Below are 57042 nucleotides of genomic sequence, written 5' to 3'. Positions count from 1 at the left end.
GGCGGCGGGGCGGGCTCGGCGGCGGTCACAACCCCGCGGCGGCCTGCAGGTCTGCGACGCGGTCGAGGCGCTCCCAGGTGAAGTCGGGCAGCTCGCGGCCGAAGTGGCCGTAGGCCGCGGTCTGGGCGTAGATCGGGCGGAGCAGGTCGAGGTCGCGGATGATCGCGGCCGGCCGCAGGTCGAACACCTGGCGGATGGCCTCGATGATGCGCTGCTCGGGCACATGGTTCGTGCCGAACGTCTCAACGTAGAGACCGACGGGGGCGGCCTTGCCGATCGCGTAGGCGATCTGCACCTCGAGCTTGTCTGCGAAGCCGGCGGCGACCGCGTTCTTCGCCACCCAGCGCATCGCGTAGGCGGCCGAACGGTCGACCTTCGACGGGTCTTTGCCGCTGAAGGCGCCGCCGCCGTGCCTGCTCGCGCCACCGTACGTGTCGACGATGATCTTGCGCCCGGTGACGCCGGCGTCGCCCTGCGGCCCGCCGATCTCGAACCGGCCGGTGGGGTTGATCAGCAACTGCGCCGCCGCCGAGTCGAGCGGGGCGTCGTCGAGCACCGGACGGATGACCAGCTCGGCCACGTCGCGCTCGAGCTGCTCGCTCGACACGCTCGGGGTGTGCTGCGTCGAGAGCACCACCGTCTCGACCGTGCGCGGGACCAGCCCGTCGTAGCCGATGGTGACCTGCGTCTTGCCGTCGGGTCGCAGGTAGTCGAGCTGCCCGGTCCTGCGCACCTCGGCGAGGCGCTCGGAGAGCCGGTGCGCCAGCCAGATCGGCAGCGGCATCAGCTGGGGGGTCTCGGTGGTCGCGAAGCCGAACATGATGCCCTGGTCGCCGGCGCCCTGGCGGTCGAGCGGGTCGGAGTCGGCGACGCCCTGCCGCGTCTCCCACGCGTTGTTGACGCCCTGCGCGATGTCGGGCGATTGCGCCCCGATGGACACCGAGACGCCGCAGCTGTTGCCGTCGAAACCGATGTCTGACGAGGTGTAGCCGATCGCGTTCACCCGCTCGCGGATGATCGTGGGAATGTCGACGTACCCCTCGGTCGTCACTTCGCCCGCGACGTGCACGAGGCCTGTGGTCACCAGCGTCTCGACGGCCACCCGGCTCGTCGGATCGACGGTCAGCAGGGCATCGAGGATGCTGTCGGAGATCTGGTCGCAGATCTTGTCGGGGTGGCCTTCGGTGACGGACTCGGACGTGAACAGGCGAAGGGTGGTCATAGTGCTCCTGGGGGAATCGAACTGCCGGTGTCTGCCAGCACATTCAGAATGCTGTTTGCCACTGACAGCTTCGAGCCGGTGGCCTCGATCACTATATGCCCGGCCGCATCGAGCACCACGACCGTGTTGCCGTCTGTGGCAAAACCCTCCGACCAACCCACCCTGTTGAGGACAAGATAGTCCGCACGTTTGCGGGCGGCCTTCGTGCGACCGAGCTCGAGAAGCTCCTCGCGGGTGGCGGCGGTCTCGGCGGCGAACCCGACGACCGTCTGGTCCGGGGCACGATCGGCCGCGAGCTCGGCCAGGATGTCGGGGTTCTTCACCAGCTCGAGGGTCAGCACGTCGCCGGTGACGTCTTTCTTGATCTTGCCCTCTGCGACCTCCCGCGGCCGGTAGTCGGCGACGGCGGCCGCCATGATGACGATGTCGTTCTCGGGCAGCAGCGCGACCATCTCGGTACGCAGCTGTTCGGCGGTCTCGACCGCGTGCACCTCGGCGCCCCGGGGCGCGGGCACCTCGAGGTGCGCGGCCACGAGGGTCACGCGCGCGCCCCGGCTGAGGGCGGCCTCGGCGAAGGCGACGCCCTGCTTGCCGCTGGAGCGGTTGCCGAGAAAGCGCACCGGGTCGAGCGGCTCGCGGGTTCCCCCGGCGGAGATCAGGATGCGGAGCCCCTTCAGGTCTCCGTCGGCGGCCGGCAGCGCATCGGCGGCACCACCGACGAGGGCGTCGCCGAGTCCATCAACGGCCGGCAGTGCATCGGCAGCACCACCGACGACGGCGTCGCCGGCCGCCGACCCGCCGGGCAGCAGCGCAAGGCCGGCGGCGACGATCTCGTCGGGCTCCGACATCCGCCCCGGCCCGGAGTCCGAACCGGTGAGCTGCCCCACCGCCGGGCCGATGAGGTGGAACCCCCGCGACCGCAGGGTGGCCACATTCGCCACCGTGGCGGCGTTCTGCCACATCTCGGTGTGCATCGCGGGAGCGAGGAGAACGGGCGCGCGGCTGGCGAGCACCGTGTTGCCCAGCAGATCATCCGCGAGCCCGCCCGCGAGCTTGGCGAGGGTGTTCGCGGTCGTCGGGGCGATCACGATGAGGTCGGCAGCCTGGCCGAGAGCGACGTGCCGCACCTCGGCGACCCCCTCGTAGAGGTCGGTGTGCACCGTGTTGCGGGAGATCGCTTCGAGGGTCGGCTTGCCGACGAAGCGCAGGGCGTGCTCGGTGGCGATGACCTGCACGGTGTGGCCGGCCAGCACGAAGCCGCGAACGACGCCGACGGCTTTGTATGCGGCGATTCCCCCGGTGATTCCGACGACGATGTTCATGGTCCTACTCTGGCAGGTCGGTGGCGGGCACGAAAACGAAGAGCCCGCCGTCGGGATGCGACGGCGAGCTCTTCGAACAGGAGGGTTGACTACTCGGGGATGGGCGCGTTCGCCTTCACCGTGAGCTTGTCTTCGTTGATCTCGTGCAGCGCGATCGACAGGGGCTTGTCGTCGATGCCGGAGTCGACGAGCGGCCCGACGTTGTCGAACAGGCTGCCTTCGTGCAGGTCGGCGTAGTAGTCGTTGATCTGGCGGGCGCGCTTCGACGCGAAGATGACGAGGGCGTACTTGGAGTCGACCTTCGAGAGCAGTTCGTCGATGGGCGGGTCGATGATGCCGAGGGGTTTGGCTGGCATGGGGTTACTCCTTGAATCGGGGATGGCGTCTGAAAGCGGAACAGACCGTCGCTCATGCCGGGGCGGGCAGAGCGGAAATATTCATCAAGTCTACGACCTCCTGCGCCGCATCTTCGACCTTGTTGTTCACGACACGGTGGTCGAACTCGTTCTGGGCCTTCAGTTCGACCTTCGCCGTCGTGAGCCGGCGCGCCTGCTCCTCGCCCGATTCCGTGCCGCGGCCGATCAGACGGCGCACCAGCTCTTCCCAGGTGGGCGGCAGCAGAAAGACGAGAACAGCTTCCGGCATGGATGCCCGCACCTGCCTCGCCCCCTGGATGTCGATCTCCAGCAGAACACTGCGCCCGGAGTCGAGCGCGGCCTGCACCGGCCCGCGCGGCGTTCCGTAGCGGGACTGGTTGTGCACGACAGCCCACTCGAGGAACTCGCCCTCCGCGACCATGCGGTCGAACTCGTCATCGGTCACGAAGTAGTAGCTGACGCCGTCGATCTCGCCGGGGCGCGGGTTGCGGGTCGTGGCGGAGACCGAGAGTTTCACCTCGGGATAGTTCTCGCGGATGTAGGTCGACACCGTGCCCTTACCGACAGCCGTCGGCCCCGCGAGCACGACGAGCTTCGTGTCGACGGTGGCCGCCGACCCGCCACCCGCGCCCACGCCGCCCGCCGCACCGTTCGCCGCCGTTCCGGCCTGGGCCGAGGCGCCGTCGGATGCCTCACCGGCTCGACCAGCGCGCTCCCCCAGGAACTGCAGCAGCCGCCCCTGCTGGTGCCGGCCGAGACCGCCCACCCGTTTCGACGGCGAGATGCCGAGCCGGTCGAGCACCCGCTCGGCGCGCACCGGGCCGAGACCCGGGATACACAGCAGCAGTTCGCGCACACGGAGGCTGCCCTCCGCGCCGGCCGGGTCGGCCAGGCCTGCCGCGACGACGTCGGAGGCGTCACGCGTTCCGGCGACGACGGCGTTCTTCACCTCGGCCCGGGCACGACGGGCTGCAACGGCTGCCCGTGAGGCGGCGATCCTGTCGACCTCCGGCGGCTTCACTGGGATGCCCCGATCGCGGCGGCGAGTTCGTCGACCTGGTTCTGGATGCTCTGCTCGAGCCTTCGCGGACCGGCCTGCAGCACAGACCTCGACACGGCGACCACCGTCGACCCCGCCAGCGGCCCGAACACCCGCCGCACATCGGCGAACGTCGCGCCCTGGAACCCGAAGCCGGGCGCCAGCACCGGAACGGCCGGGCCGGCCGACAGGCCGCCGCGGTCGATCCCGTAGTCGGTGAGGTTCTTCGTAGCTCCAAGCACGAGTCCGATGTTACCGATGCGGCCCGTGCCGCCGTGGCCGGATCCCGCCTGGGCCCGGTTGTGTGTGAGAACTTCTTCGGCGACGAGCCCTGAGGAGGAGTAGTGCTCTCCCTGCCAGCTCGCGCGCGCCGTCTGCAGGGCGAACGACTCGGGGTTCGACGTGGCGCTCAGCACGAACGCTCCCTTGCCGTGCTGCTCGGCGAGCTCGAACACCGGCACCAGCGAGCCGACACCGGCGTAGGCCGCGAGCGTCACCGCATCGGCCTCCAGCGGCGAACCCGGCTCGAGCCAGGCCCGCCCGTAAGCTTCCGCACTCGTTCCGATGTCGCCCCGCTTCGCGTCGGCGATCACCAGCAGGCCGGCGGCCCTAGCCGCCTCGAGCACCTGCTCCAGGGCCGCGAAACCGGCCGACCCGTGCAGTTCGAAGAACGCCACCTGCGGCTTCAGGATGCCCACCCGGCCGGCCGCGGCATCCACCACCCGCAGACCGAACTCGCGCACCCCGGCGGCCGATCGCGGCAGGTCCCAGGCGTCGAGCAGGTAGTCGTGCGGATCGATGCCGACACAGAGCTGCCCGCGGGTGGCGAACACCTCCGCGAGCCGCGCACCGAAGCCCGCACCCGAGCCCGCATCCGATCCCGCAGCCGAATCCGCACCCGAGCCCGCACCGACGCCCGCACCCGAGCCGACCGTCACAGTGCGGCCCGCTCCAGCGCCTCCGAGCGCTCCCACGCGTACTCCTGCAGGCTCGTCACCGTGAAGCCCGCCTTCCGCCCGTCGAACGACGCAACCGCGGCGCCGAGCTGGGCGATGGTGGTGAAGAGCGGCTTGTCGGCCGCCACCGCCGCCGCGCGGATCTCGTACCCGTCGGCCCTGGCCGACCGCCCCGAGGGGGTGTTGATCACGATGTCGACCTCGTTGCGGTTGATCAGATCGACGATCGTCGGTTCGTCCGTCGACGCATCCACGCCCTGCGAGTACTTGCGAACGATGCGCGCCCTGATGCCGTTGCGGTTCAGCACCTCGGCCGTGCCGGCCGTCGCCAGAATCTCGAAACCGAGCTGCTGCAGGCGCAGCACCGGCAGCACGATCGCGCGCTTGTCGCGGTCGGAGACCGAGACGAAGACCGAACCCGACAGCGGCAGCCCGCCGTACGCGGCCTCCTGGCTCTTCGCGAACGCCCGGGGGAAGTCGCGGTCGATGCCCATCACCTCACCCGTCGAGCGCATCTCCGGCCCGAGCACCGAGTCGACGACGAGGCCCTCCTTGGTGCGGAACCGCTTGAACGGCAGCACGGCCTCCTTCACCGACACCGGCGCGTCGAACGGCACGATCGACCCGTCGATCACCGGCAGCAGACCCTCCTGCTTCAGCAGGGCGATGGAGTCGCCGACCATGATGCGCGATGCCGCCTTGGCGAGCGGGATGCCGAGCGCCTTCGACACGAACGGTACGGTTCTGGATGCCCGGGGGTTCGCCTCGAGCACGTAGAGGATGCCCGCACCGATCGCGAACTGCACGTTCAGAAGCCCGCGCACACCGATACCCGCGGCGATGCCGAGCGTCGCCGTCTTGACGCGCGAGATGACATCCTGGCCGAGCGTCACGGGCGGCAGCGTGCACGATGAGTCGCCGGAGTGGATGCCCGCCTCTTCGATGTGCTCCATGATGCCGCCGATGTAGAGCTCGTCGCCGTCGTAGAGCGCGTCGACGTCGATCTCGATCGCGTCGTCGAGAAAACGGTCGACCAGCAGCGGATGCGACGGCCCCACGATGCCCTGGCCCGCCACGCGCACGAAGTAGTCCTCGAGCGACGGGCTGTCGTAGACGATCTCCATACCGCGGCCACCGAGCACGTACGACGGGCGCACGAGCACCGGGTAGCCGATCTCCTCGGCCACGGTCACCGCCGACGCGTAGTCGAATGCCGTGCCGTTCTTCGGGGCGAGGAGGCCCGCGGCATCCAGAATCCCCGCGAACAGCCCGCGTTCCTCGGCCAGGTCGATCGCCTCGGGGGTCGTGCCCAGGATCGGCACGCCAGCGGCCTTCAGCCCCTTGGCGAGGCCGAGGGCGGTCTGGCCGCCGAGCTGCACGACGACGCCGACGAGTTCACCGCTCGCCGACTCGGCGTGGATGACCTCCAGCACGTCTTCGAGCGTCAACGGCTCGAAGTACAGGCGGTCGCTGGTGTCGTAGTCGGTCGAGACCGTCTCGGGGTTGCAGTTGATCATGATCGTCTCGTACCCGGCGTCGGAGAGGGCGAACGACGCGTGCACGCAGGAGTAGTCGAACTCCACGCCCTGGCCGATGCGGTTCGGACCGGAGCCCAGAATGACGACCTTGCGGCGATCGGATGCCGAGACCTCGGTCTCGGAGTCGTACGACGAGTAGTGGTAGGGCGTCAGCGCCGGGAACTCCCCCGCGCAGGTGTCGACGGTCTTGAACACCGGGCGAACGCCCAGGCCGTACCGGATCGCCCGGATCTCGTCTTCGGTCGTGGCCCGCAGAGCGGCGATCTGCACGTCGGAGAAACCATGGTCTTTGGCGAGCCGGAGCGTGTCTTCATCGGTCAGCGGAGCGGAGGCGACGGTGTCGGCCACTTCGTTGATCAGCACGATCTGGTCGATGAACCACGGGTCGATCTTGGTGGCCTCGAAGACCTCCTCGATCGAGGCGCCGGCGCGGAGGGCCTGCTGCACCGTGACGATCCGCCCGTCGGTCGGAACCGCGGCGACCGCCAGCAGCGCCTCTTTCGACAGTGCGGCGGCGTCACCGTCCCAGTGGAACGACGAGCCGCGCTTCTCCAGCGAGCGGAGTGCCTTCTGCAGGGCGGTGGAGTAGTTTCGGCCGATGGCCATCGCCTCGCCGACCGACTTCATGGTGGTGGTGAGGGTCGCGTCGGCGGCCGGGAACTTCTCGAACGCGAAGCGCGGCACCTTCACGACCACGTAGTCGAGCGTCGGCTCGAACGAGGCGGGCGTCACCTTGGTGATGTCGTTCGGAATCTCGTCGAGCCGGTAACCGATCGCCAACTTCGCCGCAATCTTCGCGATGGGGAAGCCGGTCGCCTTGGAAGCCAGCGCCGACGACCGCGACACCCGCGGGTTCATCTCGATGACGATCACCCGGCCGTTCGCCGGGTCGATCGCGAACTGGATGTTGCAGCCACCGGTGTCGACGCCGACCGCGCGGATGATGTCGATTCCGATGTTGCGGAGGTTCTGGTACTCGCGGTCGGTCAGCGTGAGCGCCGGTGCGACCGTGATCGAGTCGCCGGTGTGCACGCCCACGGGGTCGACATTCTCGATCGAGCAGACGACGACCGTGTTGTCGGCTGTGTCGCGCATGAGCTCGAGCTCGTACTCCTTCCAGCCGAGGATCGACTCTTCGAGCAGCACCTCGGTGGTCGGGCTCTGGTGCAGCCCGTCGCCGACGATGCGCCTGAGCTCTGCTTCGGTGTAGGCGAAACCCGATCCGAGGCCCCCCATCGTGAACGACGGGCGCACGACCAGCGGGTACCCGAGGTCTTCGGCGTACTCCACCGCCTCGTCGACGGTGTGCGCGATGTACGACCGGGCCACATCGGCGCCGCACTGCAGCACCAGCTCCTTGAAGATCTGCCGGTCTTCGCCCTTGTTGATCGCCTCGAAGTTCGCACCGATCAGCTCGACGTCGTACTTCTCCAGGATGCCGTGGGTGTGCAGGTCGATCGCCGCGTTCAGGGCGGTCTGGCCGCCGAGGGTCGGCAGGATCGCGTCGGGCTTCTCCTTGGCGATGATGCTCTCGATGACCTGCCACGTGATCGGCTCGACGTAGGTTGCATCGGCGAAGTCGGGGTCGGTCATGATCGTGGCGGGGTTCGAGTTCACCAGGATGACGCGCACGCCCTCCTCGCGCAGCACCCGGCAGGCCTGCGTGCCCGAGTAGTCGAACTCGCACGCCTGGCCGATGACGATGGGGCCCGATCCGATGACCAGAACGCTCGTGATGTCGTCTCTCTTGGGCATTACTTGATCTCATCCTTCTGCAGAGCGAGAACCATGTCTCTGAAACGGTCGAAGAGGTACATGGAGTCGTGGGGGCCCGCGGCCGCCTCCGGGTGGTACTGCACGCTGAACGCGTCGATGTCGAGGCAGCGGATGCCCTCCACCACGTCGTCGTTGAGGCTGATGTGGCTCACCTCGACCCGGCCGAAGCCGGCGGGGCTGTCGACGACGCCGGTGAGCGGCGCGTCGACTGCGAAGCCGTGGTTCTGGCTCGTGATCTCGACCCGACCGGTCGTGCGGTCGAGCACCGGCTGGTTGATGCCGCGGTGACCGAAGGGCAGCTTGTAGGTTCCGAAGCCCAGCGCGCGGCCGAGCAGCTGGTTGCCGAAGCAGATGCCGAAGTACGGCACCCCGGCCCGCAGAACGTCGCGCAGCACCTGCACATGGCCTTCGGATGCCTCGGGGTCGCCGGGCCCGTTCGAGTAGAAGAGCGCACTGGGCTCGAGCGCGAGCACCTCGGCCGAGCTGGTCGACTCGGGCAGCACCTCGACGTCGAAGCCGCGCGCAGCGAGGTAGTTCAGTGTCGAGGTCTTCACCCCGAGGTCGAGCACCGCGACCGATCCGACCCTGTCGCCGACGGCCGTGACCGTGTAGCGCTCGGGCGTCGAGACCCGATTGGAGAGGTTCTGCCCCGCCATCTCTGCGCTCTCCCGCACCAGGCGCAGTTGGGCATCCGGAGCCAGCTCGAAATCAGGCCCCGAGAACACGCCCGCTCGCATGGCACCGGATGACCGGAGGTGCCGGGTGACCGCGCGGGTGTCGATGCCGCTGATGCCGACCACGCCGTCACGCACGAGATCGTCGTTGAGCGACCGGGTCGCACGGTGGTTGGAGACGATGCGCGAGGGATCGCGCACGACGTAGCCCGAGACCCAGATGCGGGCCGATTCGAGGTCTTCGTCGTTGGTGCCGGTGTTGCCGATGTGCGGGGCCGTCATCATGACGATCTGGCCGGCGTACGACGGGTCGGTGAGGGTTTCCTGGTAGCCGGTCATGCCGGTGGCGAAGACGGCCTCGCCGAAGGTGCGCCCGCGGGCGCCGTAGGCCCGTCCGACGTAGCGATTGCCGTCTTCGAGAACGAATACTGCCGGTTCGGTGGCGATCACGCGACCTGGCCTTCCTGTTTCGGGGTGTCTGAGTCGGGGGTGTCTGTTGCGGGGAGGTGCGCCTGCACGGTGCTCAGCACGCGGGCGCTGTCGGCGGTGTCGAGGATGCGTACGTACGATTCGATGTTCGCGGTCGAGGGTCGGTCGCCCGCGGCTGCGGCAGCCAGGATGGCCCGCTTCTCAGTGCGGGTGGCACCCGCTGTCGCGGCGACCGTGCGGGCCCTCTCGTCGCCGACCAGGGGCGTGGTCCAGTCGAGGCGTACGAGCCCGCCCGACTCGACGACGCGGTCGATGGTGTAGGTGGAGGTTCCGATCGAGCGGATGTTGCCGAACGGAACGTAGACGTCGGGCTCACCGTTGATCGAGAGCGTCACGCCCTTCTCCCAGACGATGAAGGTTCCCCTGCCGCGGAACGCGAGCCCGGGGAGGGTGAGGCGTTCGAGCGGCTTGTTCGCGGGAGTGGTCGCCACGTAGAGCATGGGGGCTTCCAGGAGCAGAGCACCGGCATCCTGCGGAGTCACAGCGGCGGCGGCGAAGCCGGCCTGGCGTCGCTTTCGCGCGCGCCAGCCGAGCAGCATGCCGAGGTAGAGAACGACCAGAACCGCGAACACGATGAGGGCGGGGCCGAGATTGTTCACGAGGTGATACCTGCTTTCCAGCGCGCGGCCGAGGCCGCGACGGTGTCGCTCGCGAGCACCCGGCCGGCGGAGACGGTCGGGTACCCGTGATGGAAGGTGTGCTCCACGCGACCCGAGAGGGTGCGGCCGAGGAACGGCGAGTTGTCACTCTTGCCGGCCAGGCGGTCGAGCTCGAACGTCGTCGACGTGCTCGGGTCGTGCAGGGCGAAGTTCGCCGGCGACCCGGGTTCGAAGGAGTGGCTGTGGTCGGCGAGCCGGCCGATCTCGGCGGGGGTGCGGGAGAGCACCCGGGCGATGTCGTTCCAGGTGAGCAGGCCGGTGTCGACCAGGGCCGTCTGGGCCACGCTCAGCGCCGACTCGAGGCCGACCATGCCGAAGCTCGCCGCATCCCACTCCGATTCCTTCGACTCCCTCGGGTGCGGGGCGTGGTCGGTCGCGATGATGTCGATCGTGCCGTCGGCGAGGCCCTCCCGCAGTGCGCGCACGTCTTCGTCGCGGCGAAGGGGCGGGTTCACCTTGTACCGGGCGTCGTAGCTGCGCGCCAGGTCTTCGGTCAGCAGCAGGTGGTGCGGGGTGGCTTCGGCGGTGACGACGATGCCGCGGGACTTCGCCCAGCGGATGACCTCGACCGACCCGGCGGTGGAGACGTGGCAGACATGCAGCCGTGCTCCCACGTGCTCGGCGAGCAGCACGTCGCGGGCGATGACCGACTCCTCGGCGACGGCCGGCCAGCCCTTCAGCCCGAGTTCGCTCGAGAGGGCGCCCTCGTTCATCTGCGCGTTCTCGGTGAGCCGCGGGTCCTGGGCGTGCTGCGCCACGACGCCATCGAACGTCTTCACGTATTCGAGGGCGCGGCGCATCAGCAGCGAATCGTGCACGCACTTGCCGTCGTCGGAGAACACCCGCACGCGGGCCTTCGAGTGCGCCATTGCGCCGATCTCGCTGAGGCGCTCCCCGGCGAGGCCCACCGTCACGGCGCCGATGGGGCGCACGGTCGCGTAGCCCGCGTCGTCGCCGAGCGTCATGACCTGCTCGACCACTCCGGCGGTGTCGGAGACGGGAAGCGTGTTCGCCATCGGGAAGACGCTCGTGAAACCGCCCGCCGCGGCGGCTCGGGTGCCGCTCAGCACGGTCTCGCTCTGCTCGAAGCCGGGCTCCCGGAGGTGGGTGTGCAGGTCGACGAGCCCGGGCAGCGCGACGAGGCCGTCGGCGTCGATGCGGATGGCGTCGCTGCTGCTCTCGCCGGAGGCGTCACGCCCGACATGGGTGAGCCGGGCATCCTGAACCAGCAGGTCGGCTCGCTCGCCGGTCGGGAGGGTCGCCCCGACGATCAGGTAGGTGGGGTTGCTCACGCGTTCGCCTTTCCTTCGCCGGCCTGGCCCGACACGAGCAGGTAGAGAACCGCCATGCGCACGGAGACTCCGTTCGCGACCTGCTCGAGCACGGTCGACCGGGGCGAGTCTGCTGCCGCAGCGGAGATCTCCAGGCCGCGGTTCATGGGGCCGGGGTGCATCACCATCGTATCGGGGCCGAGCGCGGCGAGCCGCGCGTCGTCGAGACCCCACTCTCGCGCGTACTCGCGGGCATTGGGAAAGAAGGCGGCGTTCATCCGTTCGCTCTGGATGCGCAGCATCATGACGACGTCGGGCCGCGTCTCGCGGAGCGTTCCGTCGAGGTCGTAGCTGATTGCCGCCGGCCAGTTCGCCGCCTCGGCGCCGAACGGAATGAGTGTGGCCGGCGCGACGAAGGTCACCGCGGCACCGAGCGTCTCGAGCAGCCACAGGTTCGAACGCGCGACGCGGGAGTGCAGGATGTCGCCGACGATCACCACGCTCACACCGGCGAGGTCGCGGCCGCGGCTCGTGCTGCCGAACAACCGACGCCGGATCGTGAAGGCGTCGAGCAGCGCCTGGGTGGGATGCTCGTGCGTGCCGTCGCCCGCGTTCACGATGGGGGCGTCGATCCAGTCGCTCTCGGCGAGCACCTGCGGCGCACCGCTGGCGTGGTGCCGGATGACGACGCCGTCGGCACCCATCGCCGCCAGAGTCTGCGCCGTGTCCTTGAGGCTCTCGCCCTTCGAGACGCTCGACCCCTTGGCGCTGAAGTTGATGACGTCGGCGCTCAGGCGTTTGGCGGCAGCCTCGAACGAGATGCGCGTGCGGGTGGAATCCTCGAAGAAGAGGTTCACGATCGTCTTGCCGCGGAGGGCGGGCAGCTTCCTGACCTCACGCTCGTTGACCGCGGCCATGTCTTCGGCGACGTCGAGGATCTGCAGGGCCTCGTCGCGGCTCAGGTTCTTCGTCGACAGGAGGTGCCTCAACGGGTGCCTCCGTCGGGTTCGTCGCTGCCTTCGTCGTAGCCGTCGTGGAAGACCCTCGGGCCTTCGATGCTCACCTCTTCGACCTCGTCGACCTCGCCGAGCCGCACGTTGATGCGCTCGTCGGTCGAGGTCGGCAGGTTCTTGCCCACGAAGTCGGCGCGGATCGGCAGCTCGCGGTGCCCGCGGTCGACCAGCACGGCGAGCCTCACCACGCGCGGGCGGCCGATGTCGCTGAGTGCGTCGAGCGCCGCGCGGATGGTGCGGCCGGAGTAGAGCACGTCGTCGACGAGCACCACGGTTTTGCCGTCGACTCCCCCGGCCGGAATGTCGGTCGGCTGCGGGGTGCGGGTCACGTTCCGGGCGAGGTCGTCGCGGTACATCGTCGCGTCGAGCGCCCCCACCAGCGAGGCCGGTGCACCCGGTTCGATACGCTGGATGATCTCTGCGATGCGCCGGGCTAGGAACACGCCGCGCGTCGGAACGCCGAGGATGACGAGCCCCGCGGCTCCGCGGTTGGACTCGAGGATCTCGTGCGAGATGCGGGTCAGCGCCCGCGAAATGTCAGCCTGAGACAGCACAGTGCGCGCCATTCCCTGACTCCCTTCTCCGTCTCACAGTACGGCTCTTAAAGGTTGTCGTGATGACGCCAGCCTACCAGCTAGTGGGCGACGCCCTTCGTCTGGGCGATCTTGGCCAGGATGCCGTTGAGGAAGCCGGCCGAGTCGTCGGTCGACATCGACTGCGCGGCTTCGACAGCCTCGGCGATGGCCACGGCATCCGGAACCGCGTCGTTGTAGAGGATCTCCCAGATGCCGATGCGCAGCAGTGCCCTGTCGACGTGCGGCATGCGGCCGAGGGTCCACCCGACGGCGTAGGTCTCGATCAGTTCGTCGATCTCGTAGCCGTGGGCGACGACGCCGTCGACGATCTCGCGGGCGTACTCCCACGACGCCTCGCGGGAGGGCTCGGTCAGCGCCCGGGCCGCCTCGGCCGCGAGCGACTCGTTGATCGAGATCTGGCGAACGTCTGCCGCGTACAGAACGTCGAGCGCCCGCTTACGGGCCTTGGTGCGTGCACTCATCGAGAAGGGGCGCCCTAGTCGCTGACGCGGCCGAGGTAGTCGCCGGTGCGGGTGTCGACCTTGACCTTGGTGCCCTGCTCGAGGAAGAGCGGCACCTGGATCTCGGCGCCGGTCTCGACCGTGGCGGGCTTGGTGCCACCGGTCGACCGGTCGCCCTGCAGGCCCGGCTCGGTGTAGGTGATCTCGAGCGTCACAGACGCCGGCAGCTCCACATAGAGGGGTGCGTCTTCGTGCAGGGCGATCGTGACGGGCTGGTTCTCGAGCATGTAGTTCTTCGCGTCGCCGACGACCTTGTCGCTCACGCTCAGCTGCTCGTAGGTGTCATTGTCCATGAACACGAAGTCCTGGCCGTCGTTGTACGAGTAGGTGTAGTCGCGACGGTCGACGTTGGCCGTCTCGATCTTCGCGCCGGCGTTGAAGGTACGGTCGACGACCTTGCCCGAGAGCACGTTCTTGATCTTGGTGCGCACGAAGGCGCCACCCTTGCCGGGCTTGACGTGCTGGAATTCGATGACAGCCCAGAGCTGGCCGTCGATCTTCATCACTACGCCGTTACGGATGTCGCTTGTCGAGGCCATGAGAGAGGTGGATCCATTCGGTTGGGAAGTGGGAGGGGGCCGTTCCGACCCGACATCACAGTGTAGTCGAGATGCGCGCGAGGTGTTCGAGGGCCATGCGGTAGCCGTCGAATCCGAATCCCGCGATCACCCCGGTGGCGATGCCCGAGATCACGCTGGTGTGCCGGAACGTCTCGCGCGCGTGCGGGTTCGAGATGTGCACCTCGATCAGCGGCACTCCGGCCTTCGTGACGAGAGCGGCGGCATCCCGCAGCCCGTACGAGTAGTGCGTGAAGGCGGCGGGGTTCAGGATGACCGGGGTTCGGGCATCCACGGCCCCGTGCAGCCAGGCGATCAGCTCCGACTCGCTGTCGGTCTGCCGAACCTCGACGGTGAACCCCGCCGGCGCGCTGTCGTCGAGCAGCAGCTGGAGCGCAGCCAGATCCTGGTGCCCATAGACATCGGGCTCACGGCTGCCGAGCCGCCCGAGGTTCGGGCCGTTCAGCACGAGAACGTGGGTCGTCACGAGCCGATCTCCTGATACGCCGCGAACAGCAGGGCCGTCTCCGGCCCCTGCAGCACGGTCGGCTTCGCGATGTCGTCGAGCACGATGAAGCGCAGCATGCTGCCCCGCGCCTTCTTGTCGCGTTGCATCGCCGCGAGCAGCGTGTTCCAGCGGCCGACGGGGTAGCTGGTCGGCAGTGTGAGCGATTCGAGAACCCGGCGGTGGCGCTCGACGGCCTCGTCGGAGAGCGAGCCGGTGAGGCGCCCGAGTTCGGCGGCGAACACCATTCCGACGGAGACGGCCGCACCGTGCCGCCACTGGTAGCGCTCGGTGTGCTCGATCGCGTGACCGAGGGTGTGCCCGTAGTTCAGGATCTCGCGGAGGCCCGACTCCCTGAAGTCTTCGCCGACGACCCGCGCCTTCAGCGCGATCGACAGTTCGACGAGCCGACGGAACTCGGGGCTCAGCGGGTCGGTCGCGACATCCACATCAGCCTCGATGATGTCGAGGATCTCGGGCTCGGCGATGAAGCCGGCCTTGACGACCTCGGCGAAGCCCGCCAGCAGGTCGTTGCGCGGCAGGCTGACGAGGGTGTCGAGGTCGGCGAGCACAGCGCGGGGGGCGTAGAAGGCTCCCACCAGGTTCTTGCCCTCGGCGGTGTTGATGCCGGTCTTGCCGCCGACGGCCGCATCCACCATGCCGAGCAGCGTGGTCGGGGCCTGGATGAGCTGCACTCCGCGCAACCAGGTCGCGGCGACGAAGCCGGCGAGGTCGGTGGTCGCGCCGCCGCCGAAGCCGACGATCGCGTCGGAACGCGTGAAGTCGGCCTGGCCGAGGATCTGCCAGAGGAACGAGGCGACCTCGATGCGCTTGGCACCCTCTCCGTCGGGGATCTCGGCGAGCAGCACCTCGAAGTCGCCCTTCAACCCGTCGCGGAGCGACGACGCCCAGTCGGAGAGCTGCGGGGCGTGCACGATCAGCACCTTGCGAACCCCCGGAGCGAACGCCTGGCCGAGGTTCGCGAGCACCCCGCGCCCGACGATCACGTCGTAGGGCGCTGTGCCCGGCACGGTGATCACTGTGGGGGTGTCCGCAGGCAGGTCGATCGGCATATCGGTGGTCATGAGGCTCTTCCCAGTCGGGTTCTGACCCACGCGGCGACCTCGTCGGCGATGTCGTCTGCGCGGTGGTGCGAGGTGTCGACGGTGTAGTCGGCGAGGTCTTCGTAGAGTTCGCGCCGTGCATCCACGACCCGCTGCCAGGCCTCGATGTCGGGCACCAGCGGGCGTTTCGCGTTGCCGAGACGGGCAGCGACGGCCTCTGCGGTGGCCGTGAACAGCACCACGAGGCACCCGTCGAGGTCGCGCTGGGTCGCCGTGTTGAGCACGGCTCCCCCACCGAACGAGACGACGCCGCCGCCGCGGAGCGCCTCGACGACCTCGGCCCGTTCGAGCTCACGGAACCGCGGCTCGCCCTCGCTCTCGAAGATGGCGGGGATCGGGCCGTGCAGGGCCTGGATCTGCTTGTCGGTGTCGGTGAACGGCAGGCCGAGCAGCTTCGCGACCCGGCGGCCGATGCGCGTCTTGCCGGCCGCGGGCGGGCCGATGATGACGACGGTCATCGGATGCCCGTGGGGTCACCGGGCGCGTGGCCGTCGTTCTGGGCGCCGCCGTTCTGGGTGCCGGTGTTCGGAGCGCCGGGGTCGAAGCCCTCGCGCACGGGCGCCGCGCTCGTGGTGTCGCTGCGGGGGCCGGACGCTGCGGTGTCGCGGGGCGGTGCCTCGACGGTCTCGGCGCTGCTCCGGAGGGTCTCCGGGATGGCGGCCAGGTACCCGTCGAGGTTGCGCTTCGTCTCCCGCACCGAGTCGCCGCCGAACTTCTCCTGCACAGCGTTGGCGAGCACGAGGGCCACCATCGCCTCGGCGACGACGCCCGCAGCCGGAACCGCGCAGACGTCGGAGCGCTGGTGGTTGGCGGCCGCCGCGCCGCCGGTCGCGACATCCACTGTGCGAAGGGAATGCGGAACCGTCGCGATCGGCTTCATGCCGGCGCGCACCCGCAGCACGGTGCCGGTGCTCATGCCGCCCTCTGTGCCGCCGGCCCTGTCGCTCGACCGGCCGATGCGGCCGCCGACCTCGAACAGCTCGTCGTGCGCCTCAGACCCGCGGCGGGTGGTGGTGACGAAGCCGTCGCCCACCTCGACGCCCTTGATGGCCTGGATGCCCATGAGGGCGGCGGCGAGCTGCGAGTCGAGGCGGCGGTCCCAGTGCACGTGCGAGCCGAGCCCCGGCGGCAGGCCGTAGGCGAGTACCTCGACCACGCCACCGAGCGTGTCGCCCTCTTTGTGCGCGTCGTCGACCTCGGCGACCATGCGTTCGGAGGTGGCCGGGTCGAAGCAGCGCAGTGGATCGGCGTCGAGCGTTGCGACATCGCCGGGCGTCGGCAGCCGCGAGCCCTCCGGCACACGAACCGGCCCGATCGACAGAGTGTGGCTGACCAGCGTGATGCCGAGTTCGGCCAGAAAGTTGCGGGCCACCGCGCCGAGGGCGACGCGGGCTGCCGTCTCACGGGCGCTGGCGCGTTCGAGAATCGGGCGGGCCTCGTCGAAGCCGTACTTCTGCATGCCGACGAGGTCGGCGTGGCCGGGCCGGGGCCGGGTGAGCGGCGCCCCGCGGCCGGTCGACTTCAGGTCGCCCTCGAGTGGCGCTGCACCCATCACCTCGGTCCACTTCGGCCACTCGGTGTTGCCGATGCGGATGGCGACGGGGCTGCCGAGCGTGAAACCGTGAACGATGCCGCCCGAGAGCGACACCTCGTCCTGCTCGAACTTCATGCGCGCGCCCCGGCCGTAGCCGAGCTTTCGGCGCGCGAGATCGGCACGGACATCTTCAACGGAGACCGGGATTCCCGACGGCAGGCCCTCAAGGATGGCAATGAGTTCGGGGCCGTGGGATTCTCCGGCTGTGAGCCAACGGAGCATGCTGAAATCCTCCCACAGTCTCGGGGCCGGCCGAGCCGAGCCGGGGCGGAGCAGAGTGTTGGGGCCGAGCCGAGCAGGGGCGGAGCAGAGGGCCGGGGCCTCGCAGGCAGGCGGCGGCAGCAGCGGGGCTCAGCCCGGCAGCCCCACCGCACCCAGCATCGCCGCGAGTACCTCGGCCTCGTCGGGCAGCGCGAGCTCCGGGTCGCCCTGCACGAAGATGCGCACCTGCACCAGCGCCTGGTGCACCAGCATCAGCAGGCCAGAGACCACGACCGCGCCGTTCGCCTGCCAGGTCGCCCCGAGCGGGCTCGGCCACGGGGCGTAGGCCACGTCGAGCAGCACCGACCCCTCGCCGGGTCGCACGTGTGTCACATCGCTCTCCTCCAACGCGCCGCCCGGCAGCGTGCTGATGGTGACCGGTGCGTCGACGATTCCGCCGAGCGCGTCGGCGAGCGGGATGCTGCGTGCCCGAAGCCCTGCGGCATGAGCCACCTCGACCGACGCCGTGGCCCGCGCTTCGGAGCGTGCGGCGATGACGACACTCTCGGCACCGAGGTTCGCTGCGGCGACGACGACGGATCGCGCGGTCGCCCCGGCCCCGAGCACCAGAACGGAGCGTGCCGACTGAACCCCGGCATCGCCGAGCGCATGGACGATCCCGGCCACGTCGGTGTTGAAGCCCTCCCGCTGGCCGCGCCCGCGGAACAGCACGGTGTTGACCGCTCCGGTGAGGGTCGCATTGCGGTCGACCGCGTCGAGCAGCGGCGCGGCCTCCTCCTTGAGGGGCATCGTCAGCGACAGCCCGCGCCACGTTCCGTCGAGTCGGTCGACGAAGGCTCCGAGCATCCCGCGACCCACCTCGGCAGAGCCGTAGTCTGCCTCGAAACCGAGAACGCGATAGGCGGCGGCGTGCAGCGCCGGCGACTTCGAGTGTTCGATCGGCGAACCGAGAACCGCGAGCCTCAGGCGGGCCCGCGCCTCCCGCTCGGTCATCCCCCGGCGCCCGGGTTCGCCGCCGACCACGCCTGGTACTGCTCGACCGCTCTGTTGTGCTCGTCGAGGGTCGTCGAGAACACCGTCTCACCCGTGTCGAGGTTGACGGTCACGAAGTAGACCCACGGACCGTCGGCCGGGTGCACGGCCGCATCGATCGCGGTGTCGCCGGGGTTCGAGATCGGGCCGACCGGCAGGCCGGTGTACACGTAGGTGTTGTACTTGTTCGACTCGTCGTTCCGTTCGGCATCGGTCGTGTCGACCCGCTTCTCCCCCGTGCCGTACGCCACGGTGGCATCGGACTGCAGCGGCATGTCGTCGGCGATGCGGTTCGTGAAGACCCGGGCCACCTTGTAGAAGTCGGGCTCGAGCCGGGCCTCCTTCTGCACGACCGAGGCCAGCGTCAGCACCTTCTCGCGGTCGGCCACCGCGACACCGGCCGCATCGAGCGACTGGTACGTGCGGTTGACCATCGTCTGCAGGAGGTCTTTGGCGCTGGTGTTCGGCTCGAACGAGTAGGTCGCCGGGAACAGGTAGCCCTCGATGTTCGGAGCAGAGGCATCGATGCCGAACTGGGTGTAGTTGGCGGCCTCGGCCTGCAGATCGGCGAGGGGAACGCCGGTGTCGGTCGAGAGGGTCGTGAGCACGTCGGCAGCCACGGTTCCCTCGGGAATCACGACATTCGCCGTGACGTGGTTCGCCGGGTCTTCGAGGGCGGTGAGCGCAGCCTGGGCACTCATCTCCTTCGAGAGCGTGTAGGTGCCGGGCTGGAAGACGATGTCGGGCTGCGAGAGCAGCAGGTTGTAGAAGGCAGCAGAGGTCTTGACCACACCCTCCTTCTCGAGGTTGTCACCGATCATCTCGCCCACGTCACCGTCGTTGATGACGAACGAGACCTTCTCGTCGGTGCCGGTGCCGGTGTAGTCCTCGGCGTTGTCCGAGCCGGCGACGAACTTCTCGATCTGCGGCTGGTAGGAGAGGAACACCGCGCTGCCGGCCGCGACGAGGCCGCCGACCAGCACCAGCGCCACCACGATCGTGATGATGGTGCGAACGGACCTGCGGCGCTTCGGCCGCCGGTCTCGTCGTGGCCGGCGCGGTTCCTCGACCCGGCCCGCGTCTCTGCGGCTGGTGTTCGAGGGTGTCTCGCGAAAGAATTCGGCGAAAGGGTGGTTCTCGGGTGGCTGGGGGTCAGTCACGTGTAAGTCCTTGGTTCGGGTCGACAAGCAGTCCGGGCGGGTTACCGGAGGAGCGCTCGACGTCGAGGGCATGTTGCAGAAGTATAACGGCGGCTACTTGATCAATGACTGAGCGTGAGTTCTTGGTGTTCTTCCCGGTGCGGTGCAGGGCCGCCTGCGCCGAGACCGTGGTCAGTCGCTCGTCGATCATGCGGACGGGATGATCGACGGCAGCCGCGAGCTGCAGAGCGAAGGCGTTCGCGTCGTCGGTCGACGGGGTGCTGCCGCCCGACATCGAGAGCGGGAGGCCGACGACGAACTCGATCGCGTCGGTCTCGGCGGCGATGGCCAGGATGCGCTGGATGTCGGCAGAACCGGTCGTCGAACGCGGCACTGTCTCCACCGGGGTCGCCAGGATGCCGTGGAAGTCGGTGCGGGCGACGCCCACTCTTGCCTTCCCGACGTCGATGCCGAGGCGCACGCCCGATCTCACGAGCGGCGCCCCGGCGTCTCTGTGCGGATCACTGCCGCCCGTCACCGACCGCGGAGCGGATGGCCGTGAGCGCATCGTCGATCGCCATGACGTCGGTGCCACCACCCTGGGCGAGGTCGTCTTTACCGCCTCCGCCACCGCCGAGAACCGAAGCGGCGAGTTTCGCCAGTGCACCGGCCTTCACCGAGAGCGAACGCGCGGCCTCGTTCGTCGCCGCGATGACGACGGGCTTCGCCCCCACGCTGGCGGCCAGCGCCACGACGGCCGGCTCGGACCCGAGACGTTCCCGCACCCCGTTGACCAGGCTGCGGAGGTCGTCGCTCGAGCGCAGTTCGCCGAGGTTCGCGGTGACCAGCGAGAGCTCGCCGACCCGCACCCGGGTGTCGACGAGCGAGGGGATGCGCGACGACAGAGCGCTCGCCTCGTAGGCCGCGATCTTCTTCTCCGCGGTCTTGAGGTTGGCGACGAGGTCGGCGATGCGGTTCGTGATCTCGTCACGCGGAGCCTTCAGCGATGAGGTGAGCTGTGAGACGATCGCTCGCTCGGTGGCGAACTCACGGAAGGCGTCGGCGCCGACGAGGGACTCGACGCGGCGGTTCGTCGAACCGATCGACGATTCGCCGAGCAGGTTGATCAGGCCGATCTCCGAGGTGTGCACGACGTGCGTTCCCCCGCAGAGTTCGCGCGACCAGGGGCCGCCGATCTCGACCATGCGCACCACGTCGCCGTACTTCTCACCGAACAGGGCCATTGCGCCCAGTTCTTTGGCCTCGTCGACGGCCATCTCGCGGGTGATGACGTCGAAGTCGGCTCGAACCGCCGTGTTGGAGATCTCCTCGATCTCCGACCGCGTCTCGGCCGAGAGCGGTTGGCTCCACGTGAAGTCGAGCCGCAGGTAGCCCGCCTTGTTGTACGAGCCGGACTGGTGAGCGGTGGAGCCGAGGATCTCGCGGAGGGCCGCGTGCACGATGTGCGTCGCGGAGTGCGCCTGCGTTGCGCCCTTTCGCCAGTCACGGTCGACGACGCTGCGAGCCCGGTCGCCGACGGCCACCTGGCCGCTGGTCACCCGGGCACGGTGGCTGATGAGCCCCTTGACGGGTTTCTGTACGTCGAGCACCTCGAGCTCGAAGCCGTCGCCGACGATCACACCGGCGTCGGCCTCCTGCCCGCCGGACTCGGCGTAGAGGCTCGTCTCCGCGAGGATGACCTCGACCAGCTCACCCGCCACAGCACTGTTCACCGACTGCGCGTCGATGATGAGGCCGAGCACCGTCGACTCGGTCTCGAGTTCGGTGTAGCCGGTGAACACGGTCTCGCCAGCCGCCCGGAACTCGGCGAACGCGCTGAGATCGGCGGTGCCCAGCTTCTTCGACTTCGCGTCAGCCTTCGCCCGCTGCTTCTGCTCGGTCATGAGGCGCTCGAAGGCGCCGCGGTCGACGGCCAGACCTGCCTCTTCAGCGATCTCGACGGTCAGGTCGATGGGAAAGCCGAACGTGTCGTGCAGCTGGAACGCGGTGTCGCCCGCCAGGGCAGTGCTGCCCTGCTCCTTCGTCTTGAGCACGGCGAGGTCGAGGATGGTCGTGCCACCGGTCAGGGTGCGGAGGAACGCCTCCTCCTCGGCGTAGGCCGTGCGCGAGATGCGCTCGTAGTCGGCAGCAACCTCGGGGTACGCCGCCGACATCGCGTCGCGCGAGGCAGAAAACAGCTCCGGGAACGTCGAACGGTCGACGCCGAGCAGCCGCATGCTGCGGACGGTGCGCCGCAGCAGCCGCCGCAGCACGTAGCCGCGGCCCTCGTTCGACGGAGTGACCCCGTCGGACATCAGCATGAGGGCCGAGCGCACGTGGTCGGCGACCACGCGCATCCGCACGTCGTCTTCGTGAACAGCCCCGTAGCGGCGACCGGAGAGGTCGGCGGCGAGGTCGAGCACCGGGCGCACCTGGTCGATCTCGTACAGGTTCTCGACGTTCTGCTTGATGAAGGCGACGCGTTCGAGGCCCATGCCGGTGTCGATGTTCTTGCGGGGCAGCTCGCCGAGGATGTCGAAGTCGACCTTCGACTTCACATTGCCGATGAGGTACTGCATGAACACGAGGTTCCAGATCTCGATGTACCGGTTCTCGTCGGCGATCGGGCCGCCCTCGGCGCCGTAGGCCGGGCCGCGGTCGAAGTAGATCTCCGAGCAGGGGCCCGCGGGGCCGGGCTGGCCGGTCGACCAGTAGTTGTCTTCTTTGCCGAGGCGCTGGATGCGGTGGTCGGGAAGGCCGGCCGTCTTCTTCCACATGCCGATGGCCTCGTCGTCGTCTTCGTAGACGGTGACCCAGAGGTCTCTCTCGTCGAAGCCCAGCCCGCCGTCGGCCTCGCTCGAGGTGAGCAGCTCCCAGGCGTACTCGATGGCGGTCTGCTTGAAGTAGTCGCCGAACGAGAAGTTGCCGTTCATCTGGAAGAACGTGCCGTGCCGGGTGGTCTTGCCGACCTCCTCGATGTCGAGGGTGCGGATGCACTTCTGCACGCTCGTGGCGCGCGGGAAGGGCGCGGGCACCAGCCCCGACATGTAGGGGATGAAGGGAACCATGCCGGCGACCGTGAAGAGGAGCGTCGGGTCGTCACTCACCAGGGAGGCCGACGGTACGACCGTGTGGCCGCGGTCGCCGAAGAATTCGAGCCAGCGACGGCGGATGTCTGCGGTCTGCACTACTTCTTGGCAGCCTTCTTCACGGCGTCACCGGCGTCGCCGATGGCCGAGCGCAGCTCGTTCTCGCGCTCGTGGTAGCCGTCGGAGAGCGCGTCGGAGAAGTCTTTGATCTTCGAGTCGAGTTCGGCGAAGAACTTCTTGCCCTGCGACGTCTGGTTGATCTGGTGGGCTGCCACCACTCCGACCGCGATTCCGGCGGCGAACCAGAGAACTTTCTTCACAACGGGCTCCTTCATACAGGGGGTCATACAGGGGTGGATGTCAGGCTGTCGCCCAGTTTAGTGGCTGTCAGTAGTCGCTTCTGCGGGAGCGTTTCTTCGTGGACTTCTTCGCAGAACCGGTGCTTGTGGAGGAGGAGTCGGCCAGGTCGCGCCCCCCGCGGATGGCAGCGCGCACGGCGGCGCTGAAGCCGGCCACGCGAATCAGGGGCCCGCCGACCGAAGCGGCGAACAGCGCGACCAGCGAGTTCACGTTGCCGGTCACCTCCGCAACGTTCGAGGTGATGGCGTCGACGCGGGCGAGCTGCTTGTTCGCCTCCTGCACCGTGACGGTGGTCTCTTCGAGAATGGGCGTCACCCCTTTGCTCACGTCGCGGATGGCCAGCGTGGTCTCGTCGAACACCCTGCCGAGCTTGATCAGCGGGAGTGCCAGAAAGACGACCAGCACAGCGAACACTCCGGCGGCGATGAGCCCGGCAATATCTCCACCCGTCATCGGGTACTCCTTCACGTCGAGAACGACCTCAGGGGAACACTGCTCGCAGGGGAACAGGGTTCTCGTGGTAACACAGAGGGCGGCCCACCCGGAAGTGGACCGCCCTCAGCGTATCTGTAACAGTGTGGTGCTTAGCGAGCCGCGTAGTACTCGACGACCAGCTGCACTTCGCAGGTCACGGGGATCTCTGCACGGCGCGGGCGACGCTCGAGACGGGCCTGCAGCTTGTCGATCTCGACCGACAGGTAGCCCGGAACCTTGGGCAGAACGTCGACGTGGCCACCGGCGGCGGCGACCTGGAACGGTGGCAGAACCTCCGAGCGGGCGTGCACGTGGATCATCTGGCCGGGCTTGACGCGGAACGACGGGCGGTCGACACGGGCGCCGTCGACGAGGATGTGACGGTGCACGATCAGCTGGCGGGCCTGGGCGGTGGTGCGGGCGAAACCGGCACGCAGAACCAGCGCGTCGAGACGCATCTCGAGCAGCTCGACCAGGTTCTCACCGGTCAGGCCGCTGCCGCGACGGGCCTCCTGGAAGGCGATCTTCAGCTGGGCCTCGCGGATGCCGTACTGGGCGCGCAGGCGCTGCTTCTCGCGCAGACGAACCGCGTAGTCGGAGTCGGTCTTGCGCTTGGTGCGGCCGTGCTCGCCCGGAGCGTAGGGACGCTTCTCGAGGTACTTGGCCGCCTTGGGCGTGAGCGGAATGCCGAGGGCCCGCGAGAGGCGGGTCTGGCTGCGGGTACGTGACTTGGTAGACACAAACATCCTTCAAATAAAGTGGTGAAAGGTGAACCCGTGAATACATGGATATTCACGGAAATCGAGGGATGGACCAGATGATTCGGCTACAGAAGTCATCGTTCCCTGTCGGGGTCTCTCGCAGCCGCGCTAAAGACACCCATAAGTAGGCCGCAAGAAGATTACCACAGCCGGGGCTACCCCCTCGTGATCCTGCGGATCTTCTCCAGGCGCGCCGCGACATCCCGCTCGTTGCCGTGGTCGGTGGGCCGGTAGTACTCGGTGCCCGTCAGTTCGTCGGGCAGGTACTGCTGCGCCACGACCCCGAGGTCGCTGTCGTGCGGGTACGTGTAGCCCTTGCCGTGGCCCAGGCGTTTCGCACCGGGGTAGTGGGCGTCGCGCAGTGGTTTCGGCACCCGGCCGATCTTTCCGGCACGCACGTCGGCGATGGCCTTGTCGATCGCCAGGTAGGAGGCGTTCGACTTGGGGGCGGTCGCGAGGTAGACGACGGCTTCGGCGAGCGGGATGCGCCCCTCGGGCATTCCGATGAACTGCACCGCGTCGGCCGCCGCGGTGGCGATCACCAGCGCCTGGGGGTCGGCCATACCGATGTCTTCTGCTGCCGAGATGATGATGCGCCGGGCGATGAACCGTGGGTCTTCGCCCGCCTCGATCATGCGCGCGAGGTAGTGGATGGCGGCGTCGGCGTCTGAGCCGCGCACCGACTTGATGAAGGCGCTGATCACGTCGTAGTGCTCGTCGCCGTTGCGGTCGTACCGCAGCAGGGCCCGGTCGACCGCCTGGGCCACCACCTCCGCAGTGATCTCGGGCACAGTCTCGTCTTCGGCAGCGCCGGCCAGAACAGAGGTGCCCGCCGCCTCCAGCGCCGTGAGCGCGCGCCGCGCGTCGCCCGACGCCAGCCGGATGATCGTCGCCCTGCCGTCGTCAGACAGGGTCACCCGCCCGGCGAGGCCCCGGGCATCCGTCACCGCACGATCGACGAGCACGCCGAGGTCGTCGTCGCTCAGCGGCTCGAGAGTGAGAAGGAGGGAGCGGGAGAGCAGCGGGGAGATGACCGAGAACGAGGGGTTCTCTGTCGTCGCGGCCACCAGGATCACCCAGCCGTTCTCGACCCCGGGCAGCAGCGCGTCTTGCTGGGCCTTCGTGAAGCGGTGGATCTCGTCGAGGAAGAGCACCGTCGAGACCCCGTAGAGGTCGCGGGCCCGAAAAGCCTCCTCCATCACCTGGCGCACATCGCGAACGCCGGCGGTCACGGCAGAGAGCTCGACGAACTTGCGGTTCGAACTGTGGGCGATCGCCTGCGCGAGGGTCGTCTTGCCGGTTCCCGGCGGGCCCCACAGGATGATCGAGACCGACCCCTGCGAACCACTCGAGTCTGTCGCGAGGTTCACCAGCGGCGAGCCGGGACGCAGGAGGTGTTTCTGACCGGCCACTTCATCGAGGCTGCGCGGACGCATGCGCACCGCAAGAGGCACTGCTCCGGAGTGGAGGCCCTGCTGTGTACCGACCATTCCTTCAGGGTAGTAGCTGCCACCGACAGCGGCCTTTCGGCCGGTCTTTTGAGCTCGACACCCGATTCGCCGTAAAGTTCTCGGGGGTCTGTCGCTTTCCGGCGCCAGAACAGTCGTCGACGGAGGATTCGTGGCACCGAGCAGTTCAGACCGTGAAGCGCGCGAGGCCAAGCAGCGGCTCCGCAACTACCAGGCGCGCCAGACCGTGCACGCTTCGCAGCTGTCGAGGCGCCGGCGCGACAACCTGGTCTCGGTGATCGTCGTTCTCGTCGTGGTCATCGTCGCGATCGTCGTCCAGGTCTTCTACTTCTCCGGCGGGCCCGGTACGCCGCTGCCCGCTCCCTCCACCTCGGCGACGCCCGCCCCGACCGCGTCTGCCGAGCCGACGCCGAACGCCGGCAGCAACAGCGGAGACGTGCCGCCGACCACCGTCGCAGAAGGCCGCGACTGGACCGGCACACTCACGCTCAACAGCATCCCGCTCTCGATCAGCCTCGCCGGCCAGGCGGCCCCGCAGGCCGTCTCGTCGTTCATCTCCCTCGTGCAGGCCGGTTTCTACACGGGACTCAGCTGCCACCGCCTCACGACGACCGGCATCTTCGTCCTGCAGTGCGGCGACCCCAAGGGCGACGGCAGCGGCGGACCCGGCTATTCGTACGGGCCCGTCGAGAACGCACCGGCAGACAACGTCTACCCCGCCGGCACCCTCGCGATGGCCCGCCAGTCGGGCAACGGCTACAGCAACGGCAGCCAGTTCTTCATCGTCTACGCCGACTCGACCATCCCCGCAGACGCGGCAGGCGGCTACACCGTTCTCGGCCAGGTCACCGGCGGGCTCGACCAGCTGAAGACCGGCGTGATCGATGCGGGCACGACCGGCGGCGGCGAGACTCCCGCCGTTCCGACCACCATCACCAGCGTCACTGTGCAGTAGGGTGAATTTCGTGATGAGCAGTGATCAGCATCCCTGGGGACGCGTCGACGAGACCGGAACGGTCTACGTTCGCGAGCCCGAAGGCGAGCGCGTCGTCGGCCAGTATCCCGATGGCACCCCCGAGGAAGCACTCGCCTATTTCGAGCGCAAGTACACCGACCTGGCAGGCCAGGTGACGCTGCTCGAACAGCGCGTCAAGCGGGGCGCTTCGGCCGCCGACGTGGGCAAGGCCGTCTCCTCCCTGTCGAGCGCTGTCGAGACGGCGAACGCCGTCGGTGACCTCGCCTCGCTGAAGCGGCGGGTGGAGGCCCTCACCGAGTCGGTCTCGTCGCTCACCGAGAAGCAGCAGGAGGAGACGAAGGCACAGCTCGCCGGCGCGATCGCCGAACGCACTGCCATCGTCGACGAGGTCGAAGCGCTTGCCGCCGAAGACCCGGCCAAGGCCCAGTGGAAGCAGGTGACCGCCCGTCTCGACGACCTGTTCGCCCGGTGGCAGAAGCACCAGCAGGAGGGGCCGCGGCTCCCCCGCACAGAGGCCGGCGAACTGTGGAAGCGGTTCCGCGACGCCCGCACGATCATCGAAGGCCACCGCAAGGCGTTCTTCGCCGAACTCGACAACGCCCACCGCGATGCGCGCACCAAGAAGCAGCAGCTGGTCGAGCGCGCTGAAGCGCTCATCCCGAAGGGTGCTGACGGCGTCAACGCCTACCGTGACCTGCTCACGGAGTGGAAGAACGCCGGCCGCGCGGGTAAGCGCGTCGATGACACGCTCTGGGAGAAGTTCAAGGCCGCAGGCGACCTGATCTACGCAGCCCGCACCGAGATCGTCGCGAAAGACGACGAGGAGTTCGCCGGCAACCTCACGCAGAAGCTGGCCCTGCTCGACGAGGCGGAACCTCTGCTCGCCGAGACCGACCGCACCGTGGCACGTGACCGGCTCACGTCGATCCAGCGCCGGTGGGACGAGATCGGCAAGGTCCCTCGCGACCAGGTCAAGAGCGTCGACGAACGACTCCGCAAAGTCGAGGCAGCTGTCCGCAAGCTCGACGAGGACTACTGGCAGAAGAACAACCCGGAGAAGAAGGCTCGGGCAGAAGGCCTCGCCGGCCAGCTGACCGACGCCATCGCGAAGCTCCAGGTCGAGATCGACGCTGCGCAGGCGGCGGGCGACGCTGCGAAGGTCACCGAGCTGCAAGAGGCTCTGGATGCTCGGAAGGTCTGGCTCGACGCGCTGGGTTGATCCCCCGGGCTGACCCCCCGGGGCCCAACACCCGAAGCCGATTGGCCCTCCCTGCACAGCCGGCCCCTCGGCCCGTTTCTCCACAGATCCTCGCCGCTCGGTCATCGGTTCGCGCGTCGGCGCCACCATGGAGTCATGCCCCGACTCCTCCCCGACGTTCTGTTCCCGTCAGCTGACTTCAGCCTCGCCGAACTCTCTGCCGCTCGCCTCGACGGGGAGCTGACGGCGGTCGACGAGGGCTTCACTCCGGTCGACAGGCCGGAGACGATGCTGGTCCGCCTGCAGGCGATCGCTCCCCTGCTGGCCGGGCGGGTGATCGTCGAACGGCAGAGCGCACTCTGGGTCTACGGTCTCCGCCCGCTCCCTCCCCTGCGGCACGAGGGCTGTGTTCCCGTCGGAGCCCGGTTCCGGCAGCCGAGCACCGCTCGGCTGCAGATTCGCGAGGTGATCCTCGGCGAGGGCGACGTGACGCGACATCCCGGCGGAGCCGTCACGTCTCTCCTCCGCACCGCGATCGACCTCGCCCGCACGACGCCGCGGTTCGGTGCGTCGTCGCTCGCTCAGCTCACCGCCGTCATCGACCGCGCCGGGCTCACCCTCGAGCAGTGCCTCGCACACCTCGAGAGCGCAAACCACCTGCCGCACAAGATCCGTGCGGCAGACCGGCTGCGAGCAGCCTTTCGGGCGTCAGCCGCCGCTGACGCGGTAGACGTCGTACACCGCATCGATGCGCCGCACGGCGTTCAGCACACGATCGAGGTGGGTCGTGTCACCCATCTCGAACACGAAACGGCTGATCGCGAGGCGGTCGCGTGACGTGCTCACGGTGGCGGAGAGGATGTTGACGTGGTGCTCACTCAGAACCCGGGTCACATCCGACAGCAGACCGGAGCGGTCGAGCGCCTCCACCTGGATCTGCACGAGGAAGACGCTCTTCGACGACGGCGCCCAGTCCACATCGATCATGCGCTCGGGTTCGAGCAGCAGCGACTTCACGTTGTGGCAGTCCGACTGGTGCACGGACACCCCGGCACCGCGGGTGACGAAGCCGATGATCTCGTCGCCCGGCACGGGCGTGCAGCACTTCGCGAGCTTGACGAGAATGTCGGGGGCACCCCGAACGAGCACCCCGGATTCGCTGTGGGTCGACCGCGGGCGCCGACCGACACCGACGTCGATCTCACTGTCGTCGCTCTCGACCTCGGTCTGCAGCGACTGGAGCACCTTCTCGATCACCGACTGGGTGGAGACGTGCCCCTCGCCGATCGCCGCATACAAAGCCTCGACGTTGTTGTAGCTGAGCTGATTGGCCACCTCGGTGAACGCATCCTGGCTCATCAGCTTCTGCAGCGGCAGGTTCTGCTTGCGCATGGCCCTGGCGATGGAGTCGCGACCCTGTTCGATCGCTTCGTCGCGCCGCTCCTTGGTGAACCACTGGCGGATCTTGTTTCTGGCCCGCGGGCTCTGAACGAAGCTCAACCAGTCCTGGCTCGGCCCCGAGTCGGGGTTCTTCGAGGTGAACACCTCGACGACGTCGCCGGTGGTGAGGCTGCTCTCGAGCGGAACGAGTCTCCCGTTCACCTTGGCACCCATGGTGCGGTGCCCCACTTCGGTGTGCACGGCGTAGGCGAAGTCGACGGGGGTCGCTCCGGCGGGCAGGCCGATCACCCGGCCCTTCGGGGTGAAGACGTAGACCTCCTTCGCGCCGATCTCGAAGCGCAGCGAGTCGAGGAACTCCCCCGGGTCGACTGTCTCTGCCTGCCAGTCCGAGATGCGGGCGAGCCACGCCATGTCGGTGTCGGCTCCGCGGTCGTCTGTGGTGCCGGCCCGTCCCGAGTTGACACGTTCCTTGTACTTCCAGTGCGCCGCGACACCGAACTCGGCACGCTGGTGCATCTCGTTCGTGCGGATCTGGATCTCGACGGCCCGGCCTCCCGGGCCGACGACGGTCGTGTGCAGCGACTGGTAGAGATTGAACTTTGGCGTCGCGATGTAGTCCTTGAAGCGCCCCGGCATCGGGGTCCACCGGGCGTGGATCGCGCCCAGCACGGCGTAACAGTCGCGCACCGAGTTGACGAGCACGCGGATGCCGACGAGATCGTAGATCTCGTCGAACTCCCGCCCCCGAACGATCATCTTCTGGTAGATCGAGTAGTACTGCTTCGGCCGACCCGCCACCTTGCCGCGGATCTTCGAGGTCTTCAGGTCGTCGCTGACCATCTCGATGACCTGTTGCACGTACTCCTCGCGCTGCGGCGTGCGCTGGCGAACGAGGTTCTCGATCTCGACGTAGAGCTTCGGCGAGAGCACGGCGAAGGAGAGGTCTTCGAGTTCCCACTTGATCGCCTGGATGCCCAGTCGGTGAGCGAGGGGGGCGTAGATCTCGAGGGTCTCCTGCGCCTTGCGGGTCGAGGATTCCGGTGAGACGAAGCCCCAGGTGCGCGCATTGTGCAGGCGGTCGGCGAGCTTGATGATGAGCACGCGGATGTCTTTCGACATCGCCACGATCATCTTGCGTACGGTCTCGGCCTGGGCGCTCTCGCCGTACTTTACCTTGTCGAGCTTCGTGACGCCGTCGACGAGCATGGCGACCTCGTCGCCGAACTCAGCGCGCAGCTCGTCGAGAGAGTACGCGGTGTCTTCGACCGTGTCGTGCAGCAGAGCGGCCGCGATGGTCTTCGTGCCGATGCCGAGCTCGGCGAGGATCTGCGCCACGGCGACCGGGTGGGTGATGTACGGCTCGCCGCTCCGGCGCTTCTGTCCGTCGTGGGCCCGCTCGGCGACGGTGTAGGCCCGCTCGATGATCGTGAGGTCGGCCTTCGGATGATTCGCCCGAACGGTGCGCATCAGCGTGTCGACGGCCCCGGCCGGCTGAGCGCGGGAGAACAGTCGCGGAACGAGTCGCCGCAGCGACGCGTTGGTCGGCGCCGTGGTTTCGGTCATGTGAGAGCCTCCGCCACCATTATCCCACTACGCGCTGAGCTGCTCCGCCGTCGCCGGTGCCACGACCGACTTGTCGCGGTTCGCCCGCTGCGAGACGACGCGCTGGTCGATCTTCTTCACCTTCGGCTCACGCTCGCGCAGCTGCGCGTACAGCGGCGACGCGATGAAGATGGTCGAGTAGGTTCCGACGAAGATACCGATCAACAGCGCCAGGGAGATGTCGCGGAGGGTGCCGGCCCCGAGAACGAACGCACCGATCACCAGGATCGAGGCGACGGGGAGCATGGCCACCACCGACGTGTTGATCGAACGCACCAGCGTCTGGTTCACCGCGAGGTTCACCGTCTCACCGAAGGTGCGCGTCGCCTTGTCGCCCCACTCGGAGGTGTTCTCCCGGATCTTGTCGAACACCACAACGGTGTCGTACAGCGAGTAGCCGAGGATCGTCAGGAAGCCGATGACGGCAGCAGGCGTGATCTCGAAGCCGGTGATGCCGTAGATTCCGGCCGTGATGACCAGGTCGTGGAGCAGCGCGATCATCGCCGACAGCGCGATCTTCCAGGTTCGGAAGTAGATCGCCATGAAGACGGCGGCCAGTGCGATGAAGATCAGGAGGCCCCGGATCGCCTGCCCCGTTATGTCCTGGCCCCAGGTCGGGCCGATGAAGTTGATCGTCACGTCGGAGGGCTGCACGCTGTAGGCCGTGGCCAGAGCGTCGCGCACCTGGCTGCTGGCGGCGTCGTCGAGCTGGTCGGTCTGGATGCGGATGCCGTTCTGGCCGAGCGTGGTGACCAGCGGCACGGCTGCCGGTTCGACCGACTTCACCGCATCGATGCCGGCCTGCTGCGAGGCGTTCGAGACCTGCGAGATCGAGAACTGCGAACCACCGCTGAACTCGATGCCGAAGACGAAGCCGCCCCGGAGGAACGGGCCGACCACGGAGATGAGGATCAGGATTCCCGCGATTGCGTACCAGAGCTTGCGGCGCCCGATGATGTCGAACGAGCGCTTGCCGGTGTAGAGGTCGTTGCCGAGCTCGCTGAACTTCGCCATTAGCGCTTCTCTCCCTTGCCCTGGCCGGATTCCTGCGTGGGCTCGACCGTCTCGACGGGCGGATCGATCACGAGGGTCGACGGGCCTGCGGCCTTCCGCTCCGCGATCGTCTGCCGCCGTGCCGCCTCGCGGCTCGCAGAGACCTGCTTGCCGCGGGGAACCGCGGCCGAGGGCGTCTTGAACTGTGCGCGGCCGCGGTACACGGCTCCGAGCTGGCGCGGGTCGAGCCCGCTCGTCTTGTGGCCGTCACGGAAGTACGGGAGTTCCGCGAGCAGGGTCATCACCGGGTGCGTGAACATCATCACCACCACCAGGTCGATGATCGTCGTGAGGCCGAGGGTCAGGGCGAAGCCCTTCACGCTGCCGACGGCGACGATGTAGAGCACGACGGCCGCCATCAGGTTGATGAGGTCGGAGGCGAAGATCGTGCGGATCGCCCGCTTCCAGCCCGCCTGCACCGACGATTCGAGACCCCGACCGTCACGCAACTCGTCACGTATTCGCTCGAAGTAGACGATGAACGAGTCGGCGGTGATACCGATGGCCACGATCAGGCCCGCGACCCCGGCGAGGGACAACCGGTACCCGGCGCGCCAGGAGAGCAGGTCGACGACGAGGTAGGTGGCCACGGCCGCGACGATGAGCGACGCGATCGTCACGGCGCCGAGCACGCGGTACTGGGCGATCGAGTACAGCACCACGAGGATGAGCCCGATCAGGCCGGCGATCAGGCCGCTGATCAGCTGCGTCGAACCGAGCGTCGCCGAGATGGTGTTCTGGCTCTGCACGGTGAAGCTGATCGGCAGGGCGCCGAACTTCAGTTGGTCAGCGAGCGTCTTCGACGACGCGGCGTCGAAGTTGCCGGAGATCTGCGGCTGGCCGTTGGTGATCACCGCGAGGGTACGCGGGGCGGAGATGACCTTGCCGTCGAGCACGATGGCGAACTGGTTCTGCGCTCCGGTCAGGCCGGAGAGGCGGGTGGTCACCTCGGAGAACTCGCTGGTGCCCTGGTCGTTGAAGAAGATGTTGACGACGTACTGGCCGGTGGAGGCACCGGAGCTCGTCTGCGCCACCCCGCTGGTCGCGTTGGAGATCGTGTCTCCGGCGACCTCGACGGGGCCGAGGATGTACTTGGCGCCGTCTTCGCCGCAGGCGACGAGGGGCTGGTCAGCGGCCGCCTGGCCGGCATCCGTCGCCGCCGTCGAGCTGCAGTCGATGTTCAGGAACTGGTCCTGCAGGGCGGGCGTGATGTAGTTCAGGTCGCTCGCGTTGGTGGGAGCGACGGTCGGCGTCGCATCGAGCCCGGGAGTCGGCGTGGTCGTCGGCGCGACAGCCGTGTCGGCCACGAGCACCGCGCGGAAGTCGAGCTTCGCCGAGGCCTCGATGCGGGCGAGGGTCGCGTCATCCGGCGTGCCGGGAATCGAGACCACGATGTTCTGGCCACCCTGCGTCGAGATCTGGGCCTCGGAGACACCGCTCGCGTCGACACGCTGTCGGATGATCGCCACGGCCTGCGAGACCTGCTCGTCGGAGACAGCCGCGCCGTCGGTCTTCGGGGCGAGGATGATCTCCGTGCCGCCCTCGAGGTCGAGCGCGAGTTTCGGGGTGAACGATCCACCGCCCCAGATCGCACCGGCGACATTGACGCCGGCGAGGGCGATGAAGATGACAAGGAGCCAGACCAACGTGCGTCTGGCTCTCTTGACGGCAGTAGATTTTGCCACCTGCGAAACTCAGCTTTCTATAACGCCCCCGCGGCAGAGTGCTGCCGACGCACGAGCCTACGGCATGTGCGCCGCGGCCCGCTCGTCGAAGCAGCCAGCTGCCGCGAACTCGTGAACGGGTCGGGGTTACTCGCCCGACTGACGGGGCTTGCCGTTCTCGTCGAGAGGAACACCGTTGAGAATCGTACCCTCATCGGTCGGCTTCTTCTCGAGCAGCGGCTCGTGCACCCGCTGGCCGAACTCCGGCTCGGTCTGGTCGTCGAGCGTGTCGGTGCTCTCGTCCGCGATGGCCTCATCGGTCGGAACGACGCGGGTCACCGTCTGGCGGTGCACCTTCAGGACCGTTCCGGGCGTGCTCTCGAGCAGGATGTGGTTGTTCTCGACATCGATCTCGAGGATGGTGCCGTAGAGACCGAAGTTGGTCATGACGTAGGCCCCCTCGGTGATCTTGGTGGCCAGTTCTTCGGTCTCGCGCTTGCGCTTCCGGCTGTTGCGCACCATGAAGATGATGAGAACGGCCAGGACGGCCAGCATGACGAGGGTTAACGGATCCATTGAGCGGGGAGAGCCTTCCAGAGCGAGGGGGTTGACGGCCCCAGTGTACAGACCGGGGCTGAGCGCCAGCTTGAATTATAGATCATCGCCGAACAGGGGCTGGGCCTGCCCGGGAGCCACCTCGTTCTGCGGAGTGATCCCGAAGTGCCGCCAGCCCTCCCGGGTCGCGACCCTGCCGCGCGGCGTTCGAACGATCAGACCGATGCGCACCAGGAACGGCTCGACAACAGACTCGATCGTCTCCGACTCCTCCCCCACGCTCACCGCGAGAGTGTTGAGCCCGACCGGCCCACCGTTGAAGCGGGTCAGCAGAATCAGCATGACGGCACGGTCGAGGCGATCGAGACCGCGTTCGTCGACGTCGTAGAGCTCGAGTGCGGCGCGCACCACAGAGCGCGTCGCCGACCCGCCGTGCACGAGCGCATAGTCTCGCACCCGGCGCAGCAGCCGGTTCGCGATGCGCGGCGTTCCGCGCGACCGCCCGGCGATCTCGATCAGCGCCGATTCCTCGATCGAGAGCTCGAGCAGCACGGCAGCCCGTCGCAGAACGTGCACCAGTTCTTCGGGGTCGTAGAACTCCAGGTGCGCCGTGAACCCGAACCGGTCTCGGAGCGGATTCGGCAGCAGCCCCGAGCGGGTCGTCGCGCCGACCAGCGTGAACGGTGCGAGATCGAGCGGGATGGATGTCGCACCCGCCCCCTTGCCGACCATGACGTCGATGCGAAAGTCCTCCATCGCGAGGTACAGCAGCTCCTCCGCCGAACGCGCCATGCGGTGGATCTCGTCGACGAACAGCACCTCACCCGGAACCAGGGAGGAGAGCACTGCCGCGAGATCGCCGGCGTGCTGGATGGCCGGGCCGCTCGAGAGCCGCAGCGGTCGCCCGCTCTCATGGGCCACGATCATCGCGAGCGTGGTCTTGCCGAGGCCGGGCGGGCCGGCGAGCAGAATGTGGTCGGGGGTGCGGTTCTGGATGGTCGCGGCATCCAGAAGCAACTGCAACTGGCCGCGCACCCGCTGCTGCCCCACGAACTCGGCCAGGCTCTTGGGCCGCAGGGCGCCCTCGAAGGCGACCTCCGCCTCGGAACCGAGCTCGGGCTGCAGCAGCTCGTCGGGGCCCAGCCCGCCGGACCGGCTCGTCTCGCCGCTCACCGCGGGCCCGCCGAGCTCTGGCGGGGGCCGAGTTCGGTGAGCGCAAGCCTCAGCAGCGACTGCACCGTCATCGTGTCGACGTCGTCGTCGGCGACCGCGACGACGCGGTCTAGCGCCTCGGAGGCGCTGCGGTCGTTCCAACCGAGACCCACCAGCGCCACCAGCACATCGTCGCGGATGGATGAAGGCCCGGCGAACGAGGGCCCCGCGGCCGCTGGCGCCCCGAGCCCGAGGCCCGCGACCTTGCCGGTCAGCGACACGACGATCAGCTTCGCGGTCTTGGGGCCGATGCCCGACACGCGACGGAACACGGAGTCGTCGTCGTGCGTCACAGCCCGGGCGATCTCGGCCGGCGTCAGGGCGGCCAGCACGCCGAGGGCCGACTTCGGCCCGACCCCCGTCACACCGACGAGCAGGCTGAAGATCTCGAGCGATTCGGCGTCGGCGAACCCGAACAGCGACAGGGCGTCTTCGCGCACAATCAGGGTGGTGAGCACGAACGCCTCCTGGCCCACCCGCAGCGACAGCGCGTGCGCCGGGGTCACCTGCACCGAGAAGCCGACACCACCGACCTCGATGACGACGGCTGTTCCCATGGCGGCGAGCACGGTTCCGCGAAGACTGGATATCACGCCGTCAGCCTATTACTCGTACACACTTTCGAACGTTCGACACGCGTCAGCGTCGAAGGCCGCGCCGCTCGGGGCTCGCGGCCTTGGCTGCCTGTTCGGCGGCGAACCACGCTGCCTGCGCGCCGGTCAGCTGTGCCGCACCGCCCCGCGGCGTCGCCCCGCCGTGCAGGTCGCCGACACCGGCGGCGAGACCGCCGAGCGGTGAGCGCCAGGCGTGGCAGATCGCCAGCGCGAGAGCGTCGGCGGCATCTGCCGGTTTCGGGGCGGCCTCCAGTCGCAGGATCTTCGCGACCATCGTGCCGACCTGTTTCTTGTCGGCCTGCCCGTAGCCCGTGACCGCAGCCTTCACCTCGGTCGGCGTGTGCATGCCCACCGGGAGCGACCGGCGTGCGGCAGCCACCATCGCGATGCCGCTCACCTGCGCCGTGCCCATCACGGTGCTGACGTTCGTGTCGGCGAAGACACGCTCAAGCGCGACCCGGGCGGGTTCGAACTCGTCGAGCAGGGCATCCAGAGCCTTGCTGATCGCCAGCAGGCGCGACTCGTGCTGGGTGCCCGGCGCCGTGCGGATCACCGTGACGTGCACGAGGGTCGCACGGCGGTCGCCCGCGACATCCACAATGCCGACCCCGCAGCGGGTGAGGCCGGGGTCGATGCCGAGAATCCTCACGCCGGCCGGCTGCCGCTAGTCGTCTTCGAGCTCGGCCTGCACCGCGGGGGTCAGGTCGAAGTTGCTGTAGACGTTCTGCACGTCATCATTGTCTTCCAGCGCGTCGATCAGCTTGAACACCTTGCGGGCCGTGTCGGCATCGATCTCGACCTTGAGGCTCGGCACGAACTCCACATCGGCGGACTCGTAGTCGATGCCCGCCTCCTGCAGCGCCTGCCGGTTCGCGACCAGGTCGGTCGCCTCGGTCAGCACCTCGAACGAGGAACCGTGGTCGGTCACCTCTTCGGCCCCGGCATCCATCACCGCGACCAGCACGTCGTCTTCGCTGAGCCCATCGGTGTGAGCGACCGTGATGACGCCCTTGCGGTGGAAGTTGTAGGCCACGCTGCCCGGGTCGCCCATCGTGCCGCCGTTGCGGGTCATCACCGTGCGTACGTCTGCGGCGGCGCGGTTCTTGTTCTCGGTGAGGCACTCGATCAGCATGGCGACGCCGTTCGGGCCGTACCCTTCGTAGATGATCGTCTGGTAGTCGACGGCTTCGCTGCCGATGCCCGCGCCGCGCTTGACGGCGCGGTCGATGAGGTCTTTCGGCACAGAAGTCTTCTTCGCCTTCTGGATCGCGTCGACGAGCGTGGGGTTGCCCGACAGGTCGGCACCGCCCTGGCGCGCCGCCACCTCGATGTTCTTGATCAGCTTCGCGAACGACTTCGCGCGACGGGCGTCAGTGACGGCCTTCTGGTGCTTGGTGGTCGCCCACTTGGAATGTCCTGACACAGTGTTCTCCTCAAAAAATTCTCACCCAGTCTAAACGAACCGGGTCGCGAGCACTCGTTCATAGAATCGGCGGTGGAACCGGTGGTCGTCGGTCATCTCGGGGTGGAACGACGTGCCGAGCAGGTTGCCCTGTTCGACAGCTATCACCCGTCCGTCGTCGAGTGCGCCGAGAACGGATGCCCGCTCCCCGACCGTCTCGACGACAGGAGCCCTGATGAACACGGCGTGCACGGGCGGAGCGCCGAGCTCTTCGATGTCGATGTCGACCTCGAACGACTCCCGCTGGCGACCGAACGCATTCCGGCGCACCGAGATGTCGAGCCCGCCGAGGCTCCGCTGTCCGGCCATACCGTCGAGCACCGTGTCGGCGAGCATGATCAACCCGGCGCACGTGCCGTAGACGGGCAGTCCGTCGGCGATGGCCGCCCGGAGCGGCTCGGCCAGCCCGAACTGGCGCGAGAGCTTGTCCATCACGCTCGACTCGCCGCCCGGGATCACGAGCCCCGAGACCCGCTCGAGTTCGGCCGGGCGGCGCACCGTGATGACCTCGGCGCCGAACGAGGCCAGCACCCGGGCGTGCTCCCGGTAGTCGCCCTGCAGGGCGAGCACTCCGACGGGTCGGTTACCAGCCACGCTCGGCGAGGCGGTGCGGGGCCGCCAGGTCGGAGACGTTGATGCCGACCATCGCCTCACCGAGGCCGCGCGAGGCTTCGAGGATGACCTGGGGGTCGTCGTAGAACGTGGTGGCCTTCACGATCGCCGCCGCGCGCTTGGCCGGGTCGCCCGACTTGAAGACGCCCGATCCGACGAACACGCCGTCGGCGCCGAGCTGCATCATCATCGCGGCGTCGGCCGGGGTCGCGACCCCACCGGCCGTGAAGAGCACGACCGGCAGCGTGCCGCTCTCGGCGATCTCGGCGACCAGCGCGTAGGGAGCCTGCAGCTCCTTCGCGGCGACGAACAGCTCGTCGGGCGAGAGGGCGGTCAGGGCGCGCACCTCCCCGAGGATCTTGCGGATGTGCTTGGTCGCCTCAGAGACGTCGCCGGTGCCGGCCTCGCCCTTCGAGCGGATCATCGCCGCACCCTCGTTGATACGCCTCAGTGCCTCGCCGAGGTTCGTCGCCCCACACACGAACGGAACCGTGAAGTTCCACTTGTCGATGTGGTTCACGTAGTCGGCGGGTGAGAGCACCTCCGACTCGTCGATGTAGTCCACATCGAGTGCCTGCAGCATCTGCGCCTCGACGAAGTGGCCGATGCGGGCCTTAGCCATGACCGGGATCGAGACGGCCTTCTGAATGCCCTCGATGAGGTCGGGGTCGCTCGAGCGGGCGACGCCACCCTGCGAACGGATGTCGGCCGGAACCCGTTCGAGCGCCATGACGGCGACCGCACCGGCGTCCTCGGCGATGCGCGCCTGCTCGGCGTTCACCACGTCCATGATGACGCCGCCCTTCAGCATCTCGGCGAGCCCGCGCTTGACGCGATCGCTGCCGACGGAGGGGCGGGGGGTGCTGTCAGTCATTGTGTGTCTCTTCTGTTCGGGTGGGCCAGGCGGCGGCGACGGATTCCCGTACCTCGCCCAGCAGTTGGGGCAGCGCTTTGGTCTTGGCGATGATCGGGAAGAAGTTCGCATCGGTCGCCCAGCGCGGAACGATGTGCTGGTGCAGGTGGTCGGCGATGCCCGCGCCGGCGATGCGACCCTGGTTCATGCCGAGGTTGAAGCCGTCGCACCGCGACACCTGCCGCAGCACCCGCATCGCCGTCTGCGTGAGACTGGCGATCTCCGCGGCCTCCTCGGCCGTCGCCTCGTCGTAGAGCGGGATGTGACGGTACGGGCAGACGAGCAGGTGACCGCTGTTGTACGGGAAGAGGTTCAGCAGAACATAGGCGTGCGTACCGCGGGCGACGATCAACGACTGTTCGTCATCCAGAGTCGGAGCGATGCAGAACGGGCACTCGGCCTCACCGGGCTGAGTTCCGTTCTGGATGTACACCATGCGGTGCGGGGTCCAGAGGCGCTGGAACTCGTCGGGAACGCCGGCCATCGTGCTGGAGTCGGTGATCTCGACGCCCTCGAAGTCGACGGGCCGGTCGGAGTCGACGGGCCGGGCGGTGTCGCCGGGCAGGTCGGAGTCGCCGGGCATCAGGCCTCGCCCGCGGTCGTGACCTGCACCTTGTTCGCAATGGCGGCGACGATACGGTCGACCGCGTCGGCCACGGCCACCCCGTTCTCCTGGCTCCCGTCGCGGAAACGGAAGCTGACAGTGCCGGCTGCCCGGTCGTCCTCCCCCACGATCAGCAGAAAGGGCACCTTCTCCTTGGTGTGCGTGCGGATCTTCTTCTGCATGCGGTCGTCCGAACGGTCGAGCTCCGCCCGGACGCCCTTCACCTTCAGCTGCCGGATGACGTCACCGACGTACTCCTCGTACTGTTCGGCGATCGGGATGCCCACCACCTGCACCGGGGAGAGCCAGACCGGGAAGGCCCCGGCATAGTGCTCGGTGAGGATGGCGAAGAACCGCTCGATCGAACCGAACAGGGCGCGGTGGATCATGATCGGCTGCTGCCGCGTGCCGTCGCTCGCGGTGTACTCCAGCTCGAAGCGCTCCGGCTGGTTGAAGTCGAGCTGGATGGTCGACATCTGCCAGGTGCGACCGATCGCATCGCGCGCCTGCACCGAGATCTTCGGGCCGTAGAACGCCGCTCCCCCGGGGTCGGGCACGAGTTCGAGACCGGACTCGACCGCCACCTCGCGCAGGGTCTCTGTCGCGCTCTCCCACAGGTCGTCTGCACCGATGAACTTCGGGTTCGTCGCGTCGCGGGTCGACAGTTCGAGGTAGAAGTCGTCGAGCCCATAGTCCTTCAGCAGGTCGAGCACGAACTGCAGGGTGCTCGTCAGCTCGGGCTTCACGAGCTCGGGAGTCACGTAGATGTGCGCGTCGTCCTGGGTCATGCCGCGCACGCGGGTGAGGCCCTGCAGCGTGCCGCTCTTCTCGTAGCGGTACACAGAGCCGAACTCGAACAGCCGGAGCGGCAACTCGCGGTAACTGCGCCCCCGGGCCCGGAAGATGAGGTTGTGGTACGGGCAGTTCATGGGCTTGAGGTAGTAGTCCTGCCCCTGCCGGGTGATGTTGCCCTCGGCGTCTCGCTCCTCGTCGAGGTGCATGGGCGGGAACATTCCGTCGGCGTACCACTGCAGGTGACCACTGGTCATGAAGAGGTTCGCCTTGGTGATGTGCGGGGTGTTGACGAAGTCGTAGCCGGCCTCGATGTGGCGCTGCCGGGAGTAGTTCTCGAGCTCCTGGCGGATGATGCCGCCCTTGGGGTGGAACACCGCGAGACCCGATCCGATCTCCTCCGGGAAGGAGAAGAGGTCGAGCTCGGCCCCGATGCGCCTGTGGTCGCGCTTGGCCGCCTCTTCGAGGCGCGCCTGGTGGGCTCGCAGCTCGTCTTTCGACGGCCAGGCGGTGCCGTAGATGCGCTGCAGCTGCGGGTTCTTCTCCGAGCCGCGCCAGTAGGCGGCGGCCAGGCGGGTCAGGGCGAAGCCGTTGCCGATCATCCTGGTGTTCGGCAGGTGCGGGCCGCGGCAGAGGTCTTTCCAGACCGTCTCGCCGGTCTTGGGGTCGACGTTGTCGTAGATCGTCAGCTCGGTGCCGCCGACCTCGACCGACTCGTCTTCGGCGGCCGAACCGCCCTTGATGCCGATCAGTTCGAGCTTGTAGGGCTCGTTCGCCAGCTCCTCGCGCGCCTCGTCTTCGCTGACCACCCGGCGCATGAAGCGCTGGCCCTGGCGGATGATGCGCTCCATCGCCTTCTCGAGGGTCTTGAGGTCGTCGGGGGTGAACGCCGTCGCCACGTCGAAGTCGTAGTAGAAACCGTCGGTGACGGGCGGGCCGATGCCGAGCTTGGCCTCGGGGTTGATCGACTGCACGGCCTGGGCCATCACGTGCGTGGCCGAGTGACGGAGGATGTTCAGCCCGTCGGGCGAGGAGATCCCGACGCCCTCGACGTAGTCGCCGGGCTGGGCCGTCGCGGCCAGGTCACGGAGCTCCCCGTTCACCTTCATGGCCACGATCGTTCGCTCGGTGAACAGTTCGAATCCGGTGCTGGCGTTCTCGACCTGGATGATGTCACTCACGTACGGAGGCTCCTTGGGTGTGGCGGTTCTGCTCGGGTGTAGCGTGCAGTCAACTTTAGTGCTGCGAAGATGGAGCCATGACCGTCGCCCCGGGCCCATACCTGCCGCCGATCGCCGAGCCGGTGCGGATGATCGGGGGGCACCGCTTCGACTTCTCCCGCCAGATCGCGGTGATGGCCGTGATCAATCGCACCCCCGACTCGTTCTACGACCAGGGCCGCACGTTCGCGCTCGACCGCGCCGTCGCCGCCGCGGTGCAGGCGGCCGCCGACGGGGCGGACTGGGTCGACATCGGCGGAGTGCCGTTCGCCCCCGGTCCCGAACTCTCCGCCGCCGACGAGACGGAGCGCGTGCTTCCCGTCGTGGAGGCGCTCGCGGCCGCATCCGACGTCGTCATCTCGGTCGACACGTTCCGGCCCGAGGTCGCAGCCGCCGTCATCGCAGCCGGCGCGTCGGTGATCAACGACACCACGGGCATCCACGACCCCCGCCTCGCCGACGTCGTCGCCGACAGCGAGGCGACCCTGGTGATCACCCATTCGCTCGCGGCGCCGCGACAGCCCTTCCCCCGGCCGCAGTACGGCGACGTCGGGCGGGATGTCGCCGGTCACCTCGCCGCGCGCGCAGACTTCGCGCTCGCCCGGGGCATCCCGGCCTCGCGGATCATCGTCGACCCGGGCCACGACCTCAACAAGAACACCCTGCACACCCTCGAACTCACCCGCCGGCTCCCCGAGATCGCCGCCCTCGGCTACCCGGTGCTCGCGGCCGTCTCGAATAAGGATTTCGTGGGCGAGACGCTCGACCGGCCCAAGGCCGAGCGTCTCGCCGGGTCACTCGCCGCCGCCACCGCGTCGGTGCTGCTGGGCGCTCGCATCGTTCGGATGCACGATGTTCCGGCGTCGGTCGATGCCATGCGCATGCTCGAAGCCATCCTGGGCTGGCGAATGCCCGCCTACACTCGGCACAACCTCTGAAAGGTCTGCTTCTGATGAGCGATGAGATCACCCGGCTCTTTCCCGCTGCGGTGGGCGGTTCGGCGCAGGATGCCCTGACCGACGCCGAGCTGCTGGCCCTGTATTCGCCGCCGTCGCGCCAGGAGCGTCTCGTACGCGCGAACTTCGTGTCGAGCGTCGACGGCTCCGCGACCGCCTCCGGTCTGTCGGGCGGGCTCGGCGGCCCCGCCGACAAGCGCGTGTTCGATCTGCTGCGGCAGCTCTCCGACGTCGTTCTGGTGGGGGCGGGCACCGTGCGCTCAGAGGGGTACGGTGCGATGCGGCTGGCTCCGGATGCCGCGGCCTGGCGCTCCCGCAACGGGCTGACCGAGCATCCGGTGTTCGCCCTCGTCTCGGGCCGGCTCGACCTCGACCCCGCGAGCGACGTCTTCGCGAAGGCGCCGGTGCGGCCGCTCGTGTTCACGGTCTCGTCGGCGCCGGCGGCGGCCCGGGCATCCCTCGCGGCCGTGGCCGACGTCATCGACTGTGGCGCGACCTCGCTCGACGTGCCCACCATGCTCGATGCGCTCACCGGGCGGGGTCTCTCCCAGATCCACTGTGAGGGCGGGCCGTCGCTGCTCGGCGCCCTCATTGCGGCCGATGCCCTCGACTGCCTCTGCCTGACCACCGCGCCCGCTCTCGAGGGCGGTGCGGGGCCGCGCATCACGCGCGCGGGGGTCGACACCGAGCTCCCCCTCCGCGCACTGCGACTCGACCACCTGCTGCTCGCCGGCAGCATGCTGCTCTCGAAGTACTCCCGGGCTCGCTGAGAGCCTCGGCTAATGCTGGTGGTCACGCCGAGATTCGGGGCGAGGGAACCGATCTGCGGGTATCGGACACTCTGAGGTATGGGGAACGAAACATTCGACGAGGCTGAGGTCTGGGCGGCCTGTCGATCGGGAGATGCAGCGTCATTCGGCCTGCTGTTCGACTTTCATCGCGACAGAGTCTTCGGCCACGCCCTGCGACTGATGAGATCACCGCACGACGCGGAGGATGTCACAGCGCTCGTCTTCCTCGAAGCGTGGAGACGGCGCGATGCCGTGCGCGTGGTCGGAGGGAGTGTCATCGGCTGGTTGCTGGTGACGGCGAACTATGTCTCACGCAACCTGATCCGATCACGCAAGCGCCACCGCGACTCGCTGCAGCGGCTCGATGCGTCGACCGAGGTCGCCGACCACGCCGACGACGTCGACGACCGTCTCGACAGGGAGCCCCGGCACGCGCAGGTGCGCAACGCCTTCTCGCGCCTGTCACCCCGGGACCAGAACGTCATCACGCTCTGCGTGCTCGAAGAGCTCACCACCGCGGAAGCCGCCCACGCGCTCGGCGTTCCGGTCGGCACCGTCAAGTCCCGCCTGTCGCGGGCGAAGCGCCGCCTCGCCGAGCTGACAGCTGTCGGCGACCGCGCCCTGACCCCGGGAGGTGCCCTGTGAACAACGTGCCGCAATTCGACCCTCGGCGAAGCGACGCCATCAGGAGCATGCTCGTGAGCACCGCCGCGGCATCCGGAGCCCGTCGTGCACCGCGCCTCCGCACGACACTGATCGTCGTCGCCGCTGTGCTGGCGGGGCTCGTCGGAACGGGCACCGCGGCCCTGGCGCTGGGCGGCGACGCCTGGTTCGGAGGTGATCGCCCGGCTGTGTCCGAGACGCAGACGCCGACCGTCGAACCGTCCGCTCAACCGTCGGCCACCGCCACAGCACCGCCGACGGCCACCCCGCCTCCGGCACCATCGCAACCCGTCGTGCGGGTGCCGGCCACCTGCGACGACCTGGCCGGCGTTCACGACGCCGAGAACATCCTGGAGTTGCCTCTGACCAGGGTCGAGTACCCCGTGACGCTGGCCAACGCGTCGGCGTTCAGCGACCAGCGGGTCGGAAGTCTCAGCTGTGTCTGGTCGGGTGACGGCGAGCCGTACACCACTCAGGCGGGCGACTACTACGACCTCCGGTACACGATCGTTCCGGGAGTCACCGACAGTGCCTACGAGCTGTACACACAGGGTGAAGCCTGGGTCGACGCACCCTCCGTGCCGTCGCTCAGCCCTGACGCTCTCGGCCAGTGCGGAGGCAGCGGGCTCTGCACCTTCATCGACCACGTCAACGGATATGGACTCTTCTTCACGGCGTCGCTTCCGTCGGGATCGACGTTCTCCGACGACCAGGTCGAACAGCTGAACGAGCTCACCGCGCGACTGGATGCCCGGGTTCACCAGCTGCCGGCTCCCGAACCCCTCTGGCAGCCGGCCGGAGCCACCCTGGCGGGCGCAGACTCGTGCGACGACTTCACCGGCACCGACACGCTCGATCGCCAGCTGGGCGTCACCGGGATGCGCACATTCAAGAGCGACGGAGGCGAGTATGCGGCATCCCTCTTCCACAGCAGCAGCCAGGTGCACGCGTTCTGGTGCTCGTGGTCGACGGATGAGGGCCCGCGGGCCAGTGCGACTGCATCGGTCCTGCCGGGCGGTGCCGTCTATTTCGACCAGTTCCGCGTCGCCGACCCGAGCTTCGACTGGCAACCGACCCCCGGCTACGCAGGTGAGGCCTTCACCTCCTCGAAGGACGGCATCGCCTGGCTCAGCGTCGTCGTCGACGACGGTTGGGTGATGATCCAGTCAGACACGACCGACCACCTGGCGGCCATCGCCCCCACGATCCTGGCCAACGTCGGGGCCCGGTGACCCCGGCGCGGACGACCGGGTCGCCGTCGCAGAGCCCTCCCCCTACGTGCACTGCGGCCCGACCACCAGCTGCTCGCCGGCAGCATGCTGCTCTCGAAATACTCGTGCCCGCTCAGTCGTTGAGGTGCTGGATGGCGTAGTCCGCTTCGTCTGCGGTGAACTGCTCACCGAAGTCGCTGGTGAGCTGGTCGCGGATGGCCTCGGGAGACATGGACATCGACTCCTGGTAGTCCTTCGCCTTGGCGAGGGCGTTGGCGTTCCAGTCGGCCTTCACGTTGTCGACCGCGTATTGGGCCGCGTCGGCCGAGAACTGCTCGCCGTACTCCGAGGTGAGCTGGTCGTAGATCCCGGCTTTGCTCATGTGCAGGTTCGCCGAGTAGCTGCCCGCCTTGTTCAGCGCCGAGAGGAACTCGGCAGAGACTGCGGGTGCCGCCGGAGCGGGCGCAGCGGAGGCCGGGGTCGCGGGCTCCGCCGCGGCGCCGGGCTTGGAGACGGTCAGCAGGATCTTCGCTCCCAGAACCGCGCTGGTGCCGGCCGCGGGAACCTGTGCGTCGACCGTCCAGTTCTTGGCGATGATGACCGCCTCCGACCAGTTCACGTTCAGACCGAGGGCTTCGAGGGCGGCTTTGGCCTGATCGCCCTTCATACCGACCAGGTTCGGAACGACAGCGGTGGTCGGTGCCGGCGCCGCCGTCGGAGTCGACGTCGGCAGTGGAGTCGCCGGCGCTGTCGGTGCCGTCGACGCCGCAGCGGCAGCCGGAGCGGCCGACGCCGTGACAACGGCGCTCGCCTGCCGCGGGGTGGAGGGCTGGCCGGATGCTCCCGAGACGACGCCACCGATGACCGCCACGACGAGGCCGGCGGCCAGCACGGCACCACCGGCGCCCCGGGTCGTCGGCAGCAGGGCCCAGCTGCGCTTCCGGGTGATCAGCACGTAGGCACCGGTGGCGAGGGCGATGAGGCCGAGAACCAGGAGGAACCGGCCGAAGCCGGTGATCAGCGCGATCAGCAGAACGACGAGCAGCACGCCGCCGACGATCCACGTCGAGGCAGGCACGCCGCGACGGGCTGCCGCCTCTGCGACCGGCAACGGTGCAGCGCCACCCGGCAACGGTGCAGCGCCCGGCACCGGTGCGGCGCCACCCGGCACGGGTGCGGTGTGCTCCGTCCAGGCGCGGCCGTCCCAGTAGCGGATCCTGCTCGCATCCGTCGCGTCGGCGTACCAGCCGGCAGGCACCTGTGGTGCGTCGCTCATGAGTCCCCCAAGGTTCCACGGCCGACCCCCTGCCGACCGCGGCTCACCCTAGCAGCGCCCCTCGCTCCGGGCTCCGCCCCAGTTCAGGGGGCCGAGCCCCCCAAATGCGCCGACCAGCGCCGCGCGGCAACCGGGTGACCGCGACCCGGTCGGCTACGCCGACGCTTCGCAGACCTCGGCGTCGGTGCCTATCAAGAAGGCGTTTACCGCCCAGCCGACGCCGGGCATCGGCGAGCCTGCTGGCGGCGCCCGCCGGCGGCATCCTGCTCCTGAAACGCTCCCGAGCCCGCTGAACTCGCGCGAGGGGACGCAGATCGTCCAACCGCGCGAGTCGCAGGACGATATGCGTCCCTTCGCGAGAGGCAGGGGCGCCCGGGGGTGGGCGGTACCGGGATCGAACCAGGACGACCCGACCCAGAAACAGAGAAGGCCCCGAAACGTTCTCGGGGCCTTCTTCTCGGTGGGCGGTACTGGGATCGAACCAGCGACCTCTTCCGTGTCAGGGAAGCGCGCTACCGCTGCGCCAACCGCCCATTGTTGCGTGTTGCATTTCTTTCGGAGTGGAGAGGTGGCGACGGGATTTGAACCCGTGTGGACGGCTTTGCAGGCCGCTGCCTCGCCTCTCGGCCACGCCACCATGGAGGGTTACCCCACAGGCACATCTACACTCGAGCGGATGACGAGATTCGAACTCGCGACCCCAACCTTGGCAAGGTTGTGCGCTACCACTGCGCCACATCCGCATTTCTTTTTCGATCGCATTACTGCGTGCTCGGAAGACTCTACCGGAACCCCCGGCACAAAACAAAACCGGCGGCCGAGCGTGTCGCGGGGGCCTGTCGATGTGCGTTCGGGCCTCGCCGTCAGCTAAGATCGACGAGCACGAGACGCAGGTGGCGAGAGCCGCCCGCACCGTTCTCGGGCGATTGGCGCAGTTGGTAGCGCGCTTCGTTCACACCGAAGAGGTCATCGGTTCGAGTCCGGTATCGCCCACATCCGAAGCCCCGACAGCCCGCCCCCGGCAGGCGCGTCGGGGCTTCGTCGTTGTGGCGGGTGCACCCCTCCCACCCCCTTTCGGGCGCCTGACGCCTTCGTTGATTCTCTGCAACAATGTCGATGCAAACGCATCTCAACAGGGGGAATCACCATGTCTTACGAACAACCGACCGCACCGCCGCCCGCCTACGCGACGGCGCCGCTACCACCGAAGCGGGGCAACGGCTTCGGCGTCACAGCGCTGGTGCTCGGCATCCTGGCCCTTCTCGGGTCATTCATTCCGTTCCTCAACTACGCGACGGGCTTCCTGGCGCTCGTGGGAATCGTGTTCGGAATCATCGGGCTGATCGTCAAGGGGCGCCCGAAGGTGCTGGCAGGTGTGGGACTCGGCATCTCGGTTCTCGCGCTCATCCTGTCGATCGTGCTCGCGATCGTGTACACGGCTGCCTTCGCCGGCAGCGTGAGCAGCGCGATCGCGACCGCCAGCGCCGAGGCGAACGTCGAGGTGCCGGTCGTCTACAGCGTGACCGGCGACGGCACCGCCTCGATCACCTACTCGACCTTCACCACCGGAACGTCGGGCTCCGAGAGCGCGAACGGCCAGACGCTGCCGTTCGAGAAGGATGTCGTCGCGAAGACCGGCGGGAGCTTCGACTACAACAGCTTCAGCGTGAGCGCGATCGGCGATGAGAACACGACCTCCCTCACCTGCACCATCACGGTGAACGGAAAGGTCGTCTCGACCCAGACGGGAACGGGAGCCTACGCGACCGCTCTCTGCAACGCGTCTGGTTCGGACATCACGAAGTAACGCGACGAACCACGGAGGCCCCACCCGCGACGCGGGCTGGGGCCTCCGTGCGTTCTGCGCGTGTGCGTTCTGCCGCTGGGCGTTCTGCGCCGGGGCGCTCTGCGACAATGGGGGCGATGGCCTTCGACGATCTTCCCCGCATGGTGCTGCACGACGCCGCGATCGACCACAACATCGCCCTGATGAGCGCCTTCTGCGAACGGTCGGGCATGCTCCTCGCTCCGCACGCGAAGACGCATCTCTCCCGTGAGCTCTGCGACCGCCAGCTCGCGGCCGGCGCCTGGGGACTGACGGCCGCCACGACGTCACAGGTTCGCACGCTGGTCGGGTTCGGCGCGTCGCGCATTCTGCACGCGAATGTGCTGGTGGATGCCGCAGCCATCGACTTCGTCGCCGAAACGTTCCTCGGCGCCGACTCGCGCCTCGACTACCTCTGCTACGTCGACAGCCTCGCGGGGCTCGACCTGCTCGAACGGCGCCTCGACGAATGGGGCCAGGAAGAACGCGGCCTCGACGAACGGGGCCCAGCGAAGAGGCTCCGCGTGCTGGTGGAGGTCGGCTTCGAGGGCGGTCGCACGGGCGTGCGGCGGGCTGCGGATGCCCGGCAGCTCGCCCACGCGGTCGCCGCTTCGACCCGGCTCGAGCTTGCGGGTGTCGCGGGCTACGAGGGGCTCATGCCGACGGGTTCGGGTGCCCACCCGGATGCCGCGCGCGGGATGCTGGCGGGCATCCGGAACCTCGTGACGTATCTGCACGAGCAGCAGTTCTTCGCCGACGTGCCCGTCGTGACGGCCGGCGGGAGTTCGTACTTCGACCTGGTGGCCGAGGAGCTCGGGCCGGACGCGTTCGACTTCGACGTGCTCTCGGTGCTGCGGAGCGGCTGCTACCTCACCCACGACCACGGGGTCTACGAGCGCACGTCGCCGTTCGGGGCGACACCGAGGCTGCAACCGGCGGGCGCGTTCGTGCCGGCGTTCGAGCTGCTGGCGAGCGTGCTGTCAGCGCCCGAGCCGGGGCTCGTGATCGCCGGGTTCGGGCGGCGCGAGGTTCCGACAGACGACCGGCTGCCGGTGGTGCTCGGTTCCCTCGATGACGGGACCGGCGGGGCCGACGGCGCCGACGGAGCCGCGCTCGACACCTCCGGATGGGTCGTCACGGGCGTCAACGACCACCACGCCTACCTGCGGGTGCCCGCCGACACCGTCGTCGCACCCGGAACGGTGCTGAGGTTCGGCATCAGTCACCCCTGCGGCGCGTTCGACCGCTGGCGCAGCATCCCGCTGGTCGACGACGCCTATGCCGTGGTCGGCCAGGTCTCCCCCGCCCTCTGACGCGCCATCCGGAGCACCCGGAGGTCGGCCCTCAGAACCACCGGTAGCGGTTCTGCAGGGCGGCCGCCACGATGCCGTACGTCTTCGCGTCGAGAGCGGCACCCTCGCGCCGCATGCCGGCATCGGTGACACGGAACAACCGGTCGAGGCGGGCCCACGAGGCCCGGCCCGACGCATCCCACGCGCCCGGGCCGAGTTCGAGTGCGCCGCGGTCGCCGGGATGGGCCTTGCTGGTGAGTTGGATGCCTAGCACCGTCGTATTGCTGAGCCGCGCCAGCACGAGAACAGGGCGGTCTTTGCCCCGGCCGTCGTTCTCCTCGTAGGGCACCCAGCTCCAGACGACCTCGCCGGGATCGGGGCGGTCGTCTGCGTGCGGAGCGTACGACAGCCGTTGCCTGCCCAGCGTGCGCGAGTCGATCTCGACCGTGCGCACCGCGTCACTCGGCGGAGCGGTCACCCGCCCGGGCTCCGGCGCAGCTGTGGTCGAGCGCGAGGCGGGCGCGCCCTTCGGCGAGGCCGCCGTCTTCTCGGGCGTGGGTACCGTCGCAGGCGCCCGACCCCCGCGACGAGCTGGCGCCGCGGGCCGGGTCGAGATCAGCCCCGATGCGATCGACCGGAGGACTGTTCCGAGGACGTGGGTGAAGGAGGGCACGACGTTCACTCTACGCAAACCACCCTCGCGGGACGCAGGCGAGTACCGCGAGGCCGGAGCAGGGCCGGCCGTTCAGACCGGCCCCGCACGACGCTCAGGCCTGGCCGCGCCCGGTCTTCTCCTGCAGGCGGTCGATCTCCTCGGACGCCTGGGCCTTCGTGATGTCGGCCGACAGCGTCTCGCCGGCCTCGTGGGCGAGGGTGTCGAGGTAGCTGCGCTGCGGGCCGGTCATCGGCTCGTCGCCGGTGACCCATTCGCTCGGGTCTTTACTGGCGCTGGTGTTGGGGTCGGGCCGGTCGCCACCCAGGGTGTCGCCGGTGGGCTCTGTCGAATCGGTGGGCTCGGTGTTCTCGTTGGTGTCACTCATGAGGTCAGACTAGGTCAGCCCACCGACATCGCCCCGAACAGCGACGAGGCCTTGACACCGCACCAGAAGTGCAGGGCCAAGGCCTCGTCGAAGGTGGGGCCGCAGCGACAACGCGGCGGCCACGCAGACTGGTCGTACAGACCAGCCACGCAGACTAGTCGCGCAGCTGCTCCTTGTAGTCGTTCTTCGCCTCGGTGGCGTCGCGGTTGCGCTCCGCCTTCTTCACCTCGGCGTCGGCCTTGGCCTCGTCGGCCTTGTCGGAGATGCGGCCCTTGGTGTCTTCGACAGCGCGGCTCAGCTTCTCGCCGGTCGCTTCTGCTGCCTCTTTGGCGTTGTCAAGAAGTCCCATGTCTTCTGCTCCTTCTCCCATTCGGTGCTGGCTCTGTCAGCACATCGTGACCCCAGCGTAGTGACCCCCGAGCGACACTCGGAAGAGCGTGGACGGCATTCACGGCACGTGCTAAGGCAACATAATGAAGGGAGGCGACGAGGCCGACGAGAGGCAGCAGATTCGATGACGAACGACACCCCCAGGCCCTGGCTGACCAGTTACGCGGAGGGCGTTCCACACGACATCGACCTCCCGGAGGGCTCCCTCGTCGACCTGATCGAGGCGTCGGTGCAGACCTTCGGCAAGAAGGTCGCGCTCGAATTCTTCGGTGCCGAGACCACGTACCGCCAGCTGGGCGACCAGATCCGTCGAGCCGCAGAGGGACTCCGGCGCCTCGGCGTCGAGAAGGGCGACCGCGTCGCCCTCGTGCTGCCGAACTGCCCGCAGCACATCGCCGCGTTCTACGCCGTGCTGCGCCTCGGCGCCATCGTGATCGAGCACAACCCGCTATACACCCCCCGGGAGCTCCGCCACCAGTTCGAAGACCACGGTGCGAAAGTCGTCATCGCGTGGGACAAGGTCGTCGACACCATCCAGAAGATGCCCGACGACGTCGCCTTCGACCACATCGTCTCTGTCGACCTGACCCGCGCCATGCCCCTGCACACCCGTCTCGCCCTGCGCCTGCCGGTGAAGAAGGCGCGGGATGCCCGGAAAGCCCTGCACACCCGGGTACGCCGCACGCTCGACTGGCAGGAGCTGCTCGAGAGCCCGCGCATCCGCTGCAACCATCCGCGCCCCGCCGTCGGCGACATCGCCCTCCTGCAGTACACGAGCGGCACCACCGGAACGCCGAAGGGCGCCATGCTCACCCACCTCAACCTGCATGTGAACGCCCTGCAGGGCCGCGCCTGGCTGCCCGGGCTCGAGGAGGGCAGGGAGGTGGTCTACGGCGTGCTGCCGATGTTCCACGCCTACGGCCTCACCCTCTGCCTCACCTTCGCGATGAGCGCCGGTGCCCGGCTCGTGCTGCTCCCCCGCTTCGACGTCGACCTGGTGCTGGCTGCGGCGAAGAAGCATCCACCGACCTTCCTGCCGGCGGTTCCCCCGATCTACCAGAGACTCGCCGAGGCGGCCGAGAAACGCGGCACCGATCTGTCGGGCATCCGGTTCGCCATCTCGGGCGCGATGAATCTGCCGCCAGCGACCGTCGAGCTCTGGGAGAAGGTGACCGGCGGGATGCTCGTCGAGGGCTATGGGCTGACCGAGACCTCCCCGGTGGCGCTCGGCAATCCGGTCGGCCCGACCCGGCGCTCGGGAACGATCGGCGTGCCGTTCCCGAGCACCGAGGTGAAGGTGGTCGACCCCGACGACGTCACCGTCGAACGGCCGACCGGCGAGGCGGGTGAGCTGCTCATCCGCGGGCCGCAGGTGTTCCAGGGCTACTGGCGGAAGCCCGACCAGACGAGAGACGTGCTGCTCGACGATGGCTGGTTCCGCACGGGCGACATCGTGTCGATCGACGACGACGGCTTCGTGACCGTCGTCGACCGCATCAAGGAGCTGATCATCACAGGCGGCTTCAACGTGGCGCCGAGCGAGGTCGAAGACGCGGTGCGCCAGCACCCGAGCGTGAGCGACGCCGCCGTGGTCGGCCTGCCGGGCTCGAGCGGCGGCGAAGACGTGGTCGCGGCCGTCGTGCTGACCGACGGCGCCGACTTCGATGAGAAGGCCATCCGCGACTTCTGCCGCGAGCACCTGACGGCCTACAAGGTGCCGAGGCGCGTCGTGGTTCTGGATGAACTGCCCACTTCGCTCATCGGCAAGGTGCTGCGCCGGAAGGTGCGCGACGACCTGCTCGCCGCCGAGGCCTGAAAGGCGCAGGGGCCTGAACACGCAGACGCCCGAACACCGCCGGGGCCTGAACGCCGAAGCGGGCGCCTCCCCCGAAGGAGAGACGCCCGCTCGTGCGGTGGGACGGATCAGGCCGGGTCGAGCGCGTAGCTCTCCTCGCCGTGCACGACGGTGTCGACGCCGGCGACCTCGTCTTCGTTCGTGATGCGGAAGCCCATCGTCTTCTGGATGATGAAGCCGATGATGTAGGCCAGCACGAACGAGTAGATCAGCACGGCGAAGGCCGCGACCGCCTGCTTGCCGAGCTGGTCGAAGCTGCCGGTGTCGAGCAGGCCCTTGCCTGCACCGAAGATACCGATGTAGAGCGTGCCGAACAGGCCGCCGATGAGGTGGATGCCGACCACGTCGAGCGAGTCGTCGAAGCCGAGCTTGAACTTCAGTTCGATCGCGAGGCAGCAGATCGCACCGGCGACCAGGCCGAGCACGATCGCCCAGCCGGGGGTGAGGATGTTACAGGCCGGGGTGATGGCGACGAGACCGGTGACAGCACCCGAGGCGGCACCGATCGACGTGGGCTTGCCGTCTTTGATCTTCTCGACGATCAGCCAACCGAGGATGGCGGCGGCGGGCGCGGCGAGCGTGTTGATCCACGCGATGGCGGCGACGCCGTCGACGGCGGCCTCAGAGCCGGCGTTGAAGCCGAACCAGCCGAACCAGAGCAGCGAGGCGCCGAGCAGGGTCAGCGGCACGTTGTGCGGCTTCTGGATTCCCTTCTGGAAGCCGATGCGCTTGCCGAGAACGAGCGCAAGGGCGAGGCCCGCGGCACCGGCGTTGATGTGCACCGCGGTTCCACCGGCGAAGTCGTTCACGCCCCAGACCGGCGCCCAGCCCTCAGCGAGGTTGAAGACCCAGAACGCGACCGGGAAGTAGACGACGGTGACCCAGACACCCGCGAAGACCATCCAGGCGCCGAACTTGGCACGGTCGGCGATGGCGCCGGAGATCAGGGCGACGGTGATGATGGCGAACGTCGCCTGGAACCCGGCGAAGGCCAGGCCCGAGAGGTCGGGCGTCATCGCGCCCGTCTCGTCGATGCCGAGCAGGCTCGACAGGCCGATGAAGCCGTCGAACGGGTTGCCGAGCAGGCCGGGGATGGCGGGGGTGCCGAAGGCGATTCCGTAGCCGTAGAGCACCCAGAGCACGCCGACCAGGCCCATCGCGCCGAAGCTCATCATCATCATGCTGACGACGCTCTTGGCCTTGACCATGCCGCCGTAGAAGAACGCGACACCGGGGGTCATGAGCAGCACGAGGGCTGCGGCGACGAGCAGCCACAGGGAGTTGACCGAGGTGGTCAGACCTTCAATCGCTGGATCCATGGAAAAAGTACCTCTCTCGAACCGAGTAATTGCACCGGTGCACAGATCACCCCACTGTCGGGTCTGCGTTTGCCTCGGCTACGCCAACAGTGTCGCGGGTCGACGTTTCAGCAATGGTGACGGTTTGTTTCGAGCAGGTAACGCGAACAGGCGCTGTGTAACGACTGTGTTTCCCTCGCCTCAGGGCGGCGGTTCTCCCTACCGCTGGGTCGAGGCGATCAGCCGCGAGACCGATCGCAGGTACTTCTTGCGGTAGCCGCCGTTCATCATGTCTCCGGCGAACACTCCGTCGAGCGGCAGCCCCGAGGCGTAGATCGGGAGCTGCGCGTCGTAGACCCGGTCGATGAAGGCGACGAAGCGCAGGGCGTCGGTCTGGTTGGTCAGCTCGACGACATCTGTCAGCACCAGTGCATCCAGCGAATCGAGCAGCTTCACGTACTTCGACGGGTGCAGGCTGCCGAGGAACTGGATGACCGACCCGAAGTCGTCGACGGTCACCGTGTCGCCGGCCACCGACATCCGCTCGACCTCGACAGCAAGCTGCTCGTCGGTGAACGTCTTCGCGTGCCCCTCGATGTCGCGACGGCGGTAGTCGGTGCCGTCGATGCGGATGATCTCGAACCGGTCGGCCAGCGCCTGGATCTCGCGGAGGAAGTCCTGCGCGGCGAACCGGCCCTCCCCCAGCGCGTTCGGCGGAGTGTTGGAGGTCGCGGCGATGCGCGTACCGGTGGCGACGAGGTCGCCGAGCAGCCGCGTCATCATCATCGTGTCGCCCGGATCGTCGAGCTCGAACTCGTCGATCGCGATGAGCTTGGAGCCCTTCAGCAGGTTGACCGTCTCGAGGTAGCCGAGTGCGCCGACCAGGGCGGTGAACTCGATGAAGGTGCCGAAGTACTTCGGCGCGGGCGCCGCGTGCCAGAGCGCCGCGAGAAGGTGGGTCTTGCCCACGCCGAAACCGCCGTCGAGGTAGATGCCCGGCTTCACCGCCGGGCCCTTCTTGGCGCGGGAGAAGAAGCCGCCGGCCTTCGCCGGGGCCCACGACGCGGCGAAGTCGCGCATGCGGTGCAATGTCTCGCCCTGAGACGGGTAATCCCGGTCGGGTCGATAGGAGTCGAAGGATGCCGTGTCAAACTGGCGGGGCGGAACCAGCACCGCGGCCATCTCCGCACCGCTCAACGTCGGGCGCAGGTCGACGAGGTGCAAAGGAATAGTTGTGCTGCCGCTGTCGGTTGTCATCACTGAGTATTAAAGCGCACGAAAGAACGCCCGGCCGCACGGCCGCAACTGGAGGTCACACCATGGCTGTCGAAACCGACACCACACCGAAGTTCGCCGAGTACGCCCACCCCGACCGGCTCGTCAGCACCGAGTGGCTCGCCGAGCACCTCGGCGACACCGACCTCGTGGTGGTCGAGAGCGACGAAGACGTTCTGCTCTACGAGACCGGCCACATTCCCGGCGCCGTCAAGATCGACTGGCACACCGACCTGAACGACCCGGTCACGCGCGACTACATCTTCGGCGAGCAGTTCGCCGAGCTCGCGGGCTCGCGCGGCATCGACCGCAACTCCACCGTGGTCATCTACGGCGACAAGAGCAACTGGTGGGCCGCCTACACACTCTGGGTGTTCAGCCTCTTCGGGCACGAAGACGTTCGGCTGCTCGACGGCGGCCGTGACAAGTGGATCGCCGAGGGCCGCGACGTGACGACCGAGGAGCCGGCGGTCACGCCGAAGGAGTACCCGATCTCCGAGCGCAGCGACGTCGAGATCCGCGCCTTCAAAGACGACGTGCTCGACCACCTCGACGTGGGTGGAAAGCTCATCGACGTTCGCTCCCCCGAGGAGTACAGCGGCGAACGCACGACGGCGCCGGCCTACCCCGACGAGGGCGCCCTGCGCGCCGGCCACATCCCGAGCGCGCACAATGTGCCGTGGGCGAAGGCCGCCGCCGAAGACGGCACCTTCAAGCCGCTCGCCGACCTGAACGCGATCTACCGCGAGGGCCTGGGCCTGACCGACGATGACGACGTTATCGCCTACTGCCGCATCGGCGAGCGGTCGAGCCACACCTGGTTCGTGCTGACCCACCTGCTGGGCTTCGAAGGGGTGCGCAACTACGACGGCTCATGGACGGAGTGGGGTTCCGCTGTGCGGGTTCCGATCGTCAAGGGCGCTGAGCGCGGCGAGGTTCCGACGGCGTGAGCTCAGAACTGCCTGAGGCGCTCGCCGAGATCCGCGACGACTTCCTCGCCCTGACGCTCAAGGAGCGACTGCAGCTGCTGCTCGAGTTCTCGAACGAGCTGCCCGAGCTTCCCGAGCAGTATGCCGAGCATCCCGACCTCCTCGAACGGGTCGAGGAGTGTCAGTCGCCGGTCTTCATCTTCGTCGAGGTCGACCCCGACGACGTGGTGCACCTGCACGCCACCGCTCCGAAGGAGTCGCCGACCACGCGCGGTTTCGCGTCGATCCTCGCCCAGGGCCTGGCCGGCATGACCGCGGCAGAGGTTCTGGCGGTTCCCGACGACTTTCCGCAGATGATCGGCCTGATGGAGGCGGTGTCCCCGCTCCGCGTGCGCGGCATGTCCGCGATGCTCGGTCGCACCAAGCGCCAGGTGCGCGAACGGATGCACGCGGCATCCTGATCCCCGCGCCCATTGAGTGGGCAGTTCGGGCCCCAAGATGGCCGTTTTAGGGCCCGAACTGCCCACTCAATGGGCGCGGGGATCAGGATGCCGCGTGCATCCGTTCGCGCACCTGGCGCTTGGTGCGACCGAGCATCGCGGACA

General features: G+C 68.3%; 55 protein-coding genes and 4 tRNA genes (1 of these 59 only partly in view). 12 read left to right on the top strand and 47 right to left on the bottom strand.

Annotation, left to right across the window (positions count from 1 at the left end):
• The 26 genes from C5B96_RS05145 to C5B96_RS05020 form a co-directional block, all read right to left on the bottom strand.
• A protein-coding gene (locus tag C5B96_RS05145; protein ID WP_233189011.1) for a primosomal protein N' crosses the window boundary here: on the bottom strand, positions 1-29 show its beginning. Its footprint begins 2257 nt before the window's first position; the window shows 29 of its 2286 coding nt (coding positions 1-29); its start codon is at positions 27-29; the stop codon falls past the left edge of the window.
• On the bottom strand, positions 26-1222 hold the full coding sequence (metK, locus tag C5B96_RS05140) for a methionine adenosyltransferase (protein WP_104243603.1): 1197 nt from the start codon (positions 1220-1222) through the stop codon (positions 26-28). Before metK ends, C5B96_RS05145 begins: the two co-directional genes overlap by 4 nt.
• The gene (locus C5B96_RS05135) at positions 1219-2544 is read right to left on the bottom strand and encodes a phosphopantothenate--cysteine ligase family flavoprotein (protein ID WP_104243601.1); all 1326 of its coding nucleotides are present in this window, start codon (positions 2542-2544) and stop codon (positions 1219-1221) included. Before C5B96_RS05135 ends, metK begins: the two co-directional genes overlap by 4 nt.
• Positions 2545-2633: 89 nt before the next feature.
• A complete protein-coding gene (gene rpoZ, locus C5B96_RS05130; RefSeq protein WP_104243599.1) occupies positions 2634-2900 on the bottom strand; it encodes a DNA-directed RNA polymerase subunit omega in 267 nt (88 codons plus the stop codon).
• Positions 2901-2952: 52 nt separating this feature from the next.
• Positions 2953-3948 carry a guanylate kinase gene (gene gmk, locus C5B96_RS05125; protein ID WP_369826442.1) on the bottom strand — a complete coding sequence of 332 codons (996 nt, stop codon included), beginning with the start codon at positions 3946-3948 and terminating at the stop codon, positions 2953-2955.
• A complete protein-coding gene (pyrF, locus tag C5B96_RS05120) occupies positions 3939-4898 on the bottom strand; it encodes an orotidine-5'-phosphate decarboxylase (protein ID WP_104243598.1) in 960 nt (319 codons plus the stop codon). The genes gmk and pyrF overlap by 10 nt, the downstream gene beginning before the upstream one ends.
• On the bottom strand, positions 4895-8209 hold the full coding sequence (gene carB, locus C5B96_RS05115; RefSeq protein WP_104243596.1) for a carbamoyl-phosphate synthase large subunit: 3315 nt from the start codon (positions 8207-8209) through the stop codon (positions 4895-4897). The genes pyrF and carB overlap by 4 nt, the downstream gene beginning before the upstream one ends.
• Positions 8209-9354: a glutamine-hydrolyzing carbamoyl-phosphate synthase small subunit gene (carA, locus tag C5B96_RS05110; protein ID WP_104243594.1), complete on the bottom strand. Its 1146-nt coding sequence runs from the start codon at positions 9352-9354 to the stop codon at positions 8209-8211. The genes carB and carA overlap by 1 nt, the downstream gene beginning before the upstream one ends.
• The gene (locus C5B96_RS05105) at positions 9351-9992 is read right to left on the bottom strand and encodes a hypothetical protein (protein WP_104243592.1); all 642 of its coding nucleotides are present in this window, start codon (positions 9990-9992) and stop codon (positions 9351-9353) included. Before C5B96_RS05105 ends, carA begins: the two co-directional genes overlap by 4 nt.
• Positions 9989-11344, bottom strand: coding sequence for a dihydroorotase (locus C5B96_RS05100; protein WP_104243590.1), 1356 nt, complete (start codon positions 11342-11344; stop codon positions 9989-9991). Before C5B96_RS05100 ends, C5B96_RS05105 begins: the two co-directional genes overlap by 4 nt.
• Entirely contained in the window at positions 11341-12312 is a 972-nt protein-coding gene (locus C5B96_RS05095) for an aspartate carbamoyltransferase catalytic subunit (RefSeq protein WP_104243588.1), read from the bottom strand. The genes C5B96_RS05100 and C5B96_RS05095 overlap by 4 nt, the downstream gene beginning before the upstream one ends.
• Positions 12309-12902, bottom strand: a complete 594-nt coding sequence (gene pyrR, locus C5B96_RS05090; protein ID WP_104243586.1) for a bifunctional pyr operon transcriptional regulator/uracil phosphoribosyltransferase PyrR — start codon at positions 12900-12902, stop codon at positions 12309-12311. The genes C5B96_RS05095 and pyrR overlap by 4 nt, the downstream gene beginning before the upstream one ends.
• A 68-nt stretch (positions 12903-12970) precedes the next feature.
• Positions 12971-13393 (bottom strand): transcription antitermination factor NusB, encoded by a 423-nt coding sequence (gene nusB / locus C5B96_RS05085; protein WP_104243584.1) that lies wholly within the window; start codon positions 13391-13393, stop codon positions 12971-12973.
• Positions 13394-13407: 14 nt separating this feature from the next.
• Positions 13408-13971, bottom strand: a complete 564-nt coding sequence (gene efp / locus C5B96_RS05080; protein ID WP_104243582.1) for an elongation factor P — start codon at positions 13969-13971, stop codon at positions 13408-13410.
• A 55-nt stretch (positions 13972-14026) separates the two neighbouring features.
• Positions 14027-14476 carry a type II 3-dehydroquinate dehydratase gene (locus tag C5B96_RS05075; RefSeq protein ID WP_104243580.1) on the bottom strand — a complete coding sequence of 150 codons (450 nt, stop codon included), beginning with the start codon at positions 14474-14476 and terminating at the stop codon, positions 14027-14029.
• Positions 14473-15579, bottom strand: a complete 1107-nt coding sequence (aroB, locus tag C5B96_RS05070) for a 3-dehydroquinate synthase (protein ID WP_369826440.1) — start codon at positions 15577-15579, stop codon at positions 14473-14475. Before aroB ends, C5B96_RS05075 begins: the two co-directional genes overlap by 4 nt.
• Entirely contained in the window at positions 15576-16076 is a 501-nt protein-coding gene (locus C5B96_RS05065; protein WP_104243578.1) for a shikimate kinase, read from the bottom strand. The genes aroB and C5B96_RS05065 overlap by 4 nt, the downstream gene beginning before the upstream one ends.
• The gene (aroC, locus tag C5B96_RS05060; protein ID WP_104243576.1) at positions 16073-17434 is read right to left on the bottom strand and encodes a chorismate synthase; all 1362 of its coding nucleotides are present in this window, start codon (positions 17432-17434) and stop codon (positions 16073-16075) included. Before aroC ends, C5B96_RS05065 begins: the two co-directional genes overlap by 4 nt.
• Before the next feature lie 129 nt (positions 17435-17563).
• Complete coding sequence (locus C5B96_RS05055) at positions 17564-18457, bottom strand: shikimate dehydrogenase (RefSeq protein ID WP_233189009.1); 894 nt, start codon at positions 18455-18457, stop codon at positions 17564-17566.
• Positions 18424-19626 carry an endolytic transglycosylase MltG gene (mltG, locus tag C5B96_RS05050; RefSeq protein ID WP_233189008.1) on the bottom strand — a complete coding sequence of 401 codons (1203 nt, stop codon included), beginning with the start codon at positions 19624-19626 and terminating at the stop codon, positions 18424-18426. Before mltG ends, C5B96_RS05055 begins: the two co-directional genes overlap by 34 nt.
• The gene (gene ruvX / locus C5B96_RS05045; protein WP_233189007.1) at positions 19619-20098 is read right to left on the bottom strand and encodes a Holliday junction resolvase RuvX; all 480 of its coding nucleotides are present in this window, start codon (positions 20096-20098) and stop codon (positions 19619-19621) included. The genes mltG and ruvX overlap by 8 nt, the downstream gene beginning before the upstream one ends.
• A 28-nt stretch (positions 20099-20126) precedes the next feature.
• Positions 20127-22793, bottom strand: coding sequence for an alanine--tRNA ligase (gene alaS / locus C5B96_RS05040; RefSeq protein ID WP_104243570.1), 2667 nt, complete (start codon positions 22791-22793; stop codon positions 20127-20129).
• A complete protein-coding gene (locus tag C5B96_RS05035; protein ID WP_233189006.1) occupies positions 22793-23014 on the bottom strand; it encodes a hypothetical protein in 222 nt (73 codons plus the stop codon). Before C5B96_RS05035 ends, alaS begins: the two co-directional genes overlap by 1 nt.
• A 67-nt stretch (positions 23015-23081) precedes the next feature.
• On the bottom strand, positions 23082-23507 hold the full coding sequence (locus tag C5B96_RS05030; protein WP_104243566.1) for a DUF948 domain-containing protein: 426 nt from the start codon (positions 23505-23507) through the stop codon (positions 23082-23084).
• A 131-nt stretch (positions 23508-23638) separates the two neighbouring features.
• A complete protein-coding gene (gene rpsD, locus C5B96_RS05025; protein WP_199176553.1) occupies positions 23639-24274 on the bottom strand; it encodes a 30S ribosomal protein S4 in 636 nt (211 codons plus the stop codon).
• 170 nt (positions 24275-24444) lie between these two features.
• Positions 24445-25779 carry a replication-associated recombination protein A gene (locus C5B96_RS05020; RefSeq protein ID WP_104243562.1) on the bottom strand — a complete coding sequence of 445 codons (1335 nt, stop codon included), beginning with the start codon at positions 25777-25779 and terminating at the stop codon, positions 24445-24447.
• A gap of 130 nt (positions 25780-25909) precedes the next feature.
• Between C5B96_RS05020 and C5B96_RS05015 the strand changes: the two genes are divergently transcribed.
• Positions 25910-26713 carry a peptidylprolyl isomerase gene (locus C5B96_RS05015; RefSeq protein ID WP_104243560.1) on the top strand — a complete coding sequence of 268 codons (804 nt, stop codon included), beginning with the start codon at positions 25910-25912 and terminating at the stop codon, positions 26711-26713.
• Between the two features lie 13 nt (positions 26714-26726).
• A complete protein-coding gene (locus C5B96_RS05010; protein ID WP_104243558.1) occupies positions 26727-27953 on the top strand; it encodes a DUF349 domain-containing protein in 1227 nt (408 codons plus the stop codon).
• 687 nt (positions 27954-28640) lie between these two features.
• Here C5B96_RS05010 and C5B96_RS05005 read toward each other — a convergent pair.
• From C5B96_RS05005 to thrS, 12 genes are all read right to left on the bottom strand, one after another.
• A complete protein-coding gene (locus tag C5B96_RS05005; protein WP_104243556.1) occupies positions 28641-30896 on the bottom strand; it encodes a bifunctional (p)ppGpp synthetase/guanosine-3',5'-bis(diphosphate) 3'-pyrophosphohydrolase in 2256 nt (751 codons plus the stop codon).
• Between the two features lie 27 nt (positions 30897-30923).
• Positions 30924-31949, bottom strand: a complete 1026-nt coding sequence (secF, locus tag C5B96_RS05000; protein ID WP_104243554.1) for a protein translocase subunit SecF — start codon at positions 31947-31949, stop codon at positions 30924-30926.
• Positions 31949-33673, bottom strand: coding sequence for a protein translocase subunit SecD (gene secD, locus C5B96_RS04995; protein ID WP_104243552.1), 1725 nt, complete (start codon positions 33671-33673; stop codon positions 31949-31951). Before secD ends, secF begins: the two co-directional genes overlap by 1 nt.
• 126 nt (positions 33674-33799) lie before the next feature.
• Positions 33800-34228: a preprotein translocase subunit YajC gene (gene yajC, locus C5B96_RS04990; protein ID WP_104243550.1), complete on the bottom strand. Its 429-nt coding sequence runs from the start codon at positions 34226-34228 to the stop codon at positions 33800-33802.
• Positions 34229-34303: 75 nt separating this feature from the next.
• Positions 34304-35350 (bottom strand): Holliday junction branch migration DNA helicase RuvB, encoded by a 1047-nt coding sequence (gene ruvB, locus C5B96_RS04985; protein WP_104243644.1) that lies wholly within the window; start codon positions 35348-35350, stop codon positions 34304-34306.
• Positions 35351-35376: 26 nt separating this feature from the next.
• Positions 35377-36012, bottom strand: a complete 636-nt coding sequence (gene ruvA, locus C5B96_RS04980) for a Holliday junction branch migration protein RuvA (protein WP_104243548.1) — start codon at positions 36010-36012, stop codon at positions 35377-35379.
• Positions 36013-36058: 46 nt separating this feature from the next.
• Positions 36059-36682, bottom strand: coding sequence for a crossover junction endodeoxyribonuclease RuvC (gene ruvC / locus C5B96_RS04975; protein WP_104243546.1), 624 nt, complete (start codon positions 36680-36682; stop codon positions 36059-36061).
• 15 nt (positions 36683-36697) lie between these two features.
• Positions 36698-37456, bottom strand: coding sequence for a YebC/PmpR family DNA-binding transcriptional regulator (locus tag C5B96_RS04970; protein ID WP_104243544.1), 759 nt, complete (start codon positions 37454-37456; stop codon positions 36698-36700).
• Between the two features lie 30 nt (positions 37457-37486).
• Positions 37487-38089, bottom strand: a complete 603-nt coding sequence (gene pdxT / locus C5B96_RS04965; RefSeq protein WP_104243542.1) for a pyridoxal 5'-phosphate synthase glutaminase subunit PdxT — start codon at positions 38087-38089, stop codon at positions 37487-37489.
• Positions 38079-38981 carry a pyridoxal 5'-phosphate synthase lyase subunit PdxS gene (gene pdxS, locus C5B96_RS04960; protein ID WP_104243540.1) on the bottom strand — a complete coding sequence of 301 codons (903 nt, stop codon included), beginning with the start codon at positions 38979-38981 and terminating at the stop codon, positions 38079-38081. The genes pdxT and pdxS overlap by 11 nt, the downstream gene beginning before the upstream one ends.
• A complete protein-coding gene (locus C5B96_RS04955; RefSeq protein WP_233189013.1) occupies positions 38974-39504 on the bottom strand; it encodes an HIT domain-containing protein in 531 nt (176 codons plus the stop codon). The genes pdxS and C5B96_RS04955 overlap by 8 nt, the downstream gene beginning before the upstream one ends.
• A gap of 98 nt (positions 39505-39602) precedes the next feature.
• Positions 39603-41525: a threonine--tRNA ligase gene (gene thrS / locus C5B96_RS04950; protein ID WP_233189012.1), complete on the bottom strand. Its 1923-nt coding sequence runs from the start codon at positions 41523-41525 to the stop codon at positions 39603-39605.
• A gap of 149 nt (positions 41526-41674) precedes the next feature.
• Here thrS and folP point away from each other — a divergent pair, with 149 nt between their 5' ends.
• From folP to C5B96_RS04930, 4 genes are all read left to right on the top strand, one after another.
• A complete protein-coding gene (folP, locus tag C5B96_RS04945; protein WP_199176552.1) occupies positions 41675-42574 on the top strand; it encodes a dihydropteroate synthase in 900 nt (299 codons plus the stop codon).
• A 14-nt stretch (positions 42575-42588) separates the two neighbouring features.
• Entirely contained in the window at positions 42589-43362 is a 774-nt protein-coding gene (locus C5B96_RS04940) for a pyrimidine reductase family protein (RefSeq protein ID WP_104243533.1), read from the top strand.
• Between the two features lie 78 nt (positions 43363-43440).
• On the top strand, positions 43441-44028 hold the full coding sequence (locus tag C5B96_RS04935; protein WP_104243531.1) for an RNA polymerase sigma factor: 588 nt from the start codon (positions 43441-43443) through the stop codon (positions 44026-44028).
• A 47-nt stretch (positions 44029-44075) separates the two neighbouring features.
• Positions 44076-45278, top strand: coding sequence for a hypothetical protein (locus C5B96_RS04930; RefSeq protein ID WP_104243529.1), 1203 nt, complete (start codon positions 44076-44078; stop codon positions 45276-45278).
• 112 nt (positions 45279-45390) lie between these two features.
• On the opposite strand, the gene C5B96_RS17765 is transcribed toward C5B96_RS04930, so the two are convergent.
• The 4 genes from C5B96_RS17765 to C5B96_RS04910 all read right to left on the bottom strand — a co-directional run bounded on the left by C5B96_RS17765 (position 45391) and on the right by C5B96_RS04910 (position 47276).
• On the bottom strand, positions 45391-46533 hold the full coding sequence (locus tag C5B96_RS17765; RefSeq protein WP_104243528.1) for an Ltp family lipoprotein: 1143 nt from the start codon (positions 46531-46533) through the stop codon (positions 45391-45393).
• Positions 46534-46994: 461 nt separating this feature from the next.
• Positions 46995-47066 (bottom strand) — tRNA-Val (locus C5B96_RS04920).
• Positions 47067-47099: 33 nt separating this feature from the next.
• Positions 47100-47170 (bottom strand) — tRNA-Cys (locus C5B96_RS04915).
• A 34-nt stretch (positions 47171-47204) separates the two neighbouring features.
• A tRNA-Gly gene (locus tag C5B96_RS04910) sits at positions 47205-47276 on the bottom strand.
• Between the two features lie 177 nt (positions 47277-47453).
• Between C5B96_RS04910 and C5B96_RS04905 the strand changes: the two genes are divergently transcribed.
• From C5B96_RS04905 to C5B96_RS04895, 3 genes are all read left to right on the top strand, one after another.
• Positions 47454-47526: transfer RNA gene (locus C5B96_RS04905), tRNA-Val, on the top strand.
• Positions 47527-47680: 154 nt separating this feature from the next.
• The gene (locus tag C5B96_RS04900; RefSeq protein WP_104243526.1) at positions 47681-48340 is read left to right on the top strand and encodes a hypothetical protein; all 660 of its coding nucleotides are present in this window, start codon (positions 47681-47683) and stop codon (positions 48338-48340) included.
• 116 nt (positions 48341-48456) lie between these two features.
• The gene (locus C5B96_RS04895) at positions 48457-49671 is read left to right on the top strand and encodes an alanine racemase (protein ID WP_146078091.1); all 1215 of its coding nucleotides are present in this window, start codon (positions 48457-48459) and stop codon (positions 49669-49671) included.
• A gap of 31 nt (positions 49672-49702) precedes the next feature.
• On the opposite strand, the gene C5B96_RS04890 is transcribed toward C5B96_RS04895, so the two are convergent.
• From C5B96_RS04890 to C5B96_RS04880, 3 genes are all read right to left on the bottom strand, one after another.
• On the bottom strand, positions 49703-50323 hold the full coding sequence (locus tag C5B96_RS04890; RefSeq protein WP_233189005.1) for a type II toxin-antitoxin system PemK/MazF family toxin: 621 nt from the start codon (positions 50321-50323) through the stop codon (positions 49703-49705).
• 94 nt (positions 50324-50417) lie between these two features.
• Positions 50418-50690, bottom strand: coding sequence for a DUF3072 domain-containing protein (locus C5B96_RS04885; protein ID WP_104243522.1), 273 nt, complete (start codon positions 50688-50690; stop codon positions 50418-50420).
• Between the two features lie 154 nt (positions 50691-50844).
• On the bottom strand, positions 50845-51039 hold the full coding sequence (locus C5B96_RS04880) for a hypothetical protein (protein ID WP_104243520.1): 195 nt from the start codon (positions 51037-51039) through the stop codon (positions 50845-50847).
• 165 nt (positions 51040-51204) lie between these two features.
• On the opposite strand from C5B96_RS04880, the gene C5B96_RS04875 reads away from it, so the two are divergent.
• Positions 51205-52896 carry a long-chain-fatty-acid--CoA ligase gene (locus tag C5B96_RS04875; RefSeq protein ID WP_104243518.1) on the top strand — a complete coding sequence of 564 codons (1692 nt, stop codon included), beginning with the start codon at positions 51205-51207 and terminating at the stop codon, positions 52894-52896.
• A gap of 107 nt (positions 52897-53003) precedes the next feature.
• Here C5B96_RS04875 and C5B96_RS04870 read toward each other — a convergent pair whose 3' ends face one another.
• Both C5B96_RS04870 and zapE read right to left on the bottom strand, forming a co-directional pair.
• Complete coding sequence (locus tag C5B96_RS04870; RefSeq protein ID WP_104243516.1) at positions 53004-54254, bottom strand: ammonium transporter; 1251 nt, start codon at positions 54252-54254, stop codon at positions 53004-53006.
• Between the two features lie 198 nt (positions 54255-54452).
• Complete coding sequence (zapE, locus tag C5B96_RS04865; protein WP_104243514.1) at positions 54453-55490, bottom strand: cell division protein ZapE; 1038 nt, start codon at positions 55488-55490, stop codon at positions 54453-54455.
• Between the two features lie 62 nt (positions 55491-55552).
• Here zapE and C5B96_RS04860 point away from each other — a divergent pair, with 62 nt between their 5' ends.
• Complete coding sequence (locus C5B96_RS04860) at positions 55553-56458, top strand: sulfurtransferase (RefSeq protein WP_104243512.1); 906 nt, start codon at positions 55553-55555, stop codon at positions 56456-56458.
• Positions 56455-56898, top strand: coding sequence for a SufE family protein (locus tag C5B96_RS04855; RefSeq protein ID WP_104243510.1), 444 nt, complete (start codon positions 56455-56457; stop codon positions 56896-56898). The genes C5B96_RS04860 and C5B96_RS04855 overlap by 4 nt, the downstream gene beginning before the upstream one ends.
• Positions 56899-57042: the final 144 nt, after the last annotated feature.

This window comes from Subtercola sp. Z020 (assembly GCF_002931235.1).
Classification (GTDB): domain Bacteria; phylum Actinomycetota; class Actinomycetes; order Actinomycetales; family Microbacteriaceae; genus Subtercola.
Note: the sequence above shows the minus strand (reverse complement) of the source record. Positions and strands in the feature narration are given on the sequence as shown.

Coding starts and splice junctions, on each gene's coding strand:
- C5B96_RS05065 (WP_104243578.1), bottom strand. CDS start 16,076: ATGACCGTCGTCATCATCGGCCCGCCCGCGGCCGGCAAGACGCGCATC.
- C5B96_RS17765 (WP_104243528.1), bottom strand. CDS start 46,533: ATGAGCGACGCACCACAGGTGCCTGCCGGCTGGTACGCCGACGCGACG.
- nusB (WP_104243584.1), bottom strand. CDS start 13,393: ATGAGTGCACGCACCAAGGCCCGTAAGCGGGCGCTCGACGTTCTGTAC.
- C5B96_RS04955 (WP_233189013.1), bottom strand. CDS start 39,504: ATGGCCGGCGTTCCCGACGAGTTCCAGCGCCTCTGGACCCCGCACCGC.
- yajC (WP_104243550.1), bottom strand. CDS start 34,228: ATGGATCCGTTAACCCTCGTCATGCTGGCCGTCCTGGCCGTTCTCATC.
- C5B96_RS04860 (WP_104243512.1), top strand. CDS start 55,553: ATGGCTGTCGAAACCGACACCACACCGAAGTTCGCCGAGTACGCCCAC.
- C5B96_RS04885 (WP_104243522.1), bottom strand. CDS start 50,690: ATGAGTGACACCAACGAGAACACCGAGCCCACCGATTCGACAGAGCCC.
- C5B96_RS05005 (WP_104243556.1), bottom strand. CDS start 30,896: ATGACCGAAACCACGGCGCCGACCAACGCGTCGCTGCGGCGACTCGTT.
- C5B96_RS05010 (WP_104243558.1), top strand. CDS start 26,727: ATGAGCAGTGATCAGCATCCCTGGGGACGCGTCGACGAGACCGGAACG.
- pyrR (WP_104243586.1), bottom strand. CDS start 12,902: ATGGCGCGCACTGTGCTGTCTCAGGCTGACATTTCGCGGGCGCTGACC.
- rpsD (WP_199176553.1), bottom strand. CDS start 24,274: ATGTTTGTGTCTACCAAGTCACGTACCCGCAGCCAGACCCGCCTCTCG.
- C5B96_RS04875 (WP_104243518.1), top strand. CDS start 51,205: ATGACGAACGACACCCCCAGGCCCTGGCTGACCAGTTACGCGGAGGGC.
- C5B96_RS04870 (WP_104243516.1), bottom strand. CDS start 54,254: ATGGATCCAGCGATTGAAGGTCTGACCACCTCGGTCAACTCCCTGTGG.
- carB (WP_104243596.1), bottom strand. CDS start 8,209: ATGCCCAAGAGAGACGACATCACGAGCGTTCTGGTCATCGGATCGGGC.
- aroC (WP_104243576.1), bottom strand. CDS start 17,434: ATGCTCCGTTGGCTCACAGCCGGAGAATCCCACGGCCCCGAACTCATT.
- secF (WP_104243554.1), bottom strand. CDS start 31,949: ATGGCGAAGTTCAGCGAGCTCGGCAACGACCTCTACACCGGCAAGCGC.
- zapE (WP_104243514.1), bottom strand. CDS start 55,490: ATGACAACCGACAGCGGCAGCACAACTATTCCTTTGCACCTCGTCGAC.
- C5B96_RS04895 (WP_146078091.1), top strand. CDS start 48,457: ATGGCCTTCGACGATCTTCCCCGCATGGTGCTGCACGACGCCGCGATC.
- aroB (WP_369826440.1), bottom strand. CDS start 15,579: ATGACCACCGATATGCCGATCGACCTGCCTGCGGACACCCCCACAGTG.
- C5B96_RS05020 (WP_104243562.1), bottom strand. CDS start 25,779: ATGGTCGGTACACAGCAGGGCCTCCACTCCGGAGCAGTGCCTCTTGCG.
- C5B96_RS04935 (WP_104243531.1), top strand. CDS start 43,441: ATGGGGAACGAAACATTCGACGAGGCTGAGGTCTGGGCGGCCTGTCGA.
- C5B96_RS05135 (WP_104243601.1), bottom strand. CDS start 2,544: ATGAACATCGTCGTCGGAATCACCGGGGGAATCGCCGCATACAAAGCC.
- thrS (WP_233189012.1), bottom strand. CDS start 41,525: ATGAAGGTGAACGGGGAGCTCCGTGACCTGGCCGCGACGGCCCAGCCC.
- rpoZ (WP_104243599.1), bottom strand. CDS start 2,900: ATGCCAGCCAAACCCCTCGGCATCATCGACCCGCCCATCGACGAACTG.
- C5B96_RS05030 (WP_104243566.1), bottom strand. CDS start 23,507: ATGACGGGTGGAGATATTGCCGGGCTCATCGCCGCCGGAGTGTTCGCT.
- C5B96_RS04880 (WP_104243520.1), bottom strand. CDS start 51,039: ATGGGACTTCTTGACAACGCCAAAGAGGCAGCAGAAGCGACCGGCGAG.
- efp (WP_104243582.1), bottom strand. CDS start 13,971: ATGGCCTCGACAAGCGACATCCGTAACGGCGTAGTGATGAAGATCGAC.
- pdxS (WP_104243540.1), bottom strand. CDS start 38,981: ATGACTGACAGCACCCCCCGCCCCTCCGTCGGCAGCGATCGCGTCAAG.
- folP (WP_199176552.1), top strand. CDS start 41,675: ATGACCGTCGCCCCGGGCCCATACCTGCCGCCGATCGCCGAGCCGGTG.
- metK (WP_104243603.1), bottom strand. CDS start 1,222: ATGACCACCCTTCGCCTGTTCACGTCCGAGTCCGTCACCGAAGGCCAC.
- C5B96_RS04930 (WP_104243529.1), top strand. CDS start 44,076: ATGCTCGTGAGCACCGCCGCGGCATCCGGAGCCCGTCGTGCACCGCGC.
- C5B96_RS04900 (WP_104243526.1), top strand. CDS start 47,681: ATGTCTTACGAACAACCGACCGCACCGCCGCCCGCCTACGCGACGGCG.
- C5B96_RS04940 (WP_104243533.1), top strand. CDS start 42,589: ATGAGCGATGAGATCACCCGGCTCTTTCCCGCTGCGGTGGGCGGTTCG.